Annotated in this window: 55 protein-coding genes (1 of these 55 only partly in view); 33 read left to right on the forward strand and 22 right to left on the reverse strand. The window is 60.3% G+C overall.

Annotated features, from left to right (window positions below; translation table 11 throughout):
* Positions 1-309: 309 nt before the first annotated feature.
* Positions 310-1530: a CaiB/BaiF CoA transferase family protein gene (locus HCF10_RS27650; RefSeq protein WP_131699546.1), complete on the reverse strand. Its 1221-nt coding sequence runs from the start codon at positions 1528-1530 to the stop codon at positions 310-312.
* A 12-nt stretch (positions 1531-1542) separates the two neighbouring features.
* On the reverse strand, positions 1543-2724 hold the full coding sequence (locus tag HCF10_RS27655) for an acyl-CoA dehydrogenase (RefSeq protein WP_131699547.1): 1182 nt from the start codon (positions 2722-2724) through the stop codon (positions 1543-1545).
* 158 nt (positions 2725-2882) lie between these two features.
* On the opposite strand from HCF10_RS27655, the gene HCF10_RS27660 reads away from it, so the two are divergent.
* The 20 genes from HCF10_RS27660 to HCF10_RS27755 all read left to right on the forward strand — a co-directional run bounded on the left by HCF10_RS27660 (position 2883) and on the right by HCF10_RS27755 (position 23435).
* Positions 2883-3782, forward strand: coding sequence for a LysR family transcriptional regulator (locus tag HCF10_RS27660; RefSeq protein ID WP_167656809.1), 900 nt, complete (start codon positions 2883-2885; stop codon positions 3780-3782).
* A 452-nt stretch (positions 3783-4234) separates the two neighbouring features.
* The gene (locus HCF10_RS27665; RefSeq protein WP_131699549.1) at positions 4235-5356 is read left to right on the forward strand and encodes a Re/Si-specific NAD(P)(+) transhydrogenase subunit alpha; all 1122 of its coding nucleotides are present in this window, start codon (positions 4235-4237) and stop codon (positions 5354-5356) included.
* Between the two features lie 15 nt (positions 5357-5371).
* Positions 5372-5692 (forward strand): NAD(P) transhydrogenase subunit alpha, encoded by a 321-nt coding sequence (locus tag HCF10_RS27670; RefSeq protein WP_003220416.1) that lies wholly within the window; start codon positions 5372-5374, stop codon positions 5690-5692.
* Positions 5692-7128 (forward strand): NAD(P)(+) transhydrogenase (Re/Si-specific) subunit beta, encoded by a 1437-nt coding sequence (locus HCF10_RS27675; protein ID WP_145338332.1) that lies wholly within the window; start codon positions 5692-5694, stop codon positions 7126-7128. The genes HCF10_RS27670 and HCF10_RS27675 overlap by 1 nt, the downstream gene beginning before the upstream one ends.
* Positions 7129-7307: 179 nt before the next feature.
* On the forward strand, positions 7308-8801 hold the full coding sequence (locus tag HCF10_RS27680; protein WP_167656810.1) for an acetyl-CoA hydrolase/transferase family protein: 1494 nt from the start codon (positions 7308-7310) through the stop codon (positions 8799-8801).
* 318 nt (positions 8802-9119) lie between these two features.
* Positions 9120-9335, forward strand: a complete 216-nt coding sequence (locus tag HCF10_RS27685) for a DUF1127 domain-containing protein (protein ID WP_003187413.1) — start codon at positions 9120-9122, stop codon at positions 9333-9335.
* Between the two features lie 259 nt (positions 9336-9594).
* Positions 9595-9780, forward strand: a complete 186-nt coding sequence (locus HCF10_RS27690) for a DUF1127 domain-containing protein (RefSeq protein ID WP_167656811.1) — start codon at positions 9595-9597, stop codon at positions 9778-9780.
* Between the two features lie 135 nt (positions 9781-9915).
* Positions 9916-10236 (forward strand): DUF2388 domain-containing protein, encoded by a 321-nt coding sequence (locus HCF10_RS27695; protein WP_131699553.1) that lies wholly within the window; start codon positions 9916-9918, stop codon positions 10234-10236.
* Positions 10237-10339: 103 nt separating this feature from the next.
* Positions 10340-10648: a DUF2388 domain-containing protein gene (locus HCF10_RS27700; RefSeq protein WP_131699554.1), complete on the forward strand. Its 309-nt coding sequence runs from the start codon at positions 10340-10342 to the stop codon at positions 10646-10648.
* Between the two features lie 26 nt (positions 10649-10674).
* Positions 10675-10995, forward strand: a complete 321-nt coding sequence (locus tag HCF10_RS27705) for a DUF2388 domain-containing protein (protein WP_131699555.1) — start codon at positions 10675-10677, stop codon at positions 10993-10995.
* Positions 10992-12953, forward strand: coding sequence for a DUF7844 domain-containing protein (locus HCF10_RS27710; protein ID WP_131699556.1), 1962 nt, complete (start codon positions 10992-10994; stop codon positions 12951-12953). Before HCF10_RS27705 ends, HCF10_RS27710 begins: the two co-directional genes overlap by 4 nt.
* A 376-nt stretch (positions 12954-13329) precedes the next feature.
* A complete protein-coding gene (locus tag HCF10_RS27715; protein WP_053127258.1) occupies positions 13330-14637 on the forward strand; it encodes a CitMHS family transporter in 1308 nt (435 codons plus the stop codon).
* A 64-nt stretch (positions 14638-14701) separates the two neighbouring features.
* Positions 14702-15469, forward strand: a complete 768-nt coding sequence (locus HCF10_RS27720; RefSeq protein WP_131699558.1) for a TerC family protein — start codon at positions 14702-14704, stop codon at positions 15467-15469.
* A 212-nt stretch (positions 15470-15681) separates the two neighbouring features.
* Positions 15682-17340 carry a Na/Pi cotransporter family protein gene (locus HCF10_RS27725; protein WP_145338335.1) on the forward strand — a complete coding sequence of 553 codons (1659 nt, stop codon included), beginning with the start codon at positions 15682-15684 and terminating at the stop codon, positions 17338-17340.
* A gap of 57 nt (positions 17341-17397) precedes the next feature.
* Complete coding sequence (locus HCF10_RS27730; RefSeq protein WP_167656812.1) at positions 17398-18780, forward strand: M16 family metallopeptidase; 1383 nt, start codon at positions 17398-17400, stop codon at positions 18778-18780.
* Positions 18781-18852: 72 nt separating this feature from the next.
* Positions 18853-19884, forward strand: a complete 1032-nt coding sequence (locus HCF10_RS27735) for a DUF5924 family protein (protein ID WP_131699561.1) — start codon at positions 18853-18855, stop codon at positions 19882-19884.
* A gap of 54 nt (positions 19885-19938) precedes the next feature.
* A complete protein-coding gene (locus HCF10_RS27740; RefSeq protein WP_145338337.1) occupies positions 19939-21087 on the forward strand; it encodes an ABC transporter permease in 1149 nt (382 codons plus the stop codon).
* Complete coding sequence (locus HCF10_RS27745) at positions 21084-21887, forward strand: ABC transporter ATP-binding protein (protein ID WP_131699563.1); 804 nt, start codon at positions 21084-21086, stop codon at positions 21885-21887. Before HCF10_RS27740 ends, HCF10_RS27745 begins: the two co-directional genes overlap by 4 nt.
* Before the next feature lies 1 nt (position 21888).
* Positions 21889-22827 carry an MlaD family protein gene (locus HCF10_RS27750; RefSeq protein ID WP_027608016.1) on the forward strand — a complete coding sequence of 313 codons (939 nt, stop codon included), beginning with the start codon at positions 21889-21891 and terminating at the stop codon, positions 22825-22827.
* Positions 22824-23435: an ABC-type transport auxiliary lipoprotein family protein gene (locus HCF10_RS27755; protein WP_167656813.1), complete on the forward strand. Its 612-nt coding sequence runs from the start codon at positions 22824-22826 to the stop codon at positions 23433-23435. The genes HCF10_RS27750 and HCF10_RS27755 overlap by 4 nt, the downstream gene beginning before the upstream one ends.
* Before the next feature lie 91 nt (positions 23436-23526).
* Here the strand turns inward: HCF10_RS27755 and HCF10_RS27760 are convergent, their stop codons facing one another.
* From HCF10_RS27760 to HCF10_RS27780, 5 genes are all read right to left on the reverse strand, one after another.
* Positions 23527-24756, reverse strand: coding sequence for a nucleoside recognition domain-containing protein (locus tag HCF10_RS27760; RefSeq protein WP_090401251.1), 1230 nt, complete (start codon positions 24754-24756; stop codon positions 23527-23529).
* Positions 24757-24851: 95 nt separating this feature from the next.
* Positions 24852-26183 carry a glutamate/aspartate:proton symporter GltP gene (gene gltP, locus HCF10_RS27765; RefSeq protein WP_131699565.1) on the reverse strand — a complete coding sequence of 444 codons (1332 nt, stop codon included), beginning with the start codon at positions 26181-26183 and terminating at the stop codon, positions 24852-24854.
* A gap of 727 nt (positions 26184-26910) precedes the next feature.
* Positions 26911-27378, reverse strand: a complete 468-nt coding sequence (locus HCF10_RS27770) for an inhibitor of vertebrate lysozyme family protein (protein WP_131699566.1) — start codon at positions 27376-27378, stop codon at positions 26911-26913.
* Positions 27379-27380: 2 nt separating this feature from the next.
* Positions 27381-27545, reverse strand: coding sequence for a DUF1328 domain-containing protein (locus HCF10_RS27775; RefSeq protein ID WP_003170804.1), 165 nt, complete (start codon positions 27543-27545; stop codon positions 27381-27383).
* Positions 27546-27627: 82 nt separating this feature from the next.
* Positions 27628-27912, reverse strand: a complete 285-nt coding sequence (locus HCF10_RS27780; RefSeq protein WP_167656814.1) for a hypothetical protein — start codon at positions 27910-27912, stop codon at positions 27628-27630.
* A gap of 378 nt (positions 27913-28290) precedes the next feature.
* On the opposite strand from HCF10_RS27780, the gene algB reads away from it, so the two are divergent.
* Entirely contained in the window at positions 28291-29637 is a 1347-nt protein-coding gene (algB, locus tag HCF10_RS27785; RefSeq protein WP_053127283.1) for a sigma-54-dependent response regulator transcription factor AlgB, read from the forward strand.
* Between the two features lie 10 nt (positions 29638-29647).
* A complete protein-coding gene (locus HCF10_RS27790) occupies positions 29648-31435 on the forward strand; it encodes a KinB sensor domain-containing domain (protein WP_167656815.1) in 1788 nt (595 codons plus the stop codon).
* An 8-nt stretch (positions 31436-31443) separates the two neighbouring features.
* Here the strand turns inward: HCF10_RS27790 and HCF10_RS27795 are convergent, their stop codons facing one another.
* The 6 genes from HCF10_RS27795 to HCF10_RS27820 form a co-directional block, all read right to left on the reverse strand.
* Positions 31444-32220 (reverse strand): N-acetylmuramoyl-L-alanine amidase, encoded by a 777-nt coding sequence (locus HCF10_RS27795; protein ID WP_131699569.1) that lies wholly within the window; start codon positions 32218-32220, stop codon positions 31444-31446.
* Between the two features lie 88 nt (positions 32221-32308).
* Positions 32309-34384 carry a GGDEF domain-containing protein gene (locus HCF10_RS27800; protein ID WP_167656816.1) on the reverse strand — a complete coding sequence of 692 codons (2076 nt, stop codon included), beginning with the start codon at positions 34382-34384 and terminating at the stop codon, positions 32309-32311.
* Entirely contained in the window at positions 34381-35259 is an 879-nt protein-coding gene (locus HCF10_RS27805) for an endonuclease/exonuclease/phosphatase family protein (RefSeq protein ID WP_131699571.1), read from the reverse strand. The genes HCF10_RS27800 and HCF10_RS27805 overlap by 4 nt, the downstream gene beginning before the upstream one ends.
* A gap of 10 nt (positions 35260-35269) precedes the next feature.
* Positions 35270-35905, reverse strand: coding sequence for a thiol:disulfide interchange protein DsbA (gene dsbA / locus HCF10_RS27810; protein WP_065937861.1), 636 nt, complete (start codon positions 35903-35905; stop codon positions 35270-35272).
* A gap of 168 nt (positions 35906-36073) precedes the next feature.
* Complete coding sequence (locus HCF10_RS27815) at positions 36074-36700, reverse strand: c-type cytochrome (RefSeq protein WP_145338343.1); 627 nt, start codon at positions 36698-36700, stop codon at positions 36074-36076.
* 33 nt (positions 36701-36733) lie between these two features.
* Positions 36734-37036: a c-type cytochrome gene (locus HCF10_RS27820; RefSeq protein ID WP_131699573.1), complete on the reverse strand. Its 303-nt coding sequence runs from the start codon at positions 37034-37036 to the stop codon at positions 36734-36736.
* A 192-nt stretch (positions 37037-37228) separates the two neighbouring features.
* Between HCF10_RS27820 and yihA the strand changes: the two genes are divergently transcribed.
* Positions 37229-37870: a ribosome biogenesis GTP-binding protein YihA/YsxC gene (gene yihA / locus HCF10_RS27825; RefSeq protein WP_145338344.1), complete on the forward strand. Its 642-nt coding sequence runs from the start codon at positions 37229-37231 to the stop codon at positions 37868-37870.
* A 269-nt stretch (positions 37871-38139) separates the two neighbouring features.
* Here the strand turns inward: yihA and polA are convergent, their stop codons facing one another.
* Positions 38140-40923: a DNA polymerase I gene (polA, locus tag HCF10_RS27830; RefSeq protein ID WP_167656817.1), complete on the reverse strand. Its 2784-nt coding sequence runs from the start codon at positions 40921-40923 to the stop codon at positions 38140-38142.
* A 74-nt stretch (positions 40924-40997) separates the two neighbouring features.
* Between polA and HCF10_RS27835 the strand changes: the two genes are divergently transcribed.
* The gene (locus HCF10_RS27835; RefSeq protein ID WP_131699575.1) at positions 40998-41288 is read left to right on the forward strand and encodes a DUF2782 domain-containing protein; all 291 of its coding nucleotides are present in this window, start codon (positions 40998-41000) and stop codon (positions 41286-41288) included.
* 56 nt (positions 41289-41344) lie between these two features.
* Positions 41345-42298: a homoserine kinase gene (locus HCF10_RS27840; protein ID WP_145338346.1), complete on the forward strand. Its 954-nt coding sequence runs from the start codon at positions 41345-41347 to the stop codon at positions 42296-42298.
* A gap of 125 nt (positions 42299-42423) precedes the next feature.
* Here the strand turns inward: HCF10_RS27840 and HCF10_RS27845 are convergent, their stop codons facing one another.
* Positions 42424-43353 carry a zinc ABC transporter substrate-binding protein gene (locus tag HCF10_RS27845; protein ID WP_131699577.1) on the reverse strand — a complete coding sequence of 310 codons (930 nt, stop codon included), beginning with the start codon at positions 43351-43353 and terminating at the stop codon, positions 42424-42426.
* Positions 43354-43411: 58 nt separating this feature from the next.
* On the opposite strand from HCF10_RS27845, the gene zur reads away from it, so the two are divergent.
* From zur to HCF10_RS27865, 4 genes are read left to right on the forward strand one after another with little or no spacing between them, the layout of a single operon-like run.
* Positions 43412-43894 (forward strand): zinc uptake transcriptional repressor Zur, encoded by a 483-nt coding sequence (gene zur, locus HCF10_RS27850; protein ID WP_026136513.1) that lies wholly within the window; start codon positions 43412-43414, stop codon positions 43892-43894.
* Positions 43894-44679, forward strand: a complete 786-nt coding sequence (gene znuC, locus HCF10_RS27855) for a zinc ABC transporter ATP-binding protein ZnuC (protein ID WP_167656818.1) — start codon at positions 43894-43896, stop codon at positions 44677-44679. Before zur ends, znuC begins: the two co-directional genes overlap by 1 nt.
* Entirely contained in the window at positions 44672-45460 is a 789-nt protein-coding gene (gene znuB, locus HCF10_RS27860; RefSeq protein WP_167656819.1) for a zinc ABC transporter permease subunit ZnuB, read from the forward strand. The genes znuC and znuB overlap by 8 nt, the downstream gene beginning before the upstream one ends.
* 37 nt (positions 45461-45497) lie before the next feature.
* Positions 45498-46217, forward strand: coding sequence for a PA5502 family lipoprotein (locus HCF10_RS27865; RefSeq protein WP_167656820.1), 720 nt, complete (start codon positions 45498-45500; stop codon positions 46215-46217).
* A 97-nt stretch (positions 46218-46314) separates the two neighbouring features.
* On the opposite strand, the gene katE is transcribed toward HCF10_RS27865, so the two are convergent.
* A complete protein-coding gene (gene katE / locus HCF10_RS27870; protein WP_167656821.1) occupies positions 46315-48456 on the reverse strand; it encodes a catalase HPII in 2142 nt (713 codons plus the stop codon).
* A 265-nt stretch (positions 48457-48721) separates the two neighbouring features.
* Between katE and HCF10_RS27875 the strand changes: the two genes are divergently transcribed.
* From HCF10_RS27875 to HCF10_RS27885, 3 genes are read left to right on the forward strand one after another with little or no spacing between them, the layout of a single operon-like run.
* Positions 48722-49729, forward strand: a complete 1008-nt coding sequence (locus HCF10_RS27875) for a methionine ABC transporter ATP-binding protein (protein ID WP_131699581.1) — start codon at positions 48722-48724, stop codon at positions 49727-49729.
* Complete coding sequence (locus HCF10_RS27880; RefSeq protein WP_090401268.1) at positions 49729-50403, forward strand: methionine ABC transporter permease; 675 nt, start codon at positions 49729-49731, stop codon at positions 50401-50403. The genes HCF10_RS27875 and HCF10_RS27880 overlap by 1 nt, the downstream gene beginning before the upstream one ends.
* A gap of 51 nt (positions 50404-50454) precedes the next feature.
* Entirely contained in the window at positions 50455-51228 is a 774-nt protein-coding gene (locus HCF10_RS27885) for a MetQ/NlpA family ABC transporter substrate-binding protein (protein WP_167656822.1), read from the forward strand.
* Between the two features lie 144 nt (positions 51229-51372).
* On the opposite strand, the gene HCF10_RS27890 is transcribed toward HCF10_RS27885, so the two are convergent.
* The 5 genes from HCF10_RS27890 to HCF10_RS27910 are packed head-to-tail and all read right to left on the reverse strand — an operon-like array spanning position 51373 to position 55296.
* Positions 51373-52008: an SCO family protein gene (locus tag HCF10_RS27890; protein ID WP_167656823.1), complete on the reverse strand. Its 636-nt coding sequence runs from the start codon at positions 52006-52008 to the stop codon at positions 51373-51375.
* On the reverse strand, positions 52005-52904 hold the full coding sequence (gene cyoE, locus HCF10_RS27895; protein WP_167656824.1) for a heme o synthase: 900 nt from the start codon (positions 52902-52904) through the stop codon (positions 52005-52007). Before cyoE ends, HCF10_RS27890 begins: the two co-directional genes overlap by 4 nt.
* Positions 52892-53971 carry a COX15/CtaA family protein gene (locus tag HCF10_RS27900; protein WP_167656825.1) on the reverse strand — a complete coding sequence of 360 codons (1080 nt, stop codon included), beginning with the start codon at positions 53969-53971 and terminating at the stop codon, positions 52892-52894. The genes cyoE and HCF10_RS27900 overlap by 13 nt, the downstream gene beginning before the upstream one ends.
* A gap of 10 nt (positions 53972-53981) precedes the next feature.
* A complete protein-coding gene (locus HCF10_RS27905; protein ID WP_167656826.1) occupies positions 53982-54566 on the reverse strand; it encodes a hypothetical protein in 585 nt (194 codons plus the stop codon).
* On the reverse strand, positions 54532-55296 hold the full coding sequence (locus tag HCF10_RS27910; protein ID WP_131699588.1) for an SURF1 family protein: 765 nt from the start codon (positions 55294-55296) through the stop codon (positions 54532-54534). The genes HCF10_RS27905 and HCF10_RS27910 overlap by 35 nt, the downstream gene beginning before the upstream one ends.
* 45 nt (positions 55297-55341) lie before the next feature.
* On the opposite strand from HCF10_RS27910, the gene HCF10_RS27915 reads away from it, so the two are divergent.
* Entirely contained in the window at positions 55342-55545 is a 204-nt protein-coding gene (locus HCF10_RS27915) for a twin transmembrane helix small protein (RefSeq protein ID WP_016978774.1), read from the forward strand.
* Positions 55546-55551: 6 nt separating this feature from the next.
* Here HCF10_RS27915 and HCF10_RS27920 read toward each other — a convergent pair whose 3' ends face one another.
* A protein-coding gene (locus HCF10_RS27920; RefSeq protein WP_131699589.1) for a cytochrome c oxidase subunit 3 crosses the window boundary here: on the reverse strand, positions 55552-56148 show its 3' portion. It continues 291 nt past the right edge of the window; only the last 597 of its 888 coding nucleotides appear in the window; its start codon lies off the right edge, out of view — the gene reads right to left on this strand; its stop codon occupies positions 55552-55554.

Raw genomic sequence — 56148 nt, forward strand, 5'->3', positions numbered from 1 at the left:
TCTACAGCGTTACACGCTGCTGTCAACACCTCTTTTTCTCCGCTTTCGACCGAGAAGATCGAATCGTTAATAGCGCCAAACAACACGACTCTATCAACTCCTTCTGGGCTTCGATGAACTGAAGCAATTCGCCGTCTAACCCTGCATAACTCTTTGTTTACCAAGGAGTTTTACGTTTCGACTGCGCCGGAAGTGGGGCGAATTATAGACTTCCAGAATCTGCCGTCAACACTTAATTTGGTTTTCCTATCAACTTACCGAAATTGATTAAAAAACCACCAAAAACGCCCTCTATATATAGGAGCACCGCTAGATAACTCCCGCTTCTTTTAAAGCCTTCACACTCGCCGAGCCCAACCCCAACACATCCTGCAGCACCTGAGCCGTGTGCTGCCCCAACAAAGGAGGCGCAGTACGGTACTCCACAGGCGTCTTGGATAACCGCATCGGACTGGCCACCAGCGGCACCATTCCTGCCAACGCATGCGGCAACTGTATCGCCAGCCCCCGCGCCTTCACCTGAGGATCGGCAAACACCTGGGCCACGTCATTGATCGGCCCACAAGGCACACCAACCCGCCCCAGCTGTGACACCCACTCAGCCGTTGTCTTGAAGACTGTAGCCTGGCGTATCAATGGAATCAGCTCAGCGCGGTTGGCTACCCGCACCTTATTAGTAGAGAACCGCGGGTCATCCGCCCACTGCGGCTGTCCAGCCACTTCGGCGAACTTACGAAATTGCCCGTCATTACCCACCGTCAGGATGAAATCGCCATCGGCCGTAGGGAAATCCTGATAAGGCACGATATTCGGATGAGCATTACCCAGTCGCTTTGGCGCCACCCCCGTCGTCAGGTAGTTCATCGCCTGGTTCGCCAGGCAGGCCACCTGCACATCAAGCAACGCCATATCGATATGCTGCCCACCACCGTCATGATCCCGATGCGCCAGCGCAGCAAGGATCGCCACCGTCGAGTAGAGCCCAGTGAGAATGTCAGTCAACGCCACCCCCACCTTCACCGGCCCGGCCCCCTCATCACCTTCCGGCCGGCCGGTAAGACTCATCAGCCCACCCAACCCCTGGATCATGAAGTCATACCCCGCGCGGGCGGCATACGGGCCCGTCTGACCGAAGCCAGTGATCGAGCAGTAGATCAACTCCGGATTCACCTTCTTGAGCGACTCGTAGTCCAACCCATACGCCGCCAGGCCGCCCACCTTGAAGTTCTCGATCAAGATGTCGGACTTGGCCGCCAGATCTCGCACCAGTTGCTGTCCCTCCGGGCGCGTAAAGTCGATAGTCACCGACTCTTTGTTGCGATTAGCAGACAAGTAGTACGCCGCCTCACTCGTGTTCTCGCCATCAGCGTCCTTAAGGAAGGGGGGGCCCCAGGCGCGTGTGTCGTCACCGCTACCAGGTCGCTCGACCTTGATCACCTCAGCCCCAAGGTCCGCAAGGATCTGCCCGGACCAGGGGCCTGCCAACACTCGCGATAAATCCAATACCCGCAGATGCGAAAGCGCGCCCATGCCGTTCCCCTATTAATAGAACGCCTGAAGACCGGTTTGCGCGCGCCCCAGAATCAAGGCGTGCACGTCATGAGTACCCTCATAAGTGTTAACCACCTCCAGGTTCACCAAATGACGTGCCACCCCGAACTCATCGGAGATACCGTTGCCACCCAACATGTCCCGCGCCATACGCGCAATGTCCAAGGACTTGCCGCAGGAGTTGCGCTTCATGATCGATGTGATCTCAACCGCCGCCGTTCCCTCGTCTTTCATACGCCCCAGACGCAGGCAGCCCTGCAGCGCCAGCGTGATCTCGGTCTGCATATCGGCCAGCTTCTTCTGGATCAATTGAGTTGCTGCCAATGGACGGCCGAACTGATGGCGATCCAGGGTGTACTGGCGTGCGGTGTGCCAACAGAACTCGGCAGCACCCAAAGCCCCCCAGGAGATGCCATAGCGCGCCGAGTTAAGGCAGGTGAAAGGGCCCTTCAAGCCGCGCACATCCGGGAAAATGTTCTCTTCCGGCACAAACACGTTATCCATCACGATCTCCCCGGTGATGGAGGCGCGCAGGCCGACCTTGCCGTGAATCGCCGGCGCACTCAGGCCTTTCCAGCCTTTCTCCAGGACAAACCCACGAATATCGCCAGCGTCGTCCTTGGCCCACACCACAAACACGTCAGCAATCGGGCTATTGGTTATCCACATTTTTGCGCCCGTCAGGCTGTAGCCGCCATCCACTTTGCGTGCACGAGTGATCATCGCGCCGGGATCGGAACCGTGGTCAGGCTCGGTCAAACCAAAACAGCCAATCCATTCACCCGAGGCCAATTTCGGCAAGTACTTCTGCTTTTGCGCTTCGGTACCGAACTCATTGATAGGCACCATCACCAGTGACGACTGCACACTCATCATCGAGCGATAACCGGAGTCAACGCGCTCAACCTCACGTGCAATCAAGCCGTAGCTCACGTAGCTCAAACCACTGCCGCCGTACTGCTCAGGAATCATTGCCCCCAGCAAACCGGTCTCACCCATTTCGCGAAAAATCGCCGGGTCGGTCTTTTCATGACGAAAGGCTTCGAGCACACGCGGCGCCAGCTTGTCCTGGGCGAATTGCTCGGCGCTGTCGCGCACCATGCGCTCCTCTTCGGTGAGCTGTTGATCCAGCAGCAGCGGATCGATCCAGTTGAAGCTTGCCTTGCCAGCCATGAATAAGTCCTCGCAAAGAAAAATCAGAAGTCGTGGATGGAGCCTAGGCCCGCCAGGCGGGGAGAGCAAACGAGGTTTTTGCATAGGCTTGTGCTAATTTCTCACTTCGTAACACAAGAAAATGGCACATCAGCACTTTTTATGTGAGGACAAGGTACATGCGCAGAAAAATCCCCAGCACCACCGCTCTTGTCAGTTTTGAAGCGGCAGCCCGCCACGAGAGCTTTACCAAAGCGGCGCATGAGCTTTCCATCACCCAAGGCGCCATTTGCCGACAGATCGCCAGCCTGGAGGAATTTTTAAGTGTCGAGCTGTTTCGGCGCTCACGGCGCGGGGTAAAGCTGACGGAGGCGGGGCTTTCGTACAGCCGCCGCGTCGCCACCCAGTTGGACGCCGTGGAGCGCGACACCCTGTCCGTCATGGGGCAGCAGGGCGCAAATACCATTGAGCTGGCCGTAGTTCCCACTTTTGGTACGCAATGGTTGATCCCTCGCCTCAAGGACTTTCAACGACAGCATCCGGAGGTGACGGTAAACCTGACTAACCGCACGCGCCCTTTTCTGTTTGCGGATACGGAATTCGACGCGGCAATTTACTTCGGCGACGCAGATTGGTCCGGGACCGAATCCCACAGGCTTATGGGAGAAAATCCTGTCCCCGTGTGCAGCCCGCGACTATTGGGCGAACTTGAGCGATTCACCCCCCAGAAGATTGCAGAACTGCCATTGCTGCAGCAGACCACCCGCCCTTACGCCTGGCGCCAATGGTTCAACGCCCAACAACTGAACGTGCCCCGCGACATGACAGGCCCACGTTACGAGCTATTCTCGATGTTGTCTCAAGCCGCCATGCACGACATGGGTATTGCGCTGATCCCGCCGTTCCTTATCCAGCGAGAACTGGACGAACATCGACTGGTGATCGCAAGCCCAGAGGCGCTGCCCAGCTCAAAGGCTTATTACCTGATGATTCCTGACAGAAAAGTCGAATCAGCCTCACTGCACGCGTTCAGAGACTGGTTGATCGACCAATCGCAGCGCTACAGCCCCAGCATTTAAAGGACAAACCCCACATACTGACTTTGTAGTCAGCTAAATTTAAAACCTACAGATGTACGTATATGTCGCATTTAAACAGACTGTACCTGTCAATCTTAAAAAAGGCTTAAGGCCATGATTTTCATGGCTTGTAGCGACTCCTATCGGTCAATTCCCGACTATTCACACCAACGATGGAAAAACACATACGAATCAGCTGTAGCCTTTTAAACACATGTATTTAAAGAGGTTATTTCAAACTATTGCGACAATCAGTCACAGGGTGACTTGTAGTTAATTTTTCGTCACCCGTCATAATCCCTTGAAGGCCGTAAAGTTCGCCTGCAAAATGCCGCGCCCCGCTGTCATTTCAGCGGGATCGTGCTGATCGGCCGCCCCAGCTGCGCCACTCACGGTGCACTGGCCTTTTTACAAAAAGATCAAAAGCAAAAAGATCATGCAGGAGATTTGACGTGCACATTGGTGTTCCTCTCGAAACCCAGACCGGTGAAACGCGGGTGGCTGCCACCCCGGAAACCATCAAGAAGCTGATCGGCCAGGGCCATAAGGTCACTGTTCAAAGCGGCGCAGGCATCAATGCCAGCATCGTCGACAGTGCCTATGAGGCGGCAGGCGCGACCATTGGCAGCGCCGGCGATGCGTTAGGCGCCGAGCTGATTCTCAAGGTGGTCGCCCCGAGCGACAGCGAGCTGGCGCTGATCAAAAGCGGCACCGTGTTGGTGGGCATGCTCAATCCGTTCAGCAATGAAACCATTGCCAAGCTGGCCGAGCAGGGCATCACCGCCTTTGCGCTGGAAGCTGCGCCACGCACCTCGCGGGCCCAGAGCCTCGACGTGCTGTCTTCCCAGGCCAACATTGCCGGCTATAAAGCCGTGCTGCTCGCCGCCCACCATTATCCGCGCTTCATGCCGATGCTGATGACCGCCGCCGGCACGGTGAAGGCCGCACGTGTGCTGATCCTCGGCGCCGGCGTCGCGGGCTTGCAGGCAATCGCCACGGCGAAACGCTTGGGTGCAGTGATCGAAGCATCTGATGTGCGTCCAGCCGTAAAAGAGCAAATTGAATCCCTTGGCGCCAAGTTCGTCGACGTGCCCTACGAAACCGACGAAGAACGTGAATGCGCCGTCGGCGTCGGCGGTTACGCGCGTCCGATGCCCACCAGCTGGATGCAGCGCCAGGCCCTGGCCGTGCATGAGCGCGCCAAGCAGGCCGACATTGTCATCACTACCGCCCTGATCCCCGGCCGCAAGGCGCCAACGCTGCTCAGCGCCGACACCGTCGCGCAGATGAAGCCCGGCTCGGTGGTCATCGACCTCGCGGCCGCTCAGGGTGGCAACTGCCCGCTGACCGTCGCCGACCAGGTGGTGGTGGAGAACGGCGTGATCATCTGCGGCCCGACCAACCTTGCCGGTGCAGTCGCCGCCGATGCCTCGGCCTTGTATGCGCGCAACCTGCTGGACTTCCTGAAGCTGGTCTTCAACAAGGAAGGGCAGTTTGAAATCAACCTCGAAGACGACATCGTCGCCGCGTGCCTCATGTGCCGCGACGGCCAAGTCATCCGCAAAAACGCCTAAGCAGGGATTCAGACGATGGAAGAGCTTATCTCCCCCGGTATCTACAACCTGATCATCTTTGTGCTGGCGATTTATGTCGGTTACCACGTGGTCTGGAACGTCACGCCCGCACTGCACACACCGTTGATGGCAGTGACCAACGCCATTTCGGCGATTGTGATTGTCGGCGCAATGCTCGCCGCAGCACTGACTGTTACTCCACTGGGTAAGACCATGGGTACCCTGGCCGTGGCCCTGGCGGCGGTCAACGTGTTCGGCGGCTTCCTGGTAACGCGCCGAATGCTTGAGATGTTCAAGAAGAAAGCCCCGAAAGCAAAAGAAGAGGCGCCGAAGTAATGAGCATGAATCTCGTGACGACGCTCTACCTGATCGCGTCGATCTGCTTTATCCAGGCCCTTAAAGGCCTGTCACACCCAACCACGTCGCGGCGCGGCAACCTGTTCGGCATGCTCGGCATGGCGCTGGCGGTACTCACTACGGTGGGCCTCATCTATAAGCTCGGCGCTGAACTGGCCACTGCCGGCATCGGCTATGTGATCGTTGGCCTGCTGGTTGGCGGCACCGCCGGTTCGGTCATGGCCAAGCGCGTAGAAATGACCAAGATGCCGGAGCTTGTGGCATTCATGCACAGCATGATCGGCCTGGCCGCGGTGTTTATCGCCATTGCCGCCGTGGTCGAGCCGCAGTCCCTGGGCATCGTCAAACACCTGGGCGACGCGATCCCGGCGGGCAACCGCCTGGAGCTGTTCCTCGGTGCGGCTATTGGTGCGATTACCTTCTCCGGTTCGGTGATCGCGTTCGGCAAGTTGTCGGGCAAGTACAAGTTCCGCCTGTTCCAAGGCGCACCGGTACAGTTCGGCGGCCAGCACAAGCTGAATCTGGTGCTCGGCCTGCTGACGCTGGGCCTGGGCCTGGCCTTCATGTTCACCGGCAACCTCAGCGCCTTCGCGCTGATGCTGGCCCTGGCGTTCGTGCTGGGCGTGCTGATCATCATCCCGATTGGCGGCGCCGATATGCCGGTCGTCGTTTCGATGCTCAACAGCTACTCCGGCTGGGCAGCGGCAGGGATCGGCTTCTCGCTGAACAACTCGATGCTGATCATCGCCGGCTCCCTGGTGGGCTCCAGCGGCGCGATCCTGTCGTACATCATGTGCAAGGCGATGAACCGTTCCTTCTTTAATGTACTGCTCGGCGGTTTCGGCAATGCGCCGGATGCCGGTGCTGCAGCGGGTTCTAAAGAAGCACGCCCAGTGAAGTCCGGTTCGGCCGACGACGCCACCTTCCTGCTGACCAACGCCGACACCGTGATCATCGTTCCAGGCTATGGCTTGGCAGTGGCACGGGCACAGCATGCGCTGAAGGAACTGACCGAAAAGCTGACCCACCGTGGCGTGACCGTGAAATACGCGATCCACCCAGTGGCCGGCCGTATGCCTGGGCATATGAACGTCCTACTCGCCGAGGCGGAAGTGCCTTACGACCAGGTATTCGAGATGGAGGACATCAACTCGGAATTCGGCCAGGCCGACGTGGTACTGGTGCTGGGCGCGAACGACGTGGTCAACCCGGCCGCGAAGAACGACCCCAACTCGCCGATTGCCGGCATGCCGATCCTGGAAGCGTTCAAGGCCAAGACCATCATCGTCAACAAGCGCTCAATGGCCAGTGGTTATGCCGGGCTGGATAACGAACTGTTCTACCTGGACAAGACCATGATGGTCTTTGGTGACGCGAAGAAGGTCATTGAAGACATGGTCAAGGCCGTCGAGTAACACTGCTTCAGCGCAATACTCCAAACCCCGGCCTCCTGTAGGCTGGGGTTTTTTATTACCCCATGAAACCCGACCAAAGGCTCTAAATCGCTGCCCCGCATTCGACCATGGTAGCGGGCCGAAATTTTTTGAAATCACTACACTGCCCACCTTGCTTCCGTAGCCTGAGATAACAATTCATGTACCGTGATCGTATCCGCTTGCCTTCGTTGTTGAACAAGGTCATGAGCGCGGCAGACGCCGCCGCACTGATCGAGGACGGCATGACCGTCGGCATGAGCGGCTTCACCCGAGCCGGTGAAGCCAAGGCCGTCCCCCACGCCCTGGCCGAGCGCGCCAAGACGTCCCCGCTGAAAATCACCCTGATGACCGGTGCCAGCCTGGGTAACGACCTGGACAAGCAACTGACCGAAGCCGGCGTGCTGTCCCGACGCATGCCGTTCCAGGTCGATAGCACCTTGCGCAAGGCAATCAACGCCGGCGAAGTGATGTTTATCGATCAGCACCTGTCGGAAACCGTCGAGCAACTGCGCAACAACCAGCTCAAGCTGCCAGACATCGCGGTGATTGAAGCGGTCGCGATCACTGAACAAGGGCACATCGTGCCCACCACGTCCGTGGGCAACTCGGCCAGTTTCGCGATTTTCGCCAAGCAAGTGATCGTCGAGATCAACCTGGCGCACAACCCGAACCTGGAAGGGCTGCACGACATCTATATCCCGACGTACCGGCCAACCCGGACGCCGATCCCGCTGGTAAAGGTCGACGACCGTATCGGCAGCACTGCGATCCCGATCCCGCCGGAGAAGATCGTCGCCATCGTGATCACCAATCAGGCCGACTCAGCCTCCACCGTGACACCACCCGACATCGACACCCAGGGCATCGCCAACCACCTGATCAACTTCCTCAAGCAGGAAGTGGACGCCGGGCGCATGACCAACAAGCTCGGCCCGCTGCAGGCCGGGATCGGCAACATTGCCAACGCAGTGATGTGCGGCCTGATCGATTCGCCGTTCGAAGACCTGACCATGTATTCGGAAGTGTTGCAGGACTCGACGTTCGACCTGATCGACGCCGGCAAGCTGAGCTTCGCCTCGGGCAGCTCGATCACCTTGTCGGAGCGGCGCAATGCCGACGTGTTCGGCAACCTGGAGCACTACAAAGACAAGCTGGTGCTGCGCCCGCAGGAAATCTCCAATCACCCTGAAGTGGTGCGTCGCCTGGGCATTATCGGCATCAACACCGCGCTGGAATTCGACATCTACGGCAACGTCAACTCCACCCACATCTGCGGCACGCGGATGATGAACGGTATTGGCGGTTCCGGCGACTTCGCGCGCAACGCGCACCTGGCGATCTTCGTCACCAAGTCGATTGCCAAGGGCGGCGCGATTTCCAGCGTGGTGCCGATGGTCAGCCATGTGGACCACACTGAGCATGACGTCGACATCCTGGTCACCGAAGTAGGCCTCGCCGACTTGCGTGGCCTGGCGCCGCGGGAGCGAGCCCGGGTGATCATCGACAACTGTGTGCACCCGGCGTACCGCGATGCGCTGAACAATTATTTCACTGCTGCCTGCGCCATCGGCGGACACACCCCACACATCCTGCGCGAAGCACTGAGTTGGCACATTAACCTGGAAGAAACCGGGCATATGCTCAAGGCTTGATTGGTACAGATTCGAGCTGATGCAAACACAGTTTCGTCAGCTCGATTGCATAACCCTCGCTTCTTGAAAAAACTGTACTGCTGTACCGGTCATTTCCTACCGAAAATTCCCACACCAGCGTTGTAAAATGCCCATTTCGCACCATTTAAGTGCGGACAGGTACAGTTGCCCCATTTCCGTACAGTACAGCACCTTTAAACAGTTAACTGGCCCCTCACAATACAGGTGAACTGTATCTAGAGAGTCTTGCGCCGGAAGAGGATCATTGGCATCAGTTAAACCACTACCTAATCCCGCCACAAGCGGAAGGATGTCATCATGGAACGTACACTCAGTTCCGAACTGTTCTTCGAAGAAAAAGCTGTAAACACCCAGGCTTCCCTGCCTTTGCGCGTTCTCGCCAACCTGATGCTGTGGCAGCGCCGCATCTCCAGCCGCCATCAACTGGCTCGTCTGGATTCGCGTCTGCTGGCTGACGCCGGTATCAGCGAAGCTCAACGCTACGAAGAGCTGAGCAAGCCGTTCTGGCGCTAATTGGCGCCCGCTGGCCCTGACCCACCGGGTCCACTGCCAGCACTGATTTGTCAAAACAAAGCCCGCCCCGGGAAACCGGAGGCGGGCTTTGTTGTTTCCGAACCTGCCTTTTTCCAGGCCAAACAGAAGCCGTTAGTCCGGACAGGTACAGTTTAAAAAATATAACAGTTAAGCAGTACAATTAAGCATTGGTGTATCTGTAACGGTCAAAGCAACTCGCCCACCATGGTGTTCCAGGACCTCATGAAAGGCGCTCACCATGGACACCCAGCCCTCTCTCTCTAAACGGCTGTTACGCCGGACCTTTTCCACGCTGGCCAAATGGGTACGCCACGCCTACGAACGACGCCAACTGGCGCAGCTTGATCTGCGAGAACTCTCCGATGTCGGCATCAGCCCGGGAGACCGAATGGCCGAGCTGCCAAAGCCGTTCTGGCGAGACTAGGCAGTCAATAAGCTTTCCGAACGGATAAACAGCGGCTTAATATCCAGCCACAACGTGGCGAACCGTTAGAACAGGCGTCTGATCCCCAATGGCTGCCCTGCGCCACCTTATTCGTTCACCTACAGGAGTCACCCCATGTCCCTTATTCGCCTGCTGAGTGCTGCAGCCCTGTTGGCCCTGGCCACCAACGCCAGCGCGACCAGCTTCATCGTGACCACCGACTCCATCGTCGGCGCATTGAAGGCTACTTCCGACGCCACCTCCGATGCCACTTCGTCCCTGCGGGATAACAAAGTCGTGCGCGCCGCCCGTGACGACGCAGCCAGCTTCGTCGCCAGCGAAGGTGCCATTCGTGGTGTGAAGCTGGAAAGCGCCTTGGCCCAGATCCGCCAACAAGCACCGCAACTGAACACCGCGACTGACGCCCAACTGGCCCAAGCCATCCTGGCTATTTGAGGGAGCTGACAAAGGGAGCGCCCGTCGCTCCCTGATGCCGCCGCACTGGCTCTCTCCCGGGCATTACGCTAGCCTTGGCGCTCGCTTTCAGTTGTCGAGTCCCATGGCTTTTTCATACCGTCTGCTAATAGTCCCTGTGTTGTTGTGTGCCAGTTGGTCGCCATTGGCTTCGGCCTTTGACCTGACCATCCAAGGTACCGTCGCGAGTGCGTATGCCACCAGCAAGGTGACTTCCGCGCCTTTCGACCGGAAAGTGGTCGTGGCTGCCCAGGATGATGCCGCTGCATTTATCGCCACTGACGGCCAATGGCGGGGCGCACGGCTGGAGTCCGCGCTGGATTATCTGCGCCGCACCCAACCAAAACTTAACGCCAGCGACCTTGAACTGGCGCAAGCAATTCTCGTCCAATAATCATCTTTGTATTTCGGAGTCATTCCATGCGTAGCCCGCTGATCGCCGCCACCCTTGGCCTGCTGTTGTTGGCCGACGTTGCCCAGGCACAAACCCTGGTGGCCACCAGTAACATCATTGTTCGCGCCTCTGGCCGCACCATTGATTTCACCTCGGACACCACCACCTCCATCCGCGACTCCAAAGTCGTGCGCGAAGCCCACGATGACGCGGCCAGTTTCGTCGCCACCAACGGCGAGATTCGTGGCGCACAGTTGGAAGCGGCCTTCGACACCCTGCGCACCCGCCTGCCGGAAGCGCGCGACGCCAGTGACCAGACCCTCGCCGAAGCTATTCTCGCTCTGTGAGGCGCCTTGTCGCCTGGCTCCTGGCCGGGACTGTGCTGCTGTGTGCCAGCGCAGCCCAGGCCAGCCTGCAACTGCGGCTCAAGCCAGAAGGCTTGAGCCCGGCCGAACAGCAGGCCAGCCAGGCATTGCTTGATGAGGCGATGCGCGCATTGCCGCCACGCTTTATCGAGCAGTTGGACCGGCGCATCGATGTCGGCTGGACCGACAAGATGCCCCAAAACGCTTACGGCCAGGCCTCCCTGGTGTCCGAACTGGACCTCAACCGCAACCTCCTGGCCAGCCTGACCGACGGCAGCGCCGCCACCCAGAAAACCAATCGTCCCCACGGCACCGTGCGCCGGGAAATGCTCGCCACTGTGCTGCATGAATTGACCCACATCTATGACCGCGCACGCCTGTGGTCCAAAGACGAACGCGCGCTGATACAGCGTTGCAGCCGCCAGAACAACATCACCGGCCTGATCGGCCTGCCCGATCAATGCCGTGGCCAGAATGACCGGCGCTTCACCCTCAGCGATGACCCGCGCCTGCTGGACCTGGCGGGCTGGCCGCAATATGTCGGCCGTCGCGGTGAACGCGAACAACATAACCGTCAGGTCGCGCGCAGCCCGGACATCTACGAAACCACCAGCCCGCTGGAGTTCGTAGCGGTCAATATGGAGTACTTCCTCCTCGACCCAAGCTATGCCTGCCGACGCCCCGCGCTGTTCCGCTATTACAAGGAACACTTCGGCTGGGCCCCACCGGAACAAGACACCTGCGCCAAGACCTACGCGTTCCTCAACGCCGGCAATGATTTCGCCAAGACACCGTTGGGCCACGTCGACCCGGAGCGGGTCTACGAAATCGACTACCTGCTGGCCGAAGCCAACCAGAACCTGGTCAGCCGCTGGGGCCACAGCATGTTGCGCCTGGTGATCTGCGCGCCGGGCCGCCCCCGTGGGCCGGACTGCCGGCTCGATTTGGACCAGCACCTGGTGCTGTCCTATCGGGCGTTCGTCGGTGACGTGCAGTTGTCCAGCTGGGATGGCCTGGTGGGCAAGTACCCGTCACGGCTGTTCGTGTTGCCATTGGCTCAGGTGATCGACGAATACACCAAGACCGAACTGCGCGGCCTGGCGTCCGTGCCCCTGAAACTGTCACGCCAAGAGATCAACGACACCGTCGAGCACGCTGCTGAAATGCACTGGAGCTATGACGGCAACTATTACTTCCTTTCCAACAACTGCGCGGTCGAAAGCCTGAAGCTTCTGCGCAGCGGCAGCGCCAACCCGCAGCTGACCGGCCTGGACAACATCACGCCTAATGGCCTGCTGGAAGTGCTGCAAGCCCGTGGCCTGGCGGATACCAGCGTACTCAACGACAAACGCGAGGCCATGCGTCTGGGGTATCACTTCGACTCCTTCCGCGAACGCTACCAGGCCATGTTCGACGTTCTGCGCAAACACCTGCCGATCAAGCAGACCCAGGTTGAAGACTGGCTGTCCCTCAGCGCCGAAGAGCGGCGCCAGTGGTTCGACCAGGCTGACCTGCGCACCAGCGCCGCACTGCTGCTGCTGGAACAGGCGAGCTTTCGCAAACAGCTCATGCTGGCCCAGGACGAAGTCAAGCAACGCTACCTCGGCGCCCGTGAACTGAAGAACGGCGGCATGGAGAAAGCCAACGCCACACTGCAGCAGATCCTCGCCAACAGTGGCTTCCTCAGCCGCCCGGCGGAACTGCTCGGCAGCGGTGGCTATGGCCTGCCGCAACCGTCGGAAGCAAAGCGCCTGGAGTCGGAAAGCGCCGAGCGCCAGAAGCAGTTGCAATCACTCACCGGTGAGCTGGATAAAGAGGTGAGGGCGCTGCTGGACCCGTCCCGCGCCGCCGAGATTGCCGCGTGTGAAGCCAACCTCAAGCAGGTGGGTGAACACCTGCGCAAACTGCACAAAGCAGCGGGCGGCCTCGAGCTGCCCTGAAGTACCTGAGATAAACACATTCCAATGTGGGAGGGGGCTTGCCCCGATTACGGTGTCTCCGCAGCAAATAAGCTGACTGACACGCCGCTATCGGGAGCAAGCCCCCCCCACATTTGAAATGTGTACGTCTGAAGACCGTGCATCTTCCCACCACCAACTGTTTTGCCAACGAAAGCTGGCTGAAAGCTTACGCGTCTAGGATCGCCCCCAACTGCCGGCAACAGACCGGCTGTACACAACAACAATGGTGATCCCCGATGTCCGCCCGTACCCGCCTGTTCGCCCCAACTCCACCCGTAAGCCTCGTGCCCTTCGTTCTGCGCTGACCCCACCCCGGTTCGCCATTCCCTAGCCGCGCTACGCCTGGAGTATTCCTATGCTGACTTTCCTTGGCTTTGCCATGGTCATCACGTTCATGTTCCTGATCATGACCAAGCGCCTGTCCGCGCTGATCGCACTGATCATCGTGCCTATCCTGTTCGCGCTGTTCGGCGGTTTCGCACCGAAGATCGGCCCGATGATGCTCGAAGGCATCACCAAGCTCGCGCCGACCGGCGTGATGCTGATGTTCGCCATCCTCTACTTTGCCCTGATGATCGACTCCGGCCTGTTCGACCCGGCCGTGCGCAAGATCCTCAAGATGGTCAAGGGCGACCCGCTGAAGGTATCGGTCGGCACCGCCGTGCTGGCCCTGGTGGTGTCCCTCGACGGTGATGGCGCCACCACTTACATGATCTGCGTGGCCGCCATGCTGCCGCTGTACCAGCGCATCGGCATGAGCCCGCGGATCATGGCCGGCCTGATCATCCTCGCCGGTGGCGTGATGAACATGACGCCTTGGGGTGGCCCGACCGCCCGCGCCGCCAGTGCGCTGCACGTGGACCCCTCGGATATTTTCGTACCGATGATCCCGGCAATGGCCGCCGGTGTAGTCGCGATCCTGGTGATTGCCTACATGTACGGCAAGCGCGAACGTGCGCGCCTGGGTGAACTGCACCTGCAAGTCGACGAGATCGACCACAGCGAGATCAGCGTGTCGCAATACCCGGATGCCCGCCGTCCGAAGCTGATCTGGTTCAACGGCGCCCTGACCCTGGCTCTGATGTGCACCCTGATCGCCGGCCTGTTGCCGCTGCCGGTGCTGTTCATGGTGGCGTTCAGTATCGCGATGATCGTCAACTACCCGTGCCTGCAACAGCAGAAAGACCGCGTCGCCGCCCACGCCGGCAGCGTATTGGCCGTGGTGGGACTGATCTTCGCCGCTGGGATCTTCACCGGCATCCTGTCGGGCACCGGCATGGTCGATGCCATGTCCAAGAGCCTGCTGGCCGTGATTCCGGAAGCCATGGGCCCTTACCTGGCGGTGATCACCGCGCTGGTGAGCATGCCGTTCACTTTCTTCATGTCCAACGATGCGTTCTACTACGGCGTACTGCCGGTACTGGCTGAAGCCGCCAGCCACTACGGCATCACCGCCGTGGAAATGGCCCGCGCTTCCATCGTTGGCCAGCCCGTGCACTTGCTCAGCCCCCTGGTACCGTCGACCTACCTGCTGGTGGCCTTGGCCGGTATCGAATTTGGCGATCACCAGCGCTTCACCCTGAAGTGGGCAGTACTGGTATGCCTGTGCATAATGTTCGCCGCATTGCTGATGGGGATTTTTCCGCTGTTCAGCACTCTATAATCGTACAACCCACTGCGCCGGCCCCACTGCTGGCGCGGTTTAACACTTGCTCAAAGGAATACACATGGAATGGCTGACCAATCCGGAAATCTGGATTGCCTTCTTCACCCTGACGGCCCTCGAGATCGTCCTGGGCATCGATAACATCATCATGATTTCGATCCTGGTCAGCCGCATGCCCAAGCATATGCAGGCACGCACCCGGATCTTCGGCCTGGCCCTGGCCATGGTCACGCGTATTCTGCTGCTGTTGTCGATCACCTGGGTCATGCGCTTGACCGACGACCTGTTCGTGGTCTTCGGCGAGGGTATTTCGGGTCGCGACCTGATCCTGTTCTTCGGTGGCCTGTTCCTGCTGTGGAAAAGCTCCCAGGAGATGTACCACGCCCTGGAAGGTGAAGACGAAACCCACGACGAGCCCAAGGGCGCCGGTGGCAAGTTCATCTACACCATCATCCAGATCGCGATCATCGACATCGTGTTCTCCCTGGACTCGGTGATCACCGCCGTGGGCATGGTCTCCCATGTACCCGTCATGGTTGCCGCGATCATCGTTGCGGTATTGGTGATGATGCTGGCTGCCGGCACCATCAGCGACTTCATCGACAAGCACCCGTCGCTGAAGATGCTGGCGCTGTCATTCCTGCTGGTGGTGGGTACCGTGCTGATCGCCGAATCCTTCGACGTGCACGTGCCAAAAGGCTACGTCTACTTCGCCATGGCGTTCTCGCTGGCGGTGGAAGCGGTCAATATCAAGATGCGTACCGCGATCGCGAAAAAGAAGAAACAGCAGGATCCTGTGAAACTGCGCAAGGACATTCCGGGTCAATAAACCCGAGCCAGACAAAAAAGGGGCTTTTATAAGCCCCTTTTTTTCATCCATAAAAAGCTGATTTCATGACAGTTTTGTTTCAATCCCAACTTTAGCTATGCGATGCTGGCGCCGAGCCCATTCGCCAACTACAGCTTAACTACAAGACGTAGAACGGCACGCGGCAATTCTCATTTGCGCCAAATGGCGCACACCCACACGGGGGGCCGAGCATGCTGACCTTGCTCAATCTGCTTTCCGCCGTGACCCTGCTTATCTGGGGCACGCACATCGTCCGTACCGGCATCTTGCGAGTCTACGGCTCCAACCTGCGTCAAGTCATCGGGCAGAACATGTCCAAGCGCTGGCTGGCATTTGTCGCCGGTATCCTGGTGACCGCCATGGTGCAGAGCAGCAACGCCACGGCGATGCTGGTGACGTCCTTTGTCGGCCAAGGCCTGATGGGGTTGGTGCCCGCCCTGGCGACCATGCTCGGGGCCGACGTCGGTACCGCACTGATGGCACGGGTGCTGACGTTCGACCTGTCCTGGCTGTCGCCGTTGCTGATCTTTCTCGGGGTGATTTTCTTCCTGTCGCGCAAACAGACGCGGGCAGGGCAGTTGGGTCGGGTCGGAATAGGCCTCGGGCTGATCATCCTCGCGCTGCAATTGATCGTCGAAGCCGCCGGGCCGATTACCCACGCCCAGGGTGTGAAGGTGCTGTTCGCCTCACTGACCGGCGATATTTTGCTCGATGCACTGATCGGCGCGTTGTTCGCGATGATTTCCTACTCCAGCCTCGCCGCCGTCCTACTGACCGCCACCCTGGCCGGCGCCGGGGTGATCGGCTTGCACGTGGCCATCGGCCTGGTGATCGGGGCGAACATCGGCAGCGGCGTGCTGGCCTTCCTCAGCACCAGCATGCAGAACGCTGCCGGTCGCCAGGTCGCGTTGGGCAGCTTGCTGTACAAACTGATCGGCCTGCTGCTGATTATCCCGGTGCTCGACCCGCTGGTGCTGTGGATGGACGGCCTGGACTACAGCGCACAAGGCATGGTCATCACCTTCCACCTGCTCTACAACGTCAGCCGCTGCCTGATCCTGCTGCCCACCATCGGTCCGATGGCCAAGCTGTGCGCCGGGTTGCTGCCGGAGCGGGACGAGGTCAACGGCAAGGCCAAACCGCGCCACCTGGACCCCACAGCCCTGGCCACGCCGAGCCTGGCGCTGGCCAATGCCGCGCGCGAAACCCTGCGCCTGGGCGACCTGATCGACAACATGCTCACCGCCATGCAGGAAGTACTGCGCGGCAAACAGACTGCCATTACCCAGGAAATACGCAGCCTCAGCGATGACGTTGAGGCACTCTACAGCGCGATCAAGCTCTACCTGGCGCAGATGCCCCGCGAAGACCTCAGCGAGCAAGACAGTCGGCGCTGGGCGGAAATCATCGAGCTGTCGATCAACCTGAAACTGGCCGGTGACCTGATCGAACGCATGCTGCGTAAAGTCCAGCAGCAGAAAACCTCGCAGCGTCGCCAATTCTCCGAAGTGGGCCTGGAAGAACTCACCGGCCTGCACAGCCAGTTGATCGCCAACCTGCGCCTGGGGCTGTCGGTATTCCTCAGTGCCGACCCGGAAAGCGCCCGCCAACTGCTGCGTGAAAAGCGCCGCTTCCGCGCCCAGGAGCGCCGCCTGGCCCACGCTCACGTCAGCCGCCTGCAACGCAAGATCGTGCAGAGCCTGGAGACCAGCTCCCTGCACTTGGAGCTGATTGCCGACATGAAGCGCTTGAACTCGTTGTTTTGCAGCAGTGCTTATGTAGTCTTGGAAACGTCCGACACCGGCGCACTCTCCGCCGAAGATATTGCCGACATCACACATTCGCCCTGAACGTACGATGGCCCGTGAAGTCAGTTAAAGCTGACCTCACTCGCCAGGAAGCTTGTTATGCGTCGCCTGTTGTTCGCTTGCCTGCTCATGGGTTCTGCCCACGTCTTCGCCTTTGACCGCCTGCAGGTCGAGGGTTACACCTTGCCCAACGGCCTGCAATTGTTGCTTAAACCGGGCACCGAGCGTGGCCATGTGGCGATTCGCCTGGTGGTCGGCGTGGGCCTGGACGATTTCAGCTGCGAAGACAAGGAACTGCCGCACCTGCTCGAACACTTGCTGTTCAGCGGCATCGACGGTGGCGGCGAAGGCGAGCTGGAAGACCGCATGCAAGCCCTGGGCGGTGAGTGGAACGCCTACACCAGCAACGCCGACACCACTTTTGTGATCGAGGCGCCAGCACAAAACCAGCGCAAGGTGCTGGACCTGCTGCTGGCGATCATCACCCGAACCGAGTTGACCGACGCCAATATCAACGCGGCCAAGCAGGTGGTCGAGCGCGAAGACGGCGGTCATTACTCCCACCTGCAACGCCTGCTCGACCGCCAGGACCTGGGCCACACCGCCAGCAATCAGTTGGCGGTTGAGCTGGGGCTCAAATGCGCCGAACGCGCCCAGGTCGATCACCTGACCCGCGATCAACTGCAGACGCTGCGCAAAAATTGGTACGCCCCCAACAACATGACCTTGATCATCGTCGGTGACCTCGACAAACTGCTGCCCGCCTATCTGGAACGCACCTACGGCCGACTGGACCCGGTCGAACCCAGCGAGCACCCGGCGCTGCCGCAAATCCAGCACGCCGCCGCCAGCCACCGCGACCTGATCCACGGCTGGGTGGGTGACAGTGCCAAACTGCACTGGCTGTTCCCCGAGCCGGTGCTGGACGACCAGCATGATGAAACCTACGACCTGCTCAAGGATTACCTGGACTGGGCGCTGTACCGCCAACTGCGCCTCAAGCATGGGTTGTCCTACGGCCCCTGGAGCGAGCGCGAAGTGCTCGGTGGCGTTGGCTTCCTCAGCCTGAATGCCGACCTCGAGCGGGACAACCTCCCCGAGGCCGAGCAGGTGCTGCTGGATCTCAAGACTCAACTGCTCAAGGATGGCCTTGACCCGACGGTATTCGCGCGCCTCAAACAGGCCGCCATCGCCCGCCAGGCCTGGGCCGTGCAGGGCAACAGCGCGCTGGCCGACTATTATTGGAGCGCCTCGGGCGATTATGACAACGGCCACTTCAGCGACCCGGTCAAACGCATCAAGGCCGTGAACCTGGAGCAGACCAGCCAGGCCATGCGCGAGTTGCTCAAGCAACCAGGTTACTGGCGCATCGAAAAGCCGCTGCTGAGTTACGACATGCTCAACTGGATCGGCGCCGGCGTCCTCGGGCTGATTGCCATTGTGTTGATCGGCGTGCGCCGTTATCGCAAACGGATCGCGTAATGAGGCACCGAACCCTGGCCTAAGACGTTATTCTGTCTGGGATTTTTTCCTACAAAGACTGCGAACCGCCGAATGCAAAACCTGACCCGCTTAATCACCCGCATCCTCGAACTGATGAAGCGCTACCCAGGGGTGATTGCACTCGGCGGTTTTGTCTCGGGTGTGTGCAGCTTCATCCTGGTGGATCGCCAGCAGGGCATGGCCAGTTGGATCGCGGTGATCATGCTGGTGAGCTGGCTGTGGCTGATGTTGGAAAACAGCTTTACCCAGCTGTTCACCAAGGTCTTCAAGCGCGAAATCCCCGAACCCCTGCTGCGCTACGCGACCCAGATGATCCATCAGGAGAGTCTGTTCTTCGTATTGCCGTTCTTTTTCGTCACCACGGCCTGGAACAGCGGCCAATCCGTGTTCACCGGCCTGCTCGGCGCGGCCGCTTTGGTGTCGATCGTCGACCCGCTGTACTACAAGTGGCTGGCGCCCAAGCGCTCGTTGTTCCTCGCGCTGCACACCCTGACCTTGTTCGCCGCACTGCTTACTGCGCTGCCGATCATTTTGCACCTGACCACCGCCGAAAGTTACAAACTCGCCCTCGGCGTGGCCATGGCCTTGTCGATTCCAAGCCTGGCGGTCAGCCTGCCGCTGCGCAGCCTCAAAGGCTGGGCGATGTTGCTCGGAGTGACGGCCGCCATTGGCTGTGCGGGTTGGTTCCTGCGCAGTTGGGTGCCGCCGGCCACGTTGTGGATGACCGAAGTGGCGATCAGTACCCAATTGCAGGACCGCACGCCCGGCGACGACCTCAAGGAAGTCAACGCCAGCCAACTGCGCGGCACCGGGCTCTACGCCTACACCGCGATCAACGCGCCGCGCGGCCTGGATGAGCGCATCTACCACGTGTGGAAATTCAACGGCAAAGAGGTCGACCGCATCGCCCTGGACATCCACGGCGGACGCAAGGAGGGCTACCGCGCCTGGACCCACAAGCAGAACTTCCCGCCCGAAGCGGTAGGGCGCTGGCAAGTCCAGGTGTTGACGGAGGACGGTCAGGTGATCGGCGTGCTGCGTTTTAAAGTGACGGACACAGCACAAACCGACAACCCAAAGTAGGCAGGATCGTGCTATTACGTAGGAATTGTGGATAGCCAGACAAGCTCGGAGCTTATGACCAGTAGTACCACGGCCGGCGCAGCCCACCTCGATACGTCCACCGCTCCCCCGTTACTGCGGATTACAGGGGACTGGACGCTTGCCCACTACGCAAACCTGAAGAAGCTGTCGGACAAGCTCGACGGCCAATACGACGCCGGCGCGCGCATCGACCTCAATGGCCTTGGCGCCCTGGATACCGCGGGTGCCTCGCTGCTGGTGGAGCTGCTGGGGCCCACCCGTATCGAGCAATCCGCCGAACAGACCGACTGCAACCTGTCCGCCGCCGACCGCGCGCTGCTCAAGACCGTCTACCGCTCCCTCAACGATTTTTGCGTGCCGGACAAAGCGCCGGAAGAAGCCACCGGCATTCAGGTGCTGGCGCGTATCGGCGGCGCCGTAGACAAGGTCTGGCAAGACAGCAAGCAACTGCTGGGCTTTATCGGCCTGATCCTCGAAACCTTCGCCCGGGGTATTTTCCGGCCCAAGCGCTGGCGCCTGACACCGATGGTCGCCCACCTTGAGCAGGTCGGCCTCGACGCCGCGCCTATCGTCGCGTTGCTGACCTTTCTGGTGGGCGCCGTGGTGGCGTTCCTCGGCGCTACAGTGCTCAAGAGCTTCGGCGCGACTATTTTTACCGTGGACCTGGTGGCGTTCTCTTTCCTGCGGGAGTTCGGCGTATTGCTCACCGCCATCCTGATTGCCGGTCGCACCGCCAGCGCCTTTACCGCGCAAATCGGCTCAATGAAGGCCAATGAAGAAATCGACGCCATCCGCACCTTGGGCCTGGACCCGATGGAGTTGCTGGTGTTGCCGCGCGTGCTGGCGTTGCTGGTTGCACTGCCGATGCTGACATTTATGGCAATGCTGGCGGGGATCGTCGGCGGCGGCGTGGTGTGCGCCGTGGCTCTGGACATCTCGCCAGCGATGTTCCTCTCGCTGCTGCAATCGGACATTGGCGTACAGCACTTCCTGGTCGGCATGGTAAAAGCCCCGTTCTTCGCCTTTCTGATCGCCGCCATCGGCTGCCTGGAAGGCTTCAAGGTCAGCGGCAGCGCCGAATCGGTCGGCGCCCACACCACCTCCAGCGTGGTGCAATCGATCTTTGTGGTGATCGTGCTGGATGCGGTTGCCGCGTTGTTCTTCATGGAGATGGGCTGGTGAGTCGTCTACACCGTGCGCCCACCGAGGCGGTGATTGAAGTGCGTGGCCTGTGCAATCGCTTTGGCAGCCAGAGCGTGCACGAGAATCTCGACCTGGATTTGTACAAGGGCGAGATCCTTGCGGTGGTCGGCGGCTCAGGCAGCGGCAAGTCGGTGCTGTTGCGCAGCATCGTCGGCCTGCGCCGGCCCAGTGAAGGCGAAGTGCGGGTGTTCGGTAAGAACCTGCCGAGCTTGCCGGAACATGAACGCTCGCTGGTGGAACGGCGCTTTGGCGTACTGTTCCAGAAGGGCGCGCTGTTTTCCTCGCTGACGGTGACCGAGAACGTGGCGCTGCCGCTGATCGAACATGCCGGGCTCAGCCGTCGAGATGCCGAGCACTTGGCTGCGGTCAAGCTGGCCTTGGCCGGGCTGCCGCTGTCGGCGGCCGATAAATACCCCGCGTCGCTGTCCGGCGGCATGATCAAGCGCGCTGCCCTGGCGCGGGCGTTGGCGCTGGACCCGGACATCCTGTTTCTCGACGAGCCCACCGCCGGCCTCGACCCGATCGGCGCGGCGCAATTCGATCAACTGATCCTCACCCTGCGTGATGCGTTGGGCCTGAGCGTGTTCCTGGTCACCCATGACCTGGACACGCTCTACACCATCACCGACCGCGTGGCGGTGCTGGCGCAGAAGAAGGTGCTGGTGGCCGATGCCATCGATATCGTCTCGGAAACGAACGACGCCTGGATTCACGAATACTTCCACGGCCCCCGAGGCCGCGCGGCATTGGATGCCGCTCAACCGCTCAACGAGGTATGACATGGAAACCCGAGCCCATCATGTGATGATCGGTCTGTTCAGCGTGATCGTGGTGGTCGGCGCGATGCTGTTTGGCCTGTGGCTGGCCAAATCCAGCGTCGACAGCGCCTTTCAGGATTACGAAGTGATCTTCAACGAAGCGGTCAGCGGCCTGTCCCAGGGCAGCTCAGTGCAATACAGCGGGATCAAGGTGGGCGACGTCATCAGCCTGCGCCTGGACCCCAAGGACCCGCGCCGCGTACTCGCGCGCATTCGCCTGGCCGGCCAGACACCGATCAAGGAAGACACCCAGGCCAAACTCGCACTGACCGGCATCACCGGCACCTCGATCATCCAACTCAGCGGCGGCACGCCGCAAAGCCCGGAGCTCAAGGGCAAGGACGGCAACCTGCCGGAGATCATCGCCTCACCATCGCCTATCGCGCGGTTGCTGAATAACAGCAACGACCTGATGACCAGCATCAACCTGCTGCTGCACAACGCCAACGACATGTTCTCTGCGCAGAATGTCGAGCGCCTCAGCAACACCTTGGACCATCTGGAACAAACCACCGGCGCGATTGCCGATCAGCGTGGAGATATCAAGGTAGTGATGCAGCAATTGATGCAGGTGAGCAAACAGGCCGGGGCCGCCCTGGAGCAGACTACCGCGCTGATGCGCAACGCCAACGGCCTGCTCAGCGATCAAGGCAAACAGGTGTTCGGCAGCGCCGAACAGGCCATGAAATCCCTTGAACAAAGCACCGCCACCATCAACACCTTGCTGACCAACAACAAGGACTCGGTGAACAGTGGCATGCAGGGCCTCAACGAACTGGCGCCGGCCGTACGTGAACTACGCGAAACCCTCGGTTCACTGCGCGCCATTTCCCGCCGCCTGGAAGCCAACCCCAGCGGTTACCTGCTGGGCAGCGACAAGAACAAGGAGTTCACGCCATGAAGCGTGCTTACCAAATGATCGTCCCTGTGGCCTTGGCGCTGATCAGCGCGTGCTCGATCCTGCCCAAGGCTGATCCGTCGGACGTCTACCGACTGCCCGCGGCTCAGGGCACGGCCCAAGGCACGCCGGTCAGTTGGTCGCTGCGCCTGGCCAAGCCGCAGACCAGTGAGTTTCTCGACAGCTCGCGCATCGCTGTGGTGCCCAATGGCGATTTAATCAGCAGCTATGCGAACTCACGCTGGAGCGACCCGGCGCCCGTGCTCTTGCGTAATCGCTTGATGGACGGGTTCCAGCGCGATGGGCGAGTGACGCTGTTGAGCACCGACGACACCAACCTGCAGGCCGACTATGAGTTGGGCGGGCAGTTGCAGGCGTTTCAGAGTGAGTACCGGGGGAGTGCGGTGGAGGTAGTGATCCGCCTCGACGCACGCCTGGTGCGTGGGAGTGATCAGCGGATTATTGCCAGCCGGCGGTTTGAAGTGCACCAGGCGGTGACCGACACCAAAGTGCCGGCCGTGGTTGCCGGGTTTGGGTTGGCGGGAGATCAGTTGAACAGGCAGGTGATGGAGTGGGTTGTTCAGCAGGGCAACGGGGCGGTGAAACGCTGAGGGCCTCGTCGGGGGCAAGCCCCTCCCACAGGTTGATCTGCGAACACATTCAAATGTGGGAGGGGGCTTGCTCCCGGTAGCTATTTAAGCCTCAGCCAAAGAACCAGTAGCACACCGCAATCGCCGCCACCACACCGGCAAACTCAGCCAGCAACGCGCACCCTACGGCATGCCGCGCCCGCTGGATGCCCACCGAACCGAAGTACACCGCCAACACATAAAAGGTGGTTTCCGTACTGCCCTGAATCGTCGCCGCCACCAACGCCGGGAAGCTGTCCACCCCCTGGGTCTGCATGGTCTCGATCAACATCGCCCGCGCCGCGCTGCCGGAGAATGGCTTGACCATCGCGGTCGGCAAGGCGTCGACAAAGCGTGTGTCCATGCCCGTCCAGGCCACCACATGGCGAATACCTTCGAGGCCCAGATCCAGCGCGCCGGAGGCCCGTAACACGCCCACCGCACACAGCATCGCCACCAGGTAGGGCAACAGGTTCTTGGCGACATCGAAGCCTTCCTTGGCCCCTTCGACAAACGCCTCGTACACCTTCACCTTGCGCAACGCGCCGATCAGCAGGAACAGCATGATCAGGCCGAACAACGTCAGGTTGCCGAGGATCGACGACAGCCCGGCCAATGCGGTGGCCGAGAGGGTCGCCAGCAGGGCCATGAACCCACCCAGTACCAACGCGCCTGGAATCAGATAGGCCAGCACCACCGGGTCCCACAGCCGCAGTCGCTGCATCACCGCTACCGACAGCAGGCCGACCAATGTGGATGCACTGGTGGCCAGCAGGATCGGCAGGAATACCAGTGTCGGATCTGGCGCACCTTGCTGGGCGCGATACATGAAGATCGTCACCGGCAACAGGGTCAGGGAGGATGCATTGAGCACCAGGAACAGGATCTGCGCGTTAGTCGCCGTGTTAGGGATGGGATTGAGCTCTTGCAGCGCCTTCATGGCCTTCAGGCCGATAGGTGTTGCTGCGTTATCCAGGCCCAAGCCGTTGGCGGCAAAGTTGAGGGTGATCAGGCCAATGGCCGGGTGACCGGCTGGCACTTCCGGCATCAAGCGCAGGAACAGCGGGCCAAGGGCCTTGGCCAGCCATTCGACAATCCCGGCTTTTTCGGCGATACGCAAAAAGCCCAGCCATAACGTCAGGGTGCCGAACAACAGCACCATCACTTCCACCGACAATTTGGCCATGGCGAAAATGCTTTCGACCATCGCCGCAAAAATCCCGGCGTTACCGCCCACCAGCCATTGCGCCAGTGCTGACACCATTGCCACGACAAAGAAGCCAAGCCACAGGCCATTGAGCATCAGTTGAATCCCCCGAAAGATGGGGCGAATGATAGCGGGGCTGACAGAAACGACAAACCCCGGATTTCCCGGGGTTTGTTTTGTTCAGCGAGTTATCAGCCGCGGCTGACCTCACCGACCGGCAGCGCCTGCTTGGTGCGCCAGTGCGGCAGGGAGTTCCAGTAGCGCTCGCCCTTGGCGTCGTCGTACATACCTTCCCAACGGGAGATGACCAGCACGGCCAAGGCGTTGCCGATCACGTTCAGTGCGGTACGGGCCATGTCCATGATGCGGTCGACACCGGCGATGAACGCCAGGCCTTCAAGCGGAATGCCAACGCTGCCCAAGGTGGCCAACAGCACCACAAAGGACACGCCCGGCACACCGGCGATGCCTTTGGAGGTGACCATCAGGGTCAATACCAGCATCAGTTGCTGGCCGATGGACAGGTCGATGCCGTAAAGCTGGGCGATAAAGATCGCCGCGATGCTCTGGTACAGGGTCGAACCGTCAAGGTTGAACGAGTAGCCGGTCGGTACCACGAAGCTGCAGATGGCCTTCGGCGCGCCGTAGGCTTCCATCTTCTCGATCACGCGCGGCAGCACGGTTTCGGAACTGGCAGTGGAGTAGGCCAGCACCAACTCGTCCTTGAAGATGCGCATCAGCTTGATCACCGAGAAGCCAAACAGGCGCGCGATCAGCCCCAGGATCACAAAGGCGAAGAACAGGATGGCGACGTAAACCAGGATCACCAGCTTGGCCAGTGGCAGCAACGAAGCGAAGCCGAAGTTGGCGACGGTCACCGCGATCAGCGCGAATACACCAATGGGGGCGTACTTCATGATCATGTGGGTGACTTTGAACATGCTCTCGGACACGCCCTGGAACATGGTCACCAACGGCTCGCGCAGTTCAGGCTTGAGGCTCGACAAGCCCAGGCCGAACAGCACCGAGAAGAAGATGATCGGCAGCATCTCGCCACGGGCGACTGCGGCGAAGATGTTCGATGGGATCAGGTTGAGGATGGTCTGGATGAACGCATGCTCATGCTGCACCTCGGCGGCGGTCGCCTGGTACTTGGAAATATCGACGGTACCCAAGGTACTCATGTCGATGCCTGCACCTGGGTGGAACAGGTTGGCCAGCAGCAGCCCGACCACGATGGCGATGGTGGTGACCACTTCAAAGTAAAGGATAGTTTTGACGCCGATGCGCCCGAGTTTTTTCGCGTCACCGACACCGGCAATGCCGACGATCAGTGAGGAAATCACAATCGGGATCACGATCATCTTGATCAGGCGGATAAAGATATCGCCCGCAGGCTGCAGCACATTGCTGATCCACCAGGCCTTTTCAGCACTGAAATGGTTGAGCACTGCACCGATTGCAATCCCCAGCACCAAACCGATGAGGATCTGCCAGGCGAGGCTTAGCTTTGCCTTCTTCATGTCATTACCCTTACTTCAAGTGAACTTAAGGCAAATGCGCCAGCTGCAACGCTCGAGAGCGAAAAAGTGTGTGCATCTGCCTCCATGAAAGGTCACCGCAGCGTGGCCGAAATGGCTTACTGGCAGGCGAAAAAAGGCGCAACTATTCCCATGCAAGGGGACGACGTCTAATGCCGTAAACGCCTACCCCATGCCGAATCGGCATGACTTTTTTTCATAATAACTGTCCGAACGGTCAGTTCAAATGTGACATTTTGTCCAGTGAATATGCCGTGAACCGGCCAGTTCAGGCTCGCGCAGAGATTCTGCACGTCATGACGAGGTTGGCAGAAATGCCCGAGAAGTCTGCCGTCGAACGTCGGAAACGTCCTATAGCGCGAGCAAAACTTTCTCGATAGATGGTCGCCCCGACACATCAAGTAATGGTTGGTAAAAAACAGAACCAAGATTCGCGGCTATGGGCGGCATATGAGGCGGGAATGAGGGTCATAAGCCCGCCGCAAGTTCAGCAAGCCGTGGGCTTGTGAACCTGCGTCGCAGCTTTTCGCCTGACCCGGCCCTTGCGCAGGCACTCCCTGTGCCCGTAGGTCACGCCGATCCCTATTGATCAGAACAACCCGGCCCCCTGGTCATGCATCGCCCTTGGCGGGCGATGCAAACAGAAAGAAGCGGGGGGCTTCTTTCTATGGACGCTGATTGCGCAGACGACAGACGCGTCAGACGCAACCTAGTACCAATTCGGATCTTTCTTCAGTTGCTCCATCAGCAGCTTCTGCATGCCTTCGTCCGGCTTACCGATAAAACGGTAATCGGCGTGCCGCGTCGGGGACTTATCAGCCGGCAAACCCGCCGGGACTTCCACCAACATGGCGTAGGCATCTTCCTTGTCGAGGCTGAAGGCGACGATCAGCCGCTTATTAAGGCATGTGTCCGCGGTTTCGCAGAGCGGCCCCACAAGATACTTGTCGCCATCTTCTTCCACGGCATTCATTTGCTCGGCCGTGCCGGACAAGTTCAACACCCATTCCGGCAGGCGCTCTTCTTTCTTCACTACGTCTTGCCAGGTCTCGCGGTACTGCGGGTCCGCACTGAGCAATTCGTTGGCCCGGGATTGGCCATCATTGGCGGCCATCGCCAAGCCACTGCCGCCCAAGAGCAAGGCGGCAGCAATAGCTTTGAGGGACAAAGTGGTCATATTCAGCCTCGGCCGCGACGACCAAAGAAGAACGAAGCAATGAACATCACCAGGAAGACGACAAAGAGAATCTTGGCGATACCCGTGGCGGTGCCCGCGATACCACCGAAGCCCAGGACTGCAGCCACAATGGCGATGATCAGAAATGTGATTGCCCAACTCAACATGGTGATTCTCCTTACGCTTCTTTAAGAGGTAACAGCGGTAGTGCCGGACGGTCGCTCGACATCAAGCGACCGACTTTGTTGCCTAAAACACCCAACGCTCTTGGGTCGGCAGCTCGCCCAGGGTGGAATCCTGATCGACCACACGCAGTTGCGGGGCGGTTACATCAGCGGTACGGCTGCCAATGGAACTGAAATGGGTCTGGGCCGTTACCGGACGGTCGAACGACGGGACTTGCTGCGGACTCTGCTGCCATTGCTGCAACTGTTGGCCTGCGATCAGCGTGACCATCAGGGCCAGGCTGGCAAACAGCCCTTGTTGCAAGCGCAGCGGCGATACACGCAGTTGGCTGAGGCTTTGGCGAGTCATGCTGCTGTTCTCCCGCATTCTGATTATTCGTTGGGATAGCTATTGCAGAGCGCATGCCAGCTTTTTTACAAAATAAAATTCAATAAAATCAATAGGTTAAATATACGTGCTAGGGCAATCGCCCAGCATCCTGCACGATGCCCCCCCGTACGCCGTGCGAAATGCACGATGGTCAATGGTCGGGTGAAAGGATAGAAAGCGGATGGGATGTTGCCGAACTGGCAAGACAGCATGAAAACGCCATCAGGCGGGGCTTTGTAGGAAGCAATGCAGATACCCGCACGACGCTGCCTTTTATCGATCAGAATAAACCATGCAACTTGCCCGATTATTCCGGGACTAAACACCATCATTCATAGTTTAAGGAGCGCGGGACAGATGGAATCAGCCAAGGAACTTCAAGGCCGCATTCTTTTAGTGGATGACGAGTCCGCGATCCTCCGCACCTTCCGTTATTGCCTGGAAGATGAAGGCTACACCGTCGCCACCGCCAACAGCGCCGCCCAGGCCGATGCCCTGATGCAACGCCAGGTGTTCGATCTGTGCTTCCTGGACCTGCGCCTGGGTGAAGACAATGGCCTGGATGTGCTGGCCCAGATGCGGGTCCAGGCGCCGTGGATGCGTGTGGTGATCGTCACCGCCCATTCCGCCGTCGATACCGCCGTGGATGCGATCCAGGCCGGTGCTGCCGACTACCTAGTCAAGCCTTGCAGCCCCGATCAGTTGCGCCTGGCTACCGCCAAGCAGTTGGAAGTGCGCCAGCTTTCCGCACGCCTGGAAGCATTGGAAGGCGCCGTACGCCAGCAGAAAGACGGCCTCGACTCCCACAGCCCGTCGATGATGGTGGTGCTGGAAACCGCACGCCAGGTAGCCGGGACGGATGCCAACATCCTGATCCTCGGCGAATCCGGTACCGGTAAAGGCGAGCTGGCCCGGGCCATTCACGGCTGGAGCAAGCGCTCGAAAAAATCCTGCGTGACCATCAACTGTCCGTCGCTGACGGCAGAGCTGATGGAGAGCGAACTGTTCGGCCATAGCCGTGGCGCTTTTACCGGTGCCAGTGAGAGCACGTTGGGCCGGGTCAACCAGGCGGACGGCGGTACGCTGTTTCTCGACGAGATCGGCGACTTTCCCCTCACGCTGCAACCCAAGTTGCTGCGATTTATCCAGGATAAGGAATATGAGCGCGTGGGCGACCCGGTCACCCGGCGCGCCGATGTGCGCATCCTTGCCGCCACCAACCTGAACCTGGAAGACATGGTGCGCGACGGTCGTTTCCGCGAAGACTTGTTGTATCGCCTCAATGTCATCACCTTGCACCTGCCACCGCTGCGCGAGCGCAGTGAAGACATCCTCACCCTCGCAGACCGCTTCCTGGCACGCTTCGTCAAGGAGTATGCCCGCCCGGCGCGAGGCTTCAGTGATCAGGCACGCGAAGCCCTGCTCAACTATCGCTGGCCCGGCAATATCCGTGAGCTGCGCAACGTGGTGGAGCGCGCCAGCATTATCTGCCCGCAGGAGAAGGTCGAAATCATCCACCTCGGCATGGCTGAGCAACCCACCAATAACGCCCCACGGATTGGCGCGGCGCTGAGCCTGGACGAGCTGGAGAAAGCGCATATCGGCGCCGTGCTCGCCACCAGCGACACCCTGGACCAGGCGGCCCGTACCCTCGGCATCGACGCGTCGACCCTGTACCGCAAACGCAAACAGTACAACCTGTGAGCTGCACCCTATGAAGCTCGCGATGACACTGCGCACTCGGTTGTTCCTGAGTATCTCAGCGCTGATCACCGTCGCCCTGTTGGGTCTGATCCTGGGTCTGGTCAGCGTCATGCAAATGGCCAAGACCCAGGAGTCCCTGATTCGCAGCAACTTCGTCACGCTGGACCTGGGGCTCAAACTGCGCCAAAGCCTTGGCGACCAATTGATCATGATGCTGGAACATCGTCCCGATCCGCAGGCATTGCAACGCGCCAAGCAGCGGTACTTCGACCTGCTGGACCAAGGCATCGCCCATGAGCAACGCGACGGTCATAGCCACGGTTTCAGCCAGGCGCGAACCCAATACCAGAACCTGCTGGACGCATTCGAGCAATCCCAGCAAGCGTCGCCACCGCCGGGCAGCAAGGAAAAACTCACCGAAGCCTTCAATGCGCTGCGCAATGGGCTGATTGATCAACATAAGCAGGCCCTGCAAAACATCAGCAACAGCGAGCACAAATCCCGCGCGCGCGCCTTGCTGATCGCCGGCTTGCTGGGGTTGGTGGGCCTTGCAGTGCTGATCATCGGATTTGTCACGGCCCATGGCATCGCCCGGCGATTTGGCGCGCCGATCGAAGCGCTGGCAAAAGCGGCGGACAAGATCGGTCAGGGCGATTTTGAAGTGACGCTACCGATCTCTTCGGCAGCGGAAATGAACCTGTTGACCCGTCGCTTCGGCCTTATGGCCGAGGCGGTGCGCCAGCATCAGGCGACGAATGTTGACGAACTGCTGGCGGGCCAGCAGCGCCTGCAAGCAGTGCTCGACAGCATCGACGACGGCCTGCTGATGATTGACCGCCAAGGCCGTCTGGAGCATCTCAACCCCGTTGCGCAACGCCAATTGGGCTGGGACGAGGAGCGCCTCGGCCAAGGCCTTGGCGAAGCGCTGGTGCGCCCGGAGCTGGATGAACAACTGCAACTGGTGTTGCGCGGCGGCAATCTGGAGCGCGCGCCGGAAGATCTGGAAGTCGAAGTCGAGGGCGAACTGCGTCTGCTGACCTACAGCCTCACCCCTGTCAGCCATACCCAGGGACACATTCTTGGGGCGGTGATGGTGCTGCACGACGTCACCGAACAGCGCGCCTTCGAGCGGGTACGCAGCGAATTCGTCTTGCGCGCCTCCCATGAACTGCGCACGCCGGTGACCGGCATGCATATGGCGTTCGGCCTGTTCCGTGAACGCGCGAAGTTCCCGCCGGAATCCCGTGAAGCGGACCTGCTGGATACGGTCAATGAAGAAATGCAGCGCCTGATGCAGTTGATCAACGACCTGCTCAACTTCTCGCGCTACCAGAACGGCCTGCAGAAACTCACCTTGGGACCGTGCGACGTGACCGATCTGCTCGAACACGCGCGCGCGCGCTTCGTGGAGCCCGCCAATGCGCAACACATCGAACTGCTGGTCGAAGTCCAATCAGATCTGCCACGGCTGTATGCCGACCAGGCGCAGCTGGAAAGGGTACTCGACAACCTGCTGGGCAATGCCCTGCGTCATACCGCCGACGGTGGGCAAATTCGCCTGCAGGCGCGAAGACATGGCGAACGGGTGATTATCAGCGTCGAAGACAACGGCGAAGGTATCGCTTATGGCCAACAAGGGCGCATCTTCGAACCCTTTGTCCAGGTTGGCCGCAAGAAGGGTGGCGCCGGCCTGGGGCTGGCGCTGTGCAAGGAGATCGTGCAATTGCACGGCGGCCGCATGGGGGTATATTCGCGACCGGGGCAGGGCACCCAGTTCTATATGGCGCTGCCCTTGTAGAAGGGAGCTTAACGCCGGTTCAGGGCACGCAGGATGGCAGCACTTTCGGCGTCCGGCATGCCATCGAACAGCGATGGCCGGAACCGCATCTGGAACGCCGCGATCACATGGCGCGTGGCGACATCCAACTCCCCCGTCTGGGGTGTCGGGTAACCGAGGAGCGCCAATTCTTCCTGGAACCAGGTGATGCTCGGCAATTCAGCGGCGTACTGCACCTGGAAGCGGGCGACGGCCTGGGCATCCGGCCACACACTCAGACCTTCATCGGCCAGGCGCTTCCAGGGGAACAGCGGCCCCGGATCGAGCTTGCGCAGGGGCGCGATATCGCTATGGCCAATGATGTTCCTGGGGTCGATGCCATTGCGCTTGCTGATGTCCTTGAGCAACACCACCAGCGATTCCACTTGGGCCTCGGAATACGGGTACCACAAACGGCCTGTGGGTGTGTCCTTGTAGCCGGGGTTTACGATCTCGATACCGATGGAACTGGAATTGAGCCAGGTACGCCCCATCCACTCGCTTTCCCCGGCATGCCAGGCACGCTGGCTTTCATCCACCAGCTTGTAGATAGTGGCGCCGGCGTCGTCGCCGATCAGGTAATGAGCGCTGACCTGGCCGTGGGTCAACAGGGCAAGGGAACGTTCAAGATTGGTGGAGGTGTAGTGGACGACCACGAACTGCACGCGGTTGTCGTGGTTCGCCGAGGGATGGCTGGTGTCCAGGCGCGGACCACTGGCGCAGCCGGCGAGCAGAAGAAAGACACAGGCAAAGTACAAGGATTTCATGGCGGAAGACGGTACGCTGAAGACGATAATGCAACAGTGTAACGTACCGTTTGTGGCCCGGCGGTCAAATTACACAATGGAACATCTTTTACGCCGCCTGCACCTGATTACGCCCAGCCGCCTTGGCCCGATACAACGCCTCGTCGGCCCGCTTGAGTGCCAGCTCGCTGCGCTCACTCGGCTGCAACTGCGCCACGCCCATGGACACGGTAATCGTCACCGGTTCGCCCTTGAAGTGAAACGGGCAGGCCGCAATCGCGGCACGCAGTACTTCACCCACCGCCAGGGCATCCGACAGGGATGAGTCGGGCATCAGCAACACAAACTCCTCACCGCCAAACCGCGCGATAAAGTCGTTGGGCCGCAGGCGCTTGCGCAGGACGTTGGCGATGATTTTCAGCACCTTGTCGCCCGCCAGATGGCCATAGCCATCGTTGATGCGCTTGAAGTGATCCAGGTCCAGCATCGCGAGCGACAGGCTATTGCCACGCTGGTGCCAGATATTGACCTCGTGGTCCAGGCGCTCGCTCCAGGCCGCGCGGTTAGGCAAGCCGGTGAGCGGATCGATCAGGGCCTTCTGGCGCTGCACCTCCAGGTGCTCACGGTATCCTTGGGCTTCCTGCTCCATATTGGCGACCCGCTCGGCCAGCCCTTTCAGGCGCGCCGCCACTTCCTGCTCGCGCTGGTCACGTTGTTGCTGGTGCTCGTCCATGGTACCGAGCAAACCCTCAAGGTGGCTTTCCAGCACCTGCTTGAGGCTGTCCAGGTCGGCCGCGTCCTGGACGCTGCTTTGCAGGCCGTCGACCTGTTCACGAATCTGCGTGTCCAGCTCCCTGGCAGCGGAGCGGCTGTCAGCATGACCGTCGCTGGCCACTTGCAGATGGCCCTGGAAGGCTTCGAGGCGTTCGTTGAGCTGTTTGAGGTAAGCCTCAAACTCGTGCTGGCCGCTGTCGGTGATCGCCAGCATCAGCACCGCCAGGTCATCGAGGATCGGCAGCAATTCGTACCAGTTCAAACCGTGGGCCAGGCGCTCGCGCATGGCTTCGGCCTGGGGACGATGGCGCTCGGGTAGGGCCAGCTCCTCCAACAGGCCGATCAGGGTATCTTCGATATGCTTGGCCACGGAGCTGTACGACGGCTCCGGTGAATCGGGCAAGGAGTAGAGGCCATCCGATTGAAGTTCATCGGGGTCCAGTTCTTCGGCGTCAAGAACCGGAGGGAGCGAGAGGCTGCCGATCACCGTCTCCTCCGGCGCCTCGACAGCAACCTGCGGCGTTTCGATAAAGGCAGCGAGAGCGCTTTCGGAGGCGGGCTCTTCCACCTGAGGCTCAGGCTCCCTTAGCTCGTCAGGCGCTGGAGATACGTCGACAGGCGCAGCCACTGTGACCCTTTGAGCAGGCGCCTCGTACACAAACTTTTCACTGGCGATATCGACAGCCTTGGCGGGCGCTGTGGCTTCAGGCTGCGCGGCAACCGGCGCCTGAGGCGGCGACGCAAAGACCCGCAACGCTTGCGTCAACGCGTCGGACTGTTCGGGCTCCTGAGGCTCGGCGGCGGGCTTGGGCGCAACAGGCGCAGCAGGTACCGGGGGCGGACTGGGGACAGGCTCGCTGGGCGCGGCCTCGTTCGAAACGTCCTTGGCACCAAACAGACGTTGCAGCAAACCCGGCCCAGGACGCACGGTTTCACCGTCCGGCTCCAGGTTATTCAGTGCCTGCCCTTGCAGGCTGCTCAACTCGCTGAGCAACAAGGGAATCTCACGTGCCTGGCTGACGCGGCCATCCAACTGCTTGGCGAAGGTTTTCAGCGGTCGGGCTACTTCACGGGGTAGCGGCAGCTTTTGCAACTGCGTAACCAGGGACGTCAGTGCGGTGCTCATCTGGTCGATCCGGGTTTCGCGGCGCTGCTCCGAATCCAGTACCGCCTTTTCCAGGCGCGGCAGCAAGGCGGCGAGGGCGGCGTCCATGTCGTCGGTACGCACAACGTCGCGCATTTCCTTCATGCATTGGTCAACTGCGCGGTCGGTGCCTTCCGCCGCCAGCGTGCTGCGCACCAGCCCACGACGCAGCAGGTCGAGGCGGGCGGCCCAGCGGCGTTCGAGCTTTTCTTGTTGCTCAATGCTTAACAGGTATTTTTCTTTCCAGCGCTGTGCGTCGTCGCTCATGCAAGGGGTCCGCGAGGGCCGGGGCTCAACGCGGGCAATGCATCAGCCGTGAGCGAACCCGGCAGACGAATCTCTACCGCGACCGGCAGGTGATCGGAGATGGGCTGCGCCAGCACCTGCACACTCTCAAGTGTGAGAGTCGGACTGAGCAGAATATGGTCAAGACAGCGTTGCGGGCGCCAGCTGGGGAACGTGGCTTCGACTTGCGGCGCCAGTAACCCGAGGTCACGCAACGGGGAATTCAGCAGGAGGTCGTTCGCATGGGTGTTCATGTCACCCATCAACACTTGATGCTTGTAGTTGCCAATCAGGTCACGCACGTAGGCCAGCTGCAGGTTGCGCGTACGCCCTCCGAGCGCCAGGTGCATCATCACCACCACCAAGGCCTCAGGCCCTTCGCCAAAACGCACGAGAATCGCCCCGCGCCCCTTGGGGCCCGGCAACGGGTGATCTTCGATGGCCGTTGGCTTCAAACGGCTGAGCACACCATTACTGTGCTGCGCCAGGCGCCCGAGGTTGCGATTGAGTTGCTGATACCAGTAGGGGAAGGCCCCGAGGTGCGCCAGGTGTTCGACCTGATTGATATAGCCGGAACGCATGCTGCCGCCGTCGGCTTCCTGCAAGGCGACCAGGTCGAAATCATTCAACAGGTCGCCGATCTTCTGCAGGTTACCGGCCCGGCCGTTGTGGGGCAGCAAGTGCTGCCAGCCACGGGTGAGGTAGTGCCGGTACTTCTCGGTACTGATGCCCACTTGGATATTGAAGCTGAGCAGGCGCAGGCGGCTGTCCGCCGGCAGGCCCGTGGAATCCAGGTGATGTTCGTTGACCTGCGGTTCATGCAGACCAACCACACGTTGAGTACCCCAGCGGCGCATGAGAAGCCCCTTACTTGGCTGCGCGTTCTTTGGCGATCAACTGGTCGGCAACATTGAGGGTCGCTTCAGGACCACCGGTGGTGCCCAGGTCGAAACGGTACTTGCCGTTGACGATCATGGTCGGTACGCCTTGCACGCCGTACTTCTGCGCCAGTTCCTTGGCCTGTTTGATCTGGCCCTGGATGGCGAAGGAGTTGAAGGTGGCCAGGAACTTGTCCTTGTCGACACCTTGGGTGGCAACGAAGTCAGCCATTTCGTCAGGCTTGGTCAGGCGCTTGCCTTGTTTCTGGATTGCGTCGAATACTGCATTGTGAACTTTGTGCTCCACACCCATGGCTTCCAGAGTCAGGAACAGTTGGCCGTGGGCATCCCATGGGCCGCCGAACATGGCGGGGATACGCTTGAAGTTCACGTCCTTAGGCAGCTTCTCGACCCAAGGGTTGATGACCGGCTCAAAAGCATAGCAATGCGGGCAGCCGTACCAGAACAGCTCCACCACTTCGATCTTGCCCGGTACCGAAACCGGCACTGGGTTGGCCAATTCAACGTAGGTTTTACCGGCTTCAAGCGGCACATCGGCAGCTTGCGCGGTCATGCCGAAGAGGCTGGCAGTGACGAGAGCGGCGCTGAGGATCAGATTACGCATGCTTTACTCCTGGACAAATAAAGTCGCCTCACGCGACCTTTGTTGTGACAGGTCTACGCGGACATGAGTTCGTTAGTGTAACGGCAGCGGCCACAAAAAAGGGCGGCCTAAGCCACCCTTTTTATGCTTGCATCGATGGATTAATCGAGCGTTAACGTTGCGTGCACCTTAGTGCAGGCCCTGGATGTAGCTGGAGACGGCGGCGATGTCTTCATCACTCAGCTTGCGAGCGATGGTGCGCATGATTGCCGCGTCGCCATCATTGGCTCGCCCTGCCTCTTCCTTACGGAAATCGGTCAGCTGCTTGGCAATGTAGGTAGCGTGCTGGCCGCTCAGGTGCGGGAAGCCGGCGGCGGCTATGCCCGCGCCATTGGGCGAGTGGCAACCCGTGCAGGCAGGCAGGCCTTTATCCAAGTCTCCGCCGCGGAACAGTTTTTCGCCACGAGCCACCAGTTTCGGATCAGCAGCTCCCACACTGCCCTTCTGGCTGGCAAAATACGCCGCGATATCCGCCAAGTCCTGATCACTGAGGTTGGTCAGCAAGCCGGTCATTTCCAGGACCGTGCGCTTGCCGTCCTTGATGTCGTGCATCTGCTTGGTCAGGTAACGTTCACCCTGGCCGGCCAATTTGGGGAAGTTCGGCGCCGGACTGTTACCATCCGGCCCATGGCAGGCACCACATACGGCGGCTTTCGCTTGGCCGGCAGTGGCAACACCTTTAGGGGGGCCCTCTGCAGCAAAGGCAACACCGGTGATGCCCAAGGTCAACAGCAGACTCACGATCAGTTTGTTCATCAGCTAATCCAACTACGGCTAAGGGTTTAAGAGTTATCTACCGGGTTTACTCACCATCAACTCAATGATGGCCTGGTAATCCTCGGTACTGCAGTCCATGCACAAACCACGCGGCGGCATTGCCTTGAAACCCTGGGTCACGTGTTGCACCAGCGTGTCCATGCCCTGCGCCAGTCTTGGCGCCCAGGCTGCCTGGTCACCCCGCCTCGGGGCATTCGGCAGTTGGCCAGCATGGCAAGCCACGCAAACTCGGTTGTACACCACTTCCGGATCCTGTGTAGCCTGAGCGCCAGAAAGCGGAATCAGGGCACCGAAAGCGAGCAACCATCGGGTCATACATCGACCTTTTCAGGGTTTGAGAGCGTTTTGCGTTCTAATGCGCAATAAAGGTCTATCGCTCCCGTGAACTTCATCCTTCGCTGGGACAAAGCACACACAAAATCTGCGGCATTATATACTGGCGCTACTGAAACGGAAACGACACCGCTTGCCGCACCCTTTTTCGGCACCGCCCACATCGGAAATCTCATGCAACTCAAGAACCCCATCCTCGGCCTGTGCCAACAGTCCACCTTCATGCTCAGCGCCGCCAAAGTTGACCAATGCCCCGATGACGAAGGCTTTGAAGTCGCCTTTGCCGGTCGCTCCAACGCCGGTAAATCCAGCGCACTGAACACACTGACCCACGCCAGCCTGGCGCGCACCTCGAAAACACCAGGCCGCACGCAGTTACTCAACTTCTTCAAGCTAGACGATGATCGGCGTCTGGTCGACCTGCCGGGCTACGGTTATGCAAAAGTACCTATCCCGCTGAAGCTGCACTGGCAGCGTCACCTGGAGGCTTACCTGGGCGGCCGGGAGAGTTTGAAGGGGTTGATCCTGATGATGGACATCCGTCATCCAATGACCGACTTCGACCTGCTGATGCTCGACTGGGCCGTCGCCAGCGGCATGCCGATGCATATCCTGCTGACCAAGGCCGACAAGCTCACCTACGGCGCCGCCAAGAACACCCTGCTCAAAGTGCAGTCCGAAATTCGTAAGGGCTGGGGCGACACAATCACTATCCAGCTGTTCTCGGCCCCCAAGCGCATGGGCCTGGAAGATGCCTATACCGTACTGGCCAGCTGGATGGAACTGGCAGACAAAGGTGCGGAACTCGCCGAATAACTTTTCTGCGGGCAAAAAAAACCCCGGACTTCGTATGGGGAGGGGAAGTTCGGGGTTCAAGTACCGGACCGCTAGGGCGGGGTCCGGATATCTGCCAACACTTAACACAACATAGGAGCATTGAAGGGCTTCACCACCCATTCAGTAACTCTGAGTAGCAATTCACGGGTTAAGTTCCGGCAGGTTCAAAAAACTATTGGTAATAACTGAAACGGATTTCCGGTCTAAAGCACTCCGCCATCACGCCCGGTGATGGCGGCGCCGCGAAATCAGTGCGCTTCGTCCCAGTTATCGCCTACACCAACGTCCACCACCAACGGCACATCCAACTGCGCGGCCGCACTCATGTGCTCGCGAATCTTCTCGCTGACCTCTGCCACCAGATCCTCACGCACTTCCAGCACCAGTTCATCGTGTACCTGCAGGATCACCTTGGCATCCAGGCCCGACTCGGTCAGCCAGTTATCCACCAGCACCATGGCTTTCTTGATGATATCCGCCGCCGTGCCCTGCATCGGCGCATTGATCGCCGTGCGTTCTGCGGCCGCGCGCTCCTGAGGTTTGTTGGAATTGATGTCCGGCAAATACAGCCGACGCCCGAAGAACGTTTCCACGTAGCCTTGATCGGCAGCCTGGGCACGGGTGCGCTCCATGTACTCGCGAACCCCTGGGTAGCGGGCGAAGTACACATCGATGTAAGCCTTTGCGGTCTTGGTATCGACACCGATGTCCTTGCCGAGCTTCTGTGCCCCCATACCGTAGATCAGGCCAAAGTTGATCGCCTTGGCACTGCGACGCTGATTGGACGTGACCTCAGCCAATTCAACCTTGAACACCTCGGCCGCCGTGGCGGTGTGCACGTCCAGGTCGTTGCGGAACGCATTCATCAGCCCCTCGTCCTTGGACAGGTGCGCCATGATCCGCAGTTCGATCTGCGAATAGTCCGCCGCCAGCAGTTTGTAGCCCTTCGGCGCCACGAATGCCTGGCGGATGCGCCGCCCTTCGGCGGTGCGCACCGGGATGTTCTGCAGGTTCGGGTCGCTGGAAGACAGTCGCCCGGTCGCCGCCACCGCCTGATGGTAAGAGGTGTGAACACGCCCGGTACGCGGGTTGATCTGCTCCGGCAAGCGGTCGGTGTAAGTGCTTTTCAGCTTGCTCATGCTGCGGTACTGCATCAGTACCTTGGGCAGCGGATAGTCATCTTCGGCCAGCTTGGCCAGCACTTCCTCTGCCGTGGACGCCTGTCCCTTGCCCGTCTTTTTCAGCACCGGCAGGCCGAGCTTCTCGTAGAGAATCGCCCCGAGCTGCTTGGGCGAACCCAGGTTGAATGCTTCGCCGGCGATCTCGAACGCCTGGCGCTCCAGCTCAACCATCTTATTGCCCAGCTCGATGCTCTGGACACCGAGCAGCTGCGCATCCACCAGGGCGCCCTGGCGTTCGATACGTGCCAGCACCGGTACCAAGGGAATTTCGATGTCCGTCAGCACACTCGCCAGGCTTGGTATGGCCGTGAGTTGTGCGTGCAATGCCTGATGCAGGCGCAGCGTCACGTCGGCATCCTCGGCGGCATAAGGGCCAGCCTGTTCGAGCGGGATCTGGTCGAACGTCAGCTGCTTGGCGCCTCTGCCGGCGATGTCCTGGAAACTGACGGTGTCGTAGTCCAGGTACTTCTTGGCCAGGCTGTCCATGTCATGGCGGGTCGCAGTGGAATTCAACACATAGGATTCAAGCATGGTGTCGAAAGCGATGCCGCGCACGCTGATGCCATTCGCCGGGTCACCGCCGATGGCACAGTTGGCCAGGATATTCATGTCGAACTTGGCGTGCTGGCCGACCTTGAGCTTGCTCGGGTCTTCCAGCAATGGCTTCAAGGCCAGCAACACGGTGTCGCGATCCAACTGCTGCGGCGCACCGATGTAGGAGTGGGTCAGCGGGATGTAGGCAGCTTCATGGGGCTTCACGGCAAAGGACACCCCGACCAACTGCGCCTGCTGGGCGTCGATCCCGGTGGTTTCGGTGTCGAAAGCGAACAACGTCGCGTCGTTGAGCTTCTTCATCCAGACATCGAATGTGCCTTGGTCGAGAATGGTGGTGTAGATCGTCTCTGCGGGTGCTGCGGGGGCAACCTCAACAATGTCCTCGGCAACAGGCGCGGCCTTGAGCTCCACCCGTTTGGCATCGCGCTGAATCTCATCGAACCAGCTCTTGAACTCCAGCAGGGTATACAGCTCCAGGAGTTTCTCGCGGTCCGGTTCGATCAAGTGCAAGTCATCCAGGCCTACATCCAGCGGCACATCGATCTTGATCGTCGCCAACTGATAGGAAAGGAACGCCATCTCTCGATGCTCTTCGAGCTTGGCCGGTAACGTCTTGGCACCCCTGATCGGCAAGGTCGGCACGATATCCAACTGCTCATAAAGCTCTTTCAGACCGCCATTCACACCTACCAGCAAGCCGGAAGCCGTCTTAGGACCAATGCCCGGGACGCCAGGGATGTTGTCGGACGAATCCCCCATCAACGCCAGATAGTCGATGATCTGCTCCGGAGCGACACCAAATTTCTCCTTTACGCCCTCAATGTCCATTGAGCTACCGGTCATGGTGTTGACCAAGGTAATGTGCCCGTCGACCAACTGCGCCATGTCCTTGTCGCCGGTGGAGATCACCACCGGACGGTCAGCGGCCGCACTGCTGCGGGCCAGGGTGCCGATCACGTCATCGGCCTCGACGCCTTCGACGCACAGCAACGGGAAACCGAGGGCGATCACGCTCTGGTGCAGTGGCTCGATCTGCAGACGCATGTCATCGGGCATGCTCGGGCGATTGGCCTTGTATTCGGCGTACATGTCATCGCGAAAGGTTCCACCCTTTGCGTCGAACACGACTGCGAACGGGCTGTCCGGATACTGTTTGCGCAAGCTTTTGAGCATGTTCAACACGCCCTTGACCGCACCGGTCGGCAGGCCTTTGGAGGTGGTCAGCGGTGGCAGCGCGTGGAAGGCGCGGTACAGATATGAAGAACCGTCCACCAGGACGAGGGGTGCTTGGCTCATGAGCAGGATCAACCTTTTCGGCGGGTCAGGCGCTAGAATAGCCGGACCAATGAAAACAAAGGGACAAGGTTATCATGCGTACATTCAATCGCCTGCTGTTGACCGGCCTGATTGCACTCGCTCCGATGGTTGCCATCGCAGCAGACAGTGCCCCTTCGGGTGATCCGGAAGTTACCATTCGCACGGAGGGCGACAGAACCATTCAGGAGTACCGCCAAAACGGTTTCCTGTACGCAATCAAGATAACGAAGAAAGGCTTTCCGCCGTATTTCCTCGTGCGCGCGGACGGAACCGACGCGAACTTCATCCGCTCTGACCAGCCGGATATGCTGATTCCGTCATGGAAGATCTTCGAATGGAAATGATTTCTTAACTTCAATTGGCGCCGCGCACCGCGGCGCCCGTACTGGCAGTTTTAACCATGTCTGTGTTCACCCCCCTGGCTCGGCCCGAGCTGGAAACCTTTCTTGCCCCCTACGGGCTCGGCCGCCTGCTTGACTTCCAGGGGATTGCCGCTGGTAGCGAAAACACCAATTTCTTTATCAGCCTGGAACAGGGCGAATTCGTCCTGACCCTGGTTGAGCGCGGCCCCGTCGCGGAAATGCCGTTCTTCATCGAACTGCTCGACGTTCTCCACGACGCCGACCTGCCGGTGCCCTATGCCCTGCGCACCACCGATGGCGTGGCATTGCGCGAACTGAAAGGCAAACCGGCCCTGCTGCAACCGCGCCTGGCCGGCAAACACATCAAGGACGCCAACGCACAGCATTGCGCCCAGGTAGGCGACCTTCTCGGTCATCTGCACCTGGCGACGCAAGGCGAGAAAGTGCTGGAGCGCAAGACCGATCGCGGCCTGGACTGGATGCTCAACGAGGGTGCGCAGCTGATTTCGCACTTGAACGATGCACAGCAAAGCCTGCTGCACGCTGCATTGACCGAAATCGAGGCCCACAAGGCCGACATCCTCGCTCTGCCACGCGCGAACGTTCACGCCGACCTGTTCCGCGACAATGCGATGTTCGAAGGCACGCACCTGACCGGCCTGATCGACTTCTACAACGCCTGCTCGGGTCCGATGCTCTACGACGTGGCAATCGCCCTGAATGACTGGTGTTCGGACGCCGATGGCGTCATCGATGGCCCGCGCGCCCGTGCGCTGCTGGGTGCCTACGCCGGGCTGCGTCCGTTTACCGCCAAGGAGGCCGAGTTGTGGCCGATCATGTTGCGGGTGGCGTGCGTGCGGTTCTGGTTGTCGCGCCTGATCGCTGCCGAGTCGTTTGCCGGGCAGGATGTGCTGATTCACGATCCCGCCGAGTTCGAGCATCGGTTGACGCAGCGTCAGCAGGTCACCGTCCACCTGCCATTCGCGCTCTAAGGACCAACCCGGTCAAAATGTGGGAGGGGGCTTGCTCCCGATGGCGGTGGACCAGTCAACTTATCATCGACTGAAACGCCGTCATCGGGAGCAAGCCCCCTCCTACATTTGATCTGCGCTGCGGCTTATAACGACTCCAGGCACCCTGCCAAGTCGTTCCCCAATTTCTCCAGCACCTGTTCGTAACCCTGGGCTGTGGCCGGGGTGTAGCCGCCCAGCGCATCCAATTCCGCCAACTTCACCGGAAGGCCAGCCACCAGGGTTTCAGCCAGGCGCGGACGCAAAGGCGGCTCGCTGAACACGCAGGTCTTGCCCACTTCCTCCAAACGCGTACGCATCGCCGCCACATGCTGGGCGCCAGGCTGCACTTCGGCAGCAACACTGAACACACCGGTGTGCTTGAGCCCGTAAGCGTCTTCGAAGTAATCAAAGGCTTCGTGGAACACGAAGTAAGGTTTGTCACCGATGCTCGCCATGCGCTTTTTAAGGCGCGCATCAAGGGCATCCAGGCGCTCGTCGAATGCCTTCACGTTGCTCTGGTAACGCGCGGCATTGCTCGGGTCGGCAGCGCTGAGGTCAGACGCCATGCGCGCGGCGATCACACGAGCATTGACCGTCGACAACCATAAGTGCGCATCCACGCTGCCTGGGCGATGATCATGGTCATGTTCGTCGGCATCGTCGGCGTGGGAATGGCTATCTTCGGCGAAGCGGCGGAGCTTCATGCCTGGCAGGTCTTGGACAGCAACGGTCGCGGCTGTACGACCTTTGAGCACGCGAGGAAGGAAGCTCTCCATATCCGGCCCGATCCAATACAGCAGATCGACTGACTGCACGCGCCGTACGTCGGATGGGCGCAACGCATAGTTATGCGGCGACGCACCCGGCGGCAACAACACCTCCGGAACGGCCACACCGTCTTGCACAGCAGCGGCAATCAACTGCAACGGCTTGATGCTGGTCAGCACCTTGACCTCAGCCTGAGCGGCGCCAGTCATGAACAAACTGGTGACAAATACGACAAAAACGGGAAAAAGTCGGGACACGATGACCACTCAATGGCGTAGGAACGGGTAACATAATAACGTCTCTATCAAATATCTGTCGCCGCTCATGCCTAAAACACCGCTTGCCAGCCGTCCACACGACCACTCTCACTGCGTGCATACCGCGCTGTCGGAGGCCGACACCCTCTGCGCACAGAAGGGCTTGCGCCTGACTGCTCTGCGCCGCCGGGTGCTGGAACTGGTCTGGCAGAGCCACAAACCCCTGGGCGCCTACGACATCCTGGGTGTGCTCAGCGAGCAGGACGGCCGCCGCGCCGCGCCGCCTACGGTGTATCGCGCGCTGGATTTCCTGCTGGAAAATGGCCTGGTGCACCGCATTGCCTCGCTCAACGCGTTTGTCGGCTGCAACCACCCGGAACACGCGCATCAGGGCCAGTTCCTGATCTGCCGCGAGTGCCACGCCGCCATCGAACTTGAACAAAAAAGCATCAGCGACGCCATCATCAAGAGCTCCGCCGACGTGGGCTTCCGGGTCGAAGGGCAAACGGTCGAAGTGGTCGGCCTGTGCTCGGGCTGCCAGGGGGCTTGATGAGCAACGCGTTAATCCGCCTGGAGCAGGTCGGCGTCACGTTCGCCGGGCAAAACGTGCTGGATAACATCGCATTGAGCGTCGAGCCGGGGCAGATCGTCACCCTGATCGGCCCCAATGGCGCCGGCAAGACCACCCTGGTGCGCGCCGTACTCGGCCTGCTCAAACCCGACACCGGCAGCGTGTGGCGCAAGCCCAGGCTGCGTGTGGGCTATATGCCGCAAAAGCTGCACGTTGATCCGACTCTGCCCTTATCCGTACTGCGTTTTTTGCGCCTGGTGCCCGGTGTGGACCGCGCCCGCGCGCAGGCCGCCCTCAAGGAAGTCGGGGCCGAACAGGTCATCGACAGCCCGGTGCAAAGCATCTCCGGCGGCGAAATGCAGCGGGTACTGCTGGCCCGCGCCCTGTTGCGCGAGCCCGAGTTGCTGGTGCTGGATGAACCCGTGCAGGGCGTCGACGTCGCCGGCCAGGCCGAGCTGTACAGCCTGATCACCCGCCTGCGCGACCGCCATGGCTGCGGCGTGCTGATGGTCTCCCACGACCTGCACCTGGTGATGAGCACCACCGACCAGGTGGTATGCCTCAATCGCCACGTGTGCTGCTCCGGCCACCCGGAACAAGTCAGCAGCGACCCGGCGTTCGTCGAGCTGTTCGGCAAGAACGCCCAGAGCCTGGCGATCTATCACCACCATCACGACCATGCCCATGACCTGCATGGCGCTGTCGTTGACGATCCCGCGGCGCCCCACACCCACGTTCATGGAGATAGCTGCAAGCATGGCTGATTTTCTGCTTTACGCCCTGCTGGCAGGCTTGGCTCTGGCGTTGGTGGCGGGCCCACTGGGCTCGTTCGTGGTCTGGCGACGCATGGCGTACTTTGGCGACACGTTGTCCCACGCCGCACTGCTGGGGGTGGCCCTGGGCTTCCTGCTGGATGTCAGCCCGACCATCGCGGTAACCGTGGGCTGCCTGCTCCTGGCGGTATTGCTGGTGACCCTGCAGCAACGCCAACCGCTGGCCTCCGACACCCTGCTCGGCATCCTGGCGCCGAGCACGCTGTCCCTGGGCCTGGTGGTGCTGAGCTTTATGCATGAAGTGCGCATCGACTTGATGGCCTACCTGTTTGGCGACCTGTTGGCGATCAGCCCCACCGACCTCGCATGGATCCTCGGCGGCAGCGCTGCCGTACTGGCGCTGCTGGTGACCCTGTGGCGCCCATTGCTGGCAATCACCGTGCACGAAGAACTGGCAACCGTAGAAGGCTTGCCGGTGCCCGCCCTGCGCATGGCGCTCATGTTGTTGATCGCGGTGGTGATTGCTGTCGCGATGAAGATTGTCGGCGTATTGTTGATCACGTCGCTGTTGATCATCCCCGCCGCCGCCGCCCAGCGCCATGCCCGCTCACCGGAGCAGATGGCGATCGGTGCCAGCCTGTTGGGCATGCTGGCAGTGTGCGGGGGCCTGGCGTTGTCGTGGTTCAAGGACACACCGGCAGGGCCGTCCATTGTGGTGACGGCCGCCGCCCTGTTTCTGCTGAGTTTTGTCCTGCCCCGTCGAGGGGTGTAGACTTGCTCGCTTTTTGCGCAAATAGAGAGTCGCAGGAATGAAGCTGTTCACCTCCCGTTATCTGCTCCTTGCCGCGTTTTCCCTGCTGCTGGGCGCCTGTCAAAGCACACCGCCCGCCGCCCCAGAGGCTACGGATCCGCGTGCTGCGGCCATCGCGCAGCTGGAGCAAAACCTGGCCAGCAGTGAGCTGGCCACCGCCGAAGACCAACTGGCCGCGATGCAGGCCCAGTCGCCCAATGACCCGACGCTGGAACCCTACCAACGTCAATTGGCCGAGGCTTACCTGCAGCGCAGCCAGATCGTGCTGCAAAAAGGCGACGTAAACGCCGCCGCCACCGCCCTGAGCCGTGCCCGCGCGCTGATGCCCAAGGCGCCGGCGCTGACCGGCGGCGTAAACAGCGCCATCACCCACGCCCGCAAGGCCGAGTTGGATAAGGCCGAAGAGGCCCTCAAGGCCGCCGAAGCCAAGCCTGCAGCCAAGGTCATCGACCCGGCGGCGCCAAGCACCACCGTGGCGCTGAACCTCACCGACATCGAAGAGCTGCGCCATCAACTGGATGCAATCGCCACCGATGTGGTGAATTACCAGTGTGATGTGACGATCCAGGCGCCGCGTACCCAGGATTACCCATGGCTGGCCACGTTGCTGACCAAACGGGTGAAGCGCATTGATTCGGAGTATGAGCTGAAGATTCACCGGCAGATTTTGAAACATATTCCGGCGCAGGTGGTTTTGATTCCGCGCAAGGCGGAATAACGCATCGGGGGCAAGCCCCTCCCACAATTGAATTTATTCACAATTCAAATGTGGGAGGGGCTTGCCCCCGATAGCGGTCTAACAAGCAACCAATAACTTAAGCTGGAATCGCCTTAGCCTTCGGCTCACGATCCCAAATCCGATGTTGTGCAATCGCGGCAAAAAACGCCTTGAACGCTTTCGCATCCGCGCCAACGATCAGCCCCGCATCCGCCTCTAGCTTCAGCAGATCCAGCAGTGGCTTCACGTCACTGGCAACTGCAATCGCCTTCAGGTGTTTGTAGGCTTCCAGAACGTAATGCAACGCCACACCATCGCCGCTCAGTGCTTTCACCGACTCTTTTCCACCCGGGATAAACACGGCATCAAACGCAATGGACGGCATGCCTTCCATCGACGCATCTACCGGCAGGCTCTTGCCATCGGCCGTCTTCACCGGCGCCGAGGTCGGCCCAAGCAACTTCGCATGGGCACCTTCTGCCTCCAGTGCTTTTTTCAGCGCATCAATCGCCGCGCCATCCACACCGTCAGCCGCAAGAATCGCGACTTTGCGCGTCTTGATATCACCCGACAGCAAGTTCACCTGGCTCAACGCCGGCGACTCTTTCAGCGAAGTCTCACGCGGCGCAACCGTGCCTTTGGTCGGTGCAGGCAAACCGAGGTTCTGCGCAACGCGCTTGGCCAGTTCCAGATCGATATTGGCCAGAATCTCGTTGACCTGACGTGCGCGAATGAACTCACGCTCCACCTTGCCCAACTCGAAGCTGTAGGCCGCGATGATGTGCTCTTTCTCGTGATGGCTCATGCTGTGGAAAAACAGCGCGGCTTGCGAGAAGTGATCGCCAAACGACTCACTGCGCTCACGCACCTTATTGGCGTCGACGCGCTCGTAATAGGTCTCGAAACCGCCATCCTGGGCAGCCGGTGGCGTTTCCTTCGGCCAACCACCATCAATAGAATTCGGCTCGTACGCCGCACGGCCCTTGTCGATCACGGTGCGATGCTGGGCGTCGCGCTGACCGTTGTGGAAAGGCACCACAGGTCGGTTGATCGGCAGCTCATGGAAGTTCGGCCCACCGAGACGGCTAATCTGCGTATCCGTGTAGGAAAACAGACGGCCTTGCAGCAAAGGGTCGTTGGTGAAGTCGATGCCCGGCACGATATGACCCGGGCAAAACGCGACCTGCTCGACTTCGGCAAAGAAGTTATCCGGGTTGCGGTTAAGCACCATCTTGCCCAGCGGCGTGATCGGCACCAGTTCCTCGGGGATGATCTTGGTCGGGTCGAGCAGGTCGAAGTCGAACTTATGCTCGTCTTCCTCCGCAACGATCTGCACACCCAGCTCCCACTCAGGGTAGTCGCCGCTTTCAATCGCTTCCCACAGGTCACGACGGTGGTAATCGGTATCTTTACCGGCAAGCTTTTGCGCTTCGTCCCACACCAGGGAACAGGTGCCGACCTTCGGGTGCCAATGAAACTTCACAAAGCTCGACTTACCTTCGGTATTGATGAAGCGGAAGGTGTGAATGCCAAAACCCTGCATGGCACGCAGGCTTTTTGGAATGGCACGGTCAGACATCGCCCAAATCACCATGTGCGCCGATTCCGGCTGCAACGAAACAAAATCCCAGAACGTATCGTGGGCCGAGCCGCCTGTAGGAATTTCATTGTGCGGCTCAGGTTTTACCGCGTGCACGAAGTCGGGAAACTTGATCGCATCCTGAATGAAAAACACCGGCATGTTGTTGCCGACCAAGTCGAAGTTGCCTTCATCGGTGAAGAACTTCACCGCGAAACCGCGCACGTCACGCACCGTATCGCCGGAACCACGCGGGCCCTGCACCGTGGAGAAACGCACGAACACCGGGGTTTTATGGCCGGGATCGCGCAGGAAACCCGCCTTGCTCAGCGCAGAATGGTTTTCATAGGTCTGGAAATAGCCATGAGCGCCAGTGCCCCGGGCATGCACGATGCGCTCGGGGATGCGCTCATGGTCAAAGTGCGTGATTTTTTCACGCATGATGAAGTCTTCCAGCAGCGAAGGGCCGCGGGCACCGACTTTCAAGGTGTTCTGGTTGTCGGAAATCTTCACGCCTTGGTTGGTACGCAGGGCCTGGCCGGTCGCATCGGAACGGAATTCCTCCAGGGCCTGCAGCTTGGCGTTGGTGTTGCCACGGTCCAGGGTATCGGTGCCCGCGAGCTCACTCTTCGACGGGGTGGCTGGCTTCTTGGTACTCATCAGTCAAAACTCCTTATTCAAAGTGGCCAGAGAGGTCCCCGGCTCGTTTGAGCAAAACCCCAGGCACGGCACCTAGGAAATCGAGTTGCTTAAGTAGTGACTGACACGGTTTTGCACCGTTCCTTTTTTGTGACCTTTGATCGCGTTATTGCCAAATCACTGGTTGAATGCGAAATAAATGCTAAGAAACGCTATTCGGACAGGCTAAAATGCGCGCCCGGCTAACCGCTGATCCCTTTTCAATGCGCCCCACAAGGTTCGCTACGTGATCGAGTTTCAAAACGTCCATAAAACCTACCGCGTCGCCGGTAAGGATATTCCCGCGCTGCACCCCACCAGCCTGCGCGTCGAGAACGGCCAGGTGTTTGGCTTGATCGGCCACTCGGGTGCAGGTAAAAGCACACTGCTGCGCCTGATCAACCGCCTGGAAGAGCCCAGCGGCGGCCAGATCACGGTGGACGGCGAAGAAGTCACCGCCCTGGATGCCAACGGCCTGCGCCGTTTCCGTCAGCAGGTCGGGATGATCTTCCAGCACTTCAACCTCCTGGCGTCGAAGACCGTTGCCGACAATGTGGCGCTGCCACTGACCCTGGCCGGCGAATTGTCGCGCAAGGAGATCGACCAACGTGTCGCCGAGCTACTCGCCCGCGTCGGCCTGTCGGACCACGCCAAGAAGTACCCGGCGCAGTTGTCTGGCGGCCAGAAGCAACGCGTCGGTATTGCCCGCGCCCTGGCGACCAAGCCGAAAATCCTGCTGTGCGACGAAGCCACCAGCGCCCTCGACCCGCAAACCACCGCCTCGGTCCTGCAACTGCTGGCCGAGATCAATCGCGAGTTGAAACTGACCATCGTGCTGATCACCCATGAAATGGATGTGATCCGCCGCGTGTGTGACCAGGTAGCCGTGATGGATGCCGGCGTGATCGTCGAGCAAGGCTCGGTGGCCGACGTGTTCCTGCACCCCAAGCACCCGACCACCAAGCGCTTCGTACAGGAAGCCGAGCAGGTCGACGAAGGCGAACAGCGCGATGACTTCGCCCACGTACCGGGCCGCATCGTGCGGCTCACGTTCCAAGGCGAAGCGACCTACGCGCCATTGCTGGGTACCGTCGCCCGCGAAACGGGGGTGGACTACAGCATCCTGGCCGGTCGAATCGACCGCATCAAAGACATCCCCTACGGGCAACTGACCCTCGCCGTCACTGGCGGTGACATGGAAGCCGCGTTTGCGCGCTTCACCGCCGCCGACGTCCACATGGAGGTGCTGCGCTGATGGAAGTGTTCCTGAGTTTCTTCGCCAATATCGACTGGTCCGAAATCTGGCTCGCCACCGGCGACACCATGATCATGCTGTTCGGTTCGCTGTTCTTCACCGTAGTACTTGGCCTGCCCTTGGGCGTGCTGCTGTTCCTGACCAGCCCACGCCAGCTGTTCGAGCAAAAAGGCCTGTACGCACTGCTGTCGCTGGTCGTGAACATCCTGCGCTCGCTGCCGTTCATCATCCTGTTGATCGTGATGATCCCGTTCACCGTACTGATCACCGGCACCTCCCTGGGCGTTGCGGGCGCGATCCCGCCACTGGTGGTGGGTGCCACGCCATTCTTCGCGCGCCTGGTGGAAACCGCTCTGCGTGAAGTGGACCGCGGCATCATCGAAGCTACCCAGTCCATGGGCGCCAGCACCCGCCAGATCATCATCAACGCGCTGCTGCCCGAGGCACGCCCCGGCATATTCGCAGCGATAACGGTGACGGCGATTACACTGGTGTCCTACACGGCCATGGCCGGCGTGGTCGGTGCCGGCGGCCTGGGTGACCTGGCGATCCGTTTCGGTTACCAGCGTTTCCAGACCGATGTGATGGTGGTCACCGTGGTGATGCTGTTGATCCTGGTGCAAATTCTGCAAACCGTCGGCGACAAGCTGGTGGTGCATTTTTCTCGAAAATAACGGCCATTGCCGGTCACAAGCCGGCACATGCCCGAACAAGGAGCTTGTTGGATGAAAAAACTACTGGTTGCTTTCGCCGCCGTTGCCGCGTTTTCCGCCCACGCCGCCGAGACCCTGAAAGTCGCAGCCTCGCCGGTGCCCCACGCGGAAATCCTGGAATTCGTGAAGCCTGCCCTCGCCAAAGAAGGCGTGGACCTGCAAGTCAAAGTGTTCACTGACTACGTACAGCCCAACGTCCAAGTCGCGGAAAAGCGCCTGGACGCGAACTTCTTCCAGCACCAGCCATACCTGGATGAATTCAACAAAGCCAAAGGCACTCAGCTGGTAAGCGTCGGCGCTGTGCACCTGGAGCCCCTGGGCGCTTACTCCAGTAAGTACAAAAAACTGGAAGACCTGCCTGACGGCGCCAACGTGGTGATCCCGAACGACGCCACCAACGGCGGCCGTGCCCTGTTGCTGCTGGCCAACAACGGCCTGATCACCCTGAAGGACCCGACCAACATCCTGTCGACCATCAAGGACATCACCGGTAACAGCAAAAACCTGAAGTTCCGCGAGCTCGAAGCCGCCACCCTGCCGCGCGTGCTGACCCAGGTCGACCTGGCGCTGATCAACACCAACTATGCGCTGGAAGCCAAGCTGGACCCGTCCAAGGACGCCCTGGTGATCGAAGGCAATGACTCGCCTTACGTGAACATCCTGGTGAGCCGCGAAGACAACAAGGATTCGGACGCGATGAAGAAGCTGATTGCAGCCCTGCACACCCCTGAGGTGAAGCAATTCATCCAAGAGAAGTACAAAGGCGCGATCCTGCCGGCGTTCTGATCCGACTCGGTCTCCAACACGCTGGAGATCAAAAAATGTGGGAGGGGGCTTGCCCCCGATTGCGGAGTATCAGTCGCTGCATGAGCTGACTGATCTGCCGCCATCGGGGGCAAGCCCCCTCCCACATGTGTTTTGCGTTGCCTGTTACTTGCGCTGCAACAACCCTGGCAGTTGCGCCACCAGCTTCTGGTTGTTCAACGGCGCACGGATAAACCCGCGCTGGGTACCATCCGGGCCGATCAGCGCGAGGTTGCCGCTGTGGTCGACGGTGTAGTTGGGCTTGCTGGTGTCTGCCGGGATGAATGGGATGCTCACGGCATTCGAGACCTTCTGCACATCCTCCACGTTCGCGCCGGTGAGGCCTTCGAATTGCGGGTCGAAGTAGCCCAAGTACTGCTTGAGCTGGGTCGGGGTGTCGCGGTTCGGGTCGACGCTGACCAGAATCACCTGCAACTTATCCACAGCCTCTTTAGGCAACTCGCTCTTGATCTGGCGCAGTTGGGCGAGGGTGGTCGGGCAGATGTCGGGGCAGAAGGTGTAGCCGAAGAACAGCAGGCTCCACTTGCCTTTCAACTCGTTGACCAGCACCGGCTGGCCGTCCTGGTTGGTCATGGTCACTGGCGGCAGCTGACGGCTTTGCGGCAGCAGGATGATGCCGGCGTCGATCAACGCGGTAGGGTCGCCCTGGCCCTTGCCCGACAGCACTTTGTTAACGGTCAGGCCCATGATCAACGCGACGATGGCCACCAGGATAAAGACGGTTTTTTGAGTTCGAGTCATAGGTTCAACAGTAAGTAGTGGTCTACGAGCAGGGCGATAAACAGCAGGAACAGGTACCAGATAGAGTACTTGAAGGTGTTGATCGCCGCGTGCGGCTGAGCGCCACGGTACAGCACCCAGGCCCATTGCAGAAAGCGTCCGCCCAACAACAGTGCGCATGCCAGGTACAGCGGGCCGCTCATGTGGATCACGTAGGGCATCAGGCTCACCGCCAGCAGCGCAAAGGTATAGAGCAGGATATGCACCTTGGTGTAATGCTCGCCATGGGTGACCGGCAGCATCGGGATATCGGCCTTGGCGTATTCCTCCTTGCGGTGGATGGCCAGGGCCCAGAAGTGCGGCGGGGTCCAGGCGAAGATGATCAGCACCAGCAACAAGGGCTCGGCGCTGACGTGGCCGGTGACGGCGACCCAGCCCAACAGCGGTGGCGCGGCACCGGCCAGGCCTCCGATGACAATATTTTGTGGCGTCGCACGCTTGAGAAAACCGGTGTAGACCACCGCGTAACCGAGCAGCGAAGCCAGCGTCAGCCATGCCGCCAGGGGGTTGGTGAACGCCAGCAACAAGGCCAATCCTGCAACGGCTAGAAACAAAGCAAAGGCCAGCGCCGCCACCGGCGACACACGCCCCTCCGCCAACGGCCGCTTATGGGTGCGAGCCATCACCGCATCAATCCGCCGGTCCACCACATGGTTCACCGCCGCCGCGCCGCCCGCACACAGGGCAATGCCCAGATTGCCGAACACCAGCACCGTCCACGGCACGCCTGCGCGTGTGGCGAGGAACATACCCACCAGAGAAGTGATGAGCATCAGCACCACCACTTTCGGCTTGGTCAGCTCCAGGTAATCGCGCCAGACCGCCCGGCCTTGACGCGCGCCGATCAAGGTCGCCATGGCATCTCTCCTTTAAGGGTGATGAGGCCCGATACGTGTTTGCGCGGGCTGAAGCGCCAGCCGAAGAGCAACTGATCACGCACCCGGACCAGGCTGGTGCGGGCGTGGTAATTAACCAGCACCAACGTCAGCAGCAGCGCAGCACCGCCGGCGTTATGAGCGACCGCCACCGGCAGCGGCAAGCCGAAATACACATTGCTCAGGCCCAGGCTGATTTGCGCGACCAGGGCGATCAACAGCAGGCCTGCAAGCCGCGTCATGCCTACGGCGCGCAACTGCCAGGCCAGGCCGAGCAGCACCAGGGTGACCAGCACCGCGCCCATGCGGTGAGTCAGGTGAATGGCGGTACGCGCTTCGCTGTCGAGTTGGCCGCCAAGGTAATTGGGCCCGATGTGCTGGGTCAGGTGAAAGCCGTTGGCGAAGTCAGCCGCCGGCCACCACGCGCCATGGCAGGTGGGCAAGTCGACGCAGGCCACGGCGGCGTAGTTGGAACTCACCCAACCGCCCAACGCGATTTGCCCGATCACCAGCACCAGTCCCGCCGTCGCCCAATATTGCAGGCGCTTGGGCACAATCAACGCGGGCAACACGCCGGACAAGCGCAAGGTCAGCAAAAACAGCAGGCTCAAGGTTGCAAAGCCGCCCAGCAGGTGGCCCGTCACAACCTGAGGCCAGAGCTTCAACGTCACTGTCCACATGCCAAACGCCGCCTGGGCGAACACCACCGCCAGCAGAAACAATGGCAACTTCACCGGCTGGCCCGGATCACGCCGATGGCTCCACGAACGCGCCGCCAACAGCACAATGAGCAAGCCCAGGGTGCCGGCGAAATAGCGATGAGTCATCTCGGCCCAGCCCTTGTCAGCCTCCACCGGCGTATCGGGAAAATGCAATTGGGCATGGGCCAACTGGGCCTCGCTTTGCGGCACGCTGATAAACCCATAGCAGCCCGGCCAGTCCGGGCAACCGAGGCCGGCGTGGGTCAGGCGGGTGTAGGCGCCAAGCAGCACGACGATCAGCGCCAGCAGGGTGGCAAACAACGCGAGGCGAAATCCAGGTTTGGCCATGACGATGCCCTTATCCGATGTTCGACAGTTTCAACAGGTGGCGCAGGTCATTGAGCAAGTCCTTGCCCTTGATCTTGGCGTCGTAGCGCAGCACCAGGTTGCCGTGGGGGTCGACGATCCACAGTTGCGCATCGCCCGGCGCCGCGGCGCTTTTGGTGAAGGTCGAGAGGTCCAGTGAGTAGCGCTGCAATTGCGGGTATTCGACCTTCAACTTGGCGTCATAGTCCGCACCGACCGGTTGCGCACTGGCCAGGGCATGGCTGGCGCGCGAGGCATCGCGCCCGAGGCCGATCTGCAATTGGCGCGCGAGGTACACCAGTTGCTGGCAATCCGCCGCGCACGCCGCAGGCGCGGTGACCAGCAACTGCCAGCGCTGTTCATCGGCCTGCACGCCGATATCGGCGCGGGTCTGGCCGTTGCCGATCATTTCTCCGTGGTAGCTGCGACTGTCCGGCACCCAGAACTGCAGCTTGTACATAAAGGTGGCCAGCGCCATCGGGCCGACCACCATCAGCAGGATCAGCATCAGCTGCCAGCGGCCTTTGCGCCGATCAGCTACCTCAGACATGTTGAGTGGATTCGTGGCCGTTCCCATGGGGCTTCTCCTTTGTGGTGTGCCATCCGAGGTAGAGGTAAAGAGCCAGTAGCGCCAGGGACATGGCGAACCACTGCACCGCGTAGGCCAGGTGTTTTTCCGGGCCCATCGCAACGATGGGCCAGGTGGTTTCGTACGTACCGGGGCCGGCTTCGGTACGCAGTTCGTAGGCAAAACCGTTGCGACCCAGCTCAGCCCATAGCGCAGCGGGGTGCAGCGCGGTCAACAGACGCGGCCATTGCGCGGTCGTGGGGTCCGCATGCAGCTGGAAGGTTTCGCCGGGCGCGACATACACCCAGGCGTCAAGATTCAAAGGCTGGTCCGGAGTGGTGAAGACGGGCGGGGTGCGCCGATCCGGCCACGGCAACCAGCCCCGATTGAGCAATAGCCACAGGCCGCTGGCCTGGTCATGAAAGGGTTGCAGTAACTCGACGCCCGCCTTGCCGTCACGCATGCGGTTATCCAGCAATACGCTGTGCTCGGCATCGAATTGCCCGCGCAGATGCACGCGGCGGAAGGCCGGGTCCGCCATGTCGCTGAGCTGCACACTACTGATCGGCTCAGCGGCGCGGCGTTCGGCATAGCTGTCCACCAGCAGCTGCTTCTCATGGCCGCGCGACAGTTGCCAGACGCCCAAGCCCACCATCAAAGGCAGCAGAATCATCACCACCAACGTCGGTGCGATACCTGGACGAAAGCGTCTCATGGCGCTGGCTATACTTGTTTTCATTGCCCGCCCATCCCCTCAATGCCCACCAAAGCCAGGAACCAGACCATGCTCAAAGCAGCCATTGCCCTGATGCTGATCGCGACCGTCGTGAGCCTGTTCAGTGGCTTGTTCTTTCTGGTCAAGGACGAGGGCAACTCCAACCGCCTCGTCACTGCCTTGACCGTGCGTGTCGTACTGGCCGTGATCACCGTGGCCTTGATTGCCTGGGGCTTTTTCAGCGGCCAGCTGGTATCTCACGCGCCTTGGTAAGTTGCCTCACAGCACGTATACGAAGAAAAACAGCCCGATCCACACCACATCCACGAAGTGCCAATACCAACTGGCGGCCTCGAAGCCGAACTGATGCTCGGCATTGAAATGCCCGCGCAGGATGCGCATCAGCATCACAAACAAAATGATGGTGCCGATGGTCACGTGGGCGCCGTGAAAGCCCGTAAGCATGAAGAAGGTTGCGCCATACACACCTGAGCCGAGGGTCAGGCCCAGCTCTTTGTAGGCGTGGATGTACTCCTCGGCCTGGAACCCGAGGAATGCAAGGCCCAGCAAGACGGTGATCGCCAGCCAGATCTTCAGCGCGCCGCGATGCCCCTTGCGTAAGGCGTGGTGGGCAATGGTGATGGTCACGCTGGAACTCACCAGCAGGATGGTGTTGACCAACGGCAAGCCCCACGGGCTGATAGTGCCCTCCGGCGCGGGATAAAGTTTCGGGTCCGGGTTGTTGAGCAATGGCCAGGCAAACTCGAAGTTCGGCCACAGCATGTGAGCAATGCCTTTGGGGCCTTCGCCGCCCAACGCGGGACCGGACAGGTGGCGCACGTAGAACAGCGCACCGAAGAACGCGATAAAGAACAT

This window comes from Pseudomonas sp. B14(2022), from assembly GCF_012030485.1.
Classification (GTDB): Bacteria; Pseudomonadota; Gammaproteobacteria; order Pseudomonadales; family Pseudomonadaceae; genus Aquipseudomonas.

Excerpts from the sequence above, each read along its gene's own strand:
- HCF10_RS27690 (WP_167656811.1), top strand. The coding sequence starts at position 9,595 with ATGGACACCCAGCCCTCTCTCTCTAAACGGCTGTTACGCCGGACCTTT.
- HCF10_RS27790 (WP_167656815.1), top strand. The coding sequence starts at position 29,648 with ATGAAGCTCGCGATGACACTGCGCACTCGGTTGTTCCTGAGTATCTCA.
- HCF10_RS27675 (WP_145338332.1), top strand. The coding sequence starts at position 5,692 with ATGAGCATGAATCTCGTGACGACGCTCTACCTGATCGCGTCGATCTGC.
- HCF10_RS27885 (WP_167656822.1), top strand. The coding sequence starts at position 50,455 with ATGAAAAAACTACTGGTTGCTTTCGCCGCCGTTGCCGCGTTTTCCGCC.
- HCF10_RS27685 (WP_003187413.1), top strand. The coding sequence starts at position 9,120 with ATGGAACGTACACTCAGTTCCGAACTGTTCTTCGAAGAAAAAGCTGTA.
- HCF10_RS27650 (WP_131699546.1), bottom strand. The coding sequence starts at position 1,530 with ATGGGCGCGCTTTCGCATCTGCGGGTATTGGATTTATCGCGAGTGTTG.
- HCF10_RS27725 (WP_145338335.1), top strand. The coding sequence starts at position 15,682 with ATGCTGACCTTGCTCAATCTGCTTTCCGCCGTGACCCTGCTTATCTGG.
- HCF10_RS27700 (WP_131699554.1), top strand. The coding sequence starts at position 10,340 with ATGGCTTTTTCATACCGTCTGCTAATAGTCCCTGTGTTGTTGTGTGCC.
- HCF10_RS27755 (WP_167656813.1), top strand. The coding sequence starts at position 22,824 with ATGAAGCGTGCTTACCAAATGATCGTCCCTGTGGCCTTGGCGCTGATC.
- HCF10_RS27880 (WP_090401268.1), top strand. The coding sequence starts at position 49,729 with ATGGAAGTGTTCCTGAGTTTCTTCGCCAATATCGACTGGTCCGAAATC.
- HCF10_RS27730 (WP_167656812.1), top strand. The coding sequence starts at position 17,398 with ATGCGTCGCCTGTTGTTCGCTTGCCTGCTCATGGGTTCTGCCCACGTC.
- HCF10_RS27865 (WP_167656820.1), top strand. The coding sequence starts at position 45,498 with ATGAAGCTGTTCACCTCCCGTTATCTGCTCCTTGCCGCGTTTTCCCTG.
- dsbA (WP_065937861.1), bottom strand. The coding sequence starts at position 35,905 with ATGCGTAATCTGATCCTCAGCGCCGCTCTCGTCACTGCCAGCCTCTTC.
- HCF10_RS27795 (WP_131699569.1), bottom strand. The coding sequence starts at position 32,220 with ATGAAATCCTTGTACTTTGCCTGTGTCTTTCTTCTGCTCGCCGGCTGC.
- HCF10_RS27910 (WP_131699588.1), bottom strand. The coding sequence starts at position 55,296 with ATGAAAACAAGTATAGCCAGCGCCATGAGACGCTTTCGTCCAGGTATC.
- HCF10_RS27655 (WP_131699547.1), bottom strand. The coding sequence starts at position 2,724 with ATGGCTGGCAAGGCAAGCTTCAACTGGATCGATCCGCTGCTGCTGGAT.
- gltP (WP_131699565.1), bottom strand. The coding sequence starts at position 26,183 with ATGAAGAAGGCAAAGCTAAGCCTCGCCTGGCAGATCCTCATCGGTTTG.
- HCF10_RS27715 (WP_053127258.1), top strand. The coding sequence starts at position 13,330 with ATGCTGACTTTCCTTGGCTTTGCCATGGTCATCACGTTCATGTTCCTG.
- HCF10_RS27800 (WP_167656816.1), bottom strand. The coding sequence starts at position 34,384 with ATGAGCGACGACGCACAGCGCTGGAAAGAAAAATACCTGTTAAGCATT.
- HCF10_RS27840 (WP_145338346.1), top strand. The coding sequence starts at position 41,345 with ATGTCTGTGTTCACCCCCCTGGCTCGGCCCGAGCTGGAAACCTTTCTT.
- cyoE (WP_167656824.1), bottom strand. The coding sequence starts at position 52,904 with ATGGCGACCTTGATCGGCGCGCGTCAAGGCCGGGCGGTCTGGCGCGAT.
- HCF10_RS27820 (WP_131699573.1), bottom strand. The coding sequence starts at position 37,036 with ATGACCCGATGGTTGCTCGCTTTCGGTGCCCTGATTCCGCTTTCTGGC.
- HCF10_RS27900 (WP_167656825.1), bottom strand. The coding sequence starts at position 53,971 with ATGGCCAAACCTGGATTTCGCCTCGCGTTGTTTGCCACCCTGCTGGCG.
- HCF10_RS27775 (WP_003170804.1), bottom strand. The coding sequence starts at position 27,545 with ATGTTGAGTTGGGCAATCACATTTCTGATCATCGCCATTGTGGCTGCA.
- HCF10_RS27670 (WP_003220416.1), top strand. The coding sequence starts at position 5,372 with ATGGAAGAGCTTATCTCCCCCGGTATCTACAACCTGATCATCTTTGTG.
- HCF10_RS27890 (WP_167656823.1), bottom strand. The coding sequence starts at position 52,008 with ATGACTCGAACTCAAAAAACCGTCTTTATCCTGGTGGCCATCGTCGCG.
- HCF10_RS27720 (WP_131699558.1), top strand. The coding sequence starts at position 14,702 with ATGGAATGGCTGACCAATCCGGAAATCTGGATTGCCTTCTTCACCCTG.
- HCF10_RS27835 (WP_131699575.1), top strand. The coding sequence starts at position 40,998 with ATGCGTACATTCAATCGCCTGCTGTTGACCGGCCTGATTGCACTCGCT.
- HCF10_RS27780 (WP_167656814.1), bottom strand. The coding sequence starts at position 27,912 with ATGACTCGCCAAAGCCTCAGCCAACTGCGTGTATCGCCGCTGCGCTTG.
- HCF10_RS27760 (WP_090401251.1), bottom strand. The coding sequence starts at position 24,756 with ATGCTCAATGGCCTGTGGCTTGGCTTCTTTGTCGTGGCAATGGTGTCA.
- HCF10_RS27695 (WP_131699553.1), top strand. The coding sequence starts at position 9,916 with ATGTCCCTTATTCGCCTGCTGAGTGCTGCAGCCCTGTTGGCCCTGGCC.
- HCF10_RS27740 (WP_145338337.1), top strand. The coding sequence starts at position 19,939 with ATGACCAGTAGTACCACGGCCGGCGCAGCCCACCTCGATACGTCCACC.
- HCF10_RS27680 (WP_167656810.1), top strand. The coding sequence starts at position 7,308 with ATGTACCGTGATCGTATCCGCTTGCCTTCGTTGTTGAACAAGGTCATG.
- HCF10_RS27750 (WP_027608016.1), top strand. The coding sequence starts at position 21,889 with ATGGAAACCCGAGCCCATCATGTGATGATCGGTCTGTTCAGCGTGATC.
- HCF10_RS27915 (WP_016978774.1), top strand. The coding sequence starts at position 55,342 with ATGCTCAAAGCAGCCATTGCCCTGATGCTGATCGCGACCGTCGTGAGC.
- HCF10_RS27735 (WP_131699561.1), top strand. The coding sequence starts at position 18,853 with ATGCAAAACCTGACCCGCTTAATCACCCGCATCCTCGAACTGATGAAG.
- HCF10_RS27705 (WP_131699555.1), top strand. The coding sequence starts at position 10,675 with ATGCGTAGCCCGCTGATCGCCGCCACCCTTGGCCTGCTGTTGTTGGCC.
- polA (WP_167656817.1), bottom strand. The coding sequence starts at position 40,923 with ATGAGCCAAGCACCCCTCGTCCTGGTGGACGGTTCTTCATATCTGTAC.
- HCF10_RS27770 (WP_131699566.1), bottom strand. The coding sequence starts at position 27,378 with ATGACCACTTTGTCCCTCAAAGCTATTGCTGCCGCCTTGCTCTTGGGC.
- HCF10_RS27815 (WP_145338343.1), bottom strand. The coding sequence starts at position 36,700 with ATGAACAAACTGATCGTGAGTCTGCTGTTGACCTTGGGCATCACCGGT.
- znuC (WP_167656818.1), top strand. The coding sequence starts at position 43,894 with ATGAGCAACGCGTTAATCCGCCTGGAGCAGGTCGGCGTCACGTTCGCC.
- HCF10_RS27905 (WP_167656826.1), bottom strand. The coding sequence starts at position 54,566 with ATGGGAACGGCCACGAATCCACTCAACATGTCTGAGGTAGCTGATCGG.
- algB (WP_053127283.1), top strand. The coding sequence starts at position 28,291 with ATGGAATCAGCCAAGGAACTTCAAGGCCGCATTCTTTTAGTGGATGAC.
- znuB (WP_167656819.1), top strand. The coding sequence starts at position 44,672 with ATGGCTGATTTTCTGCTTTACGCCCTGCTGGCAGGCTTGGCTCTGGCG.
- HCF10_RS27805 (WP_131699571.1), bottom strand. The coding sequence starts at position 35,259 with ATGCGCCGCTGGGGTACTCAACGTGTGGTTGGTCTGCATGAACCGCAG.
- katE (WP_167656821.1), bottom strand. The coding sequence starts at position 48,456 with ATGAGTACCAAGAAGCCAGCCACCCCGTCGAAGAGTGAGCTCGCGGGC.
- yihA (WP_145338344.1), top strand. The coding sequence starts at position 37,229 with ATGCAACTCAAGAACCCCATCCTCGGCCTGTGCCAACAGTCCACCTTC.
- HCF10_RS27660 (WP_167656809.1), top strand. The coding sequence starts at position 2,883 with ATGCGCAGAAAAATCCCCAGCACCACCGCTCTTGTCAGTTTTGAAGCG.
- zur (WP_026136513.1), top strand. The coding sequence starts at position 43,412 with ATGCCTAAAACACCGCTTGCCAGCCGTCCACACGACCACTCTCACTGC.